49 protein-coding genes, 4 tRNA genes, 4 pseudogenes and 1 riboswitch (2 of these 58 cut by a window edge) are annotated in these 56,402 nt (G+C 66.2%); of the genes and pseudogenes, 13 read left to right on the forward strand and 44 right to left on the reverse strand.

Features of this window, described 5'->3' with window-relative positions:
- The 3 genes in view from ABFP37_RS05535 to ABFP37_RS05545 are tightly spaced (each overlapping or abutting the next) and all read right to left on the reverse strand, a layout consistent with a single transcriptional unit that may run on beyond the window.
- Nucleotides 1-1,066, reverse strand: the 5' portion of a protein-coding gene (locus ABFP37_RS05535) for a cyclopropane-fatty-acyl-phospholipid synthase family protein (RefSeq protein WP_078028837.1). 260 nt of this gene lie to the left of the window's left edge; only the first 1,066 of its 1,326 coding nucleotides appear in the window; the start codon lies at nt 1,064-1,066; the stop codon falls past the left edge of the window.
- Nucleotides 1,063-1,788: a DUF1365 domain-containing protein gene (locus ABFP37_RS05540; protein WP_078028836.1), complete on the reverse strand. Its 726-nt coding sequence runs from the start codon at nt 1,786-1,788 to the stop codon at nt 1,063-1,065. Before ABFP37_RS05540 ends, ABFP37_RS05535 begins: the two co-directional genes overlap by 4 nt.
- Nucleotides 1,785-3,197 carry an FAD-dependent oxidoreductase gene (locus ABFP37_RS05545; RefSeq protein ID WP_347032971.1) on the reverse strand — a complete coding sequence of 471 codons (1,413 nt, stop codon included), beginning with the start codon at nt 3,195-3,197 and terminating at the stop codon, nt 1,785-1,787. The genes ABFP37_RS05540 and ABFP37_RS05545 overlap by 4 nt, the downstream gene beginning before the upstream one ends.
- 122 nt (nt 3,198-3,319) lie before the next feature.
- Here ABFP37_RS05545 and ABFP37_RS05550 point away from each other — a divergent pair, with 122 nt between their 5' ends.
- Complete coding sequence (locus tag ABFP37_RS05550; protein ID WP_078028835.1) at nt 3,320-4,237, forward strand: LysR family transcriptional regulator; 918 nt, start codon at nt 3,320-3,322, stop codon at nt 4,235-4,237.
- Nucleotides 4,238-4,282: 45 nt separating this feature from the next.
- Nucleotides 4,283-4,792 (forward strand): DUF2004 domain-containing protein, encoded by a 510-nt coding sequence (locus ABFP37_RS05555; RefSeq protein WP_078028834.1) that lies wholly within the window; start codon nt 4,283-4,285, stop codon nt 4,790-4,792.
- A 78-nt stretch (nt 4,793-4,870) separates the two neighbouring features.
- On the opposite strand, the gene metE is transcribed toward ABFP37_RS05555, so the two are convergent.
- Complete coding sequence (gene metE / locus ABFP37_RS05560) at nt 4,871-7,213, reverse strand: 5-methyltetrahydropteroyltriglutamate--homocysteine S-methyltransferase (protein WP_078028833.1); 2,343 nt, start codon at nt 7,211-7,213, stop codon at nt 4,871-4,873.
- Between the two features lie 61 nt (nt 7,214-7,274).
- The gene (locus ABFP37_RS05565; RefSeq protein WP_078028832.1) at nt 7,275-8,240 is read right to left on the reverse strand and encodes a methylenetetrahydrofolate reductase; all 966 of its coding nucleotides are present in this window, start codon (nt 8,238-8,240) and stop codon (nt 7,275-7,277) included.
- 651 nt (nt 8,241-8,891) lie between these two features.
- On the opposite strand from ABFP37_RS05565, the gene ABFP37_RS05570 reads away from it, so the two are divergent.
- A complete protein-coding gene (locus tag ABFP37_RS05570) occupies nt 8,892-9,914 on the forward strand; it encodes a hypothetical protein (RefSeq protein ID WP_347032972.1) in 1,023 nt (340 codons plus the stop codon).
- Between the two features lie 135 nt (nt 9,915-10,049).
- Nucleotides 10,050-10,247 carry a hypothetical protein gene (locus ABFP37_RS05575; RefSeq protein ID WP_078028831.1) on the forward strand — a complete coding sequence of 66 codons (198 nt, stop codon included), beginning with the start codon at nt 10,050-10,052 and terminating at the stop codon, nt 10,245-10,247.
- 5 nt (nt 10,248-10,252) lie between these two features.
- On the opposite strand, the gene ABFP37_RS05580 is transcribed toward ABFP37_RS05575, so the two are convergent.
- From ABFP37_RS05580 to ABFP37_RS05595, 4 genes are all read right to left on the reverse strand, one after another.
- Nucleotides 10,253-11,455: an ROK family protein gene (locus ABFP37_RS05580; RefSeq protein ID WP_347032973.1), complete on the reverse strand. Its 1,203-nt coding sequence runs from the start codon at nt 11,453-11,455 to the stop codon at nt 10,253-10,255.
- A gap of 176 nt (nt 11,456-11,631) precedes the next feature.
- Complete coding sequence (locus ABFP37_RS05585) at nt 11,632-12,777, reverse strand: methyltransferase (protein ID WP_347032974.1); 1,146 nt, start codon at nt 12,775-12,777, stop codon at nt 11,632-11,634.
- Between the two features lie 91 nt (nt 12,778-12,868).
- Complete coding sequence (locus ABFP37_RS05590; RefSeq protein WP_347032975.1) at nt 12,869-14,005, reverse strand: FAD-dependent oxidoreductase; 1,137 nt, start codon at nt 14,003-14,005, stop codon at nt 12,869-12,871.
- A gap of 21 nt (nt 14,006-14,026) precedes the next feature.
- On the reverse strand, nt 14,027-14,377 hold the full coding sequence (locus ABFP37_RS05595) for a zinc ribbon domain-containing protein YjdM (protein WP_078028828.1): 351 nt from the start codon (nt 14,375-14,377) through the stop codon (nt 14,027-14,029).
- A 209-nt stretch (nt 14,378-14,586) separates the two neighbouring features.
- Between ABFP37_RS05595 and ABFP37_RS05600 the strand changes: the two genes are divergently transcribed.
- The gene (locus ABFP37_RS05600) at nt 14,587-14,979 is read left to right on the forward strand and encodes an Hpt domain-containing protein (RefSeq protein WP_347032976.1); all 393 of its coding nucleotides are present in this window, start codon (nt 14,587-14,589) and stop codon (nt 14,977-14,979) included.
- A gap of 17 nt (nt 14,980-14,996) precedes the next feature.
- Here the strand turns inward: ABFP37_RS05600 and ABFP37_RS05605 are convergent, their stop codons facing one another.
- The 14 genes and pseudogenes from ABFP37_RS05605 to obgE all read right to left on the reverse strand — a co-directional run bounded on the left by ABFP37_RS05605 (nt 14,997) and on the right by obgE (nt 26,288).
- Nucleotides 14,997-15,449 carry an SRPBCC family protein gene (locus ABFP37_RS05605; RefSeq protein ID WP_260680694.1) on the reverse strand — a complete coding sequence of 151 codons (453 nt, stop codon included), beginning with the start codon at nt 15,447-15,449 and terminating at the stop codon, nt 14,997-14,999.
- 348 nt (nt 15,450-15,797) lie between these two features.
- A complete protein-coding gene (locus tag ABFP37_RS05610) occupies nt 15,798-16,286 on the reverse strand; it encodes a DUF805 domain-containing protein (protein ID WP_078028928.1) in 489 nt (162 codons plus the stop codon).
- Nucleotides 16,287-16,389: 103 nt separating this feature from the next.
- Complete coding sequence (locus tag ABFP37_RS05615; protein ID WP_078028826.1) at nt 16,390-16,791, reverse strand: hypothetical protein; 402 nt, start codon at nt 16,789-16,791, stop codon at nt 16,390-16,392.
- 470 nt (nt 16,792-17,261) lie between these two features.
- Nucleotides 17,262-17,876, reverse strand: a pseudogene (locus ABFP37_RS05620) (carbonic anhydrase).
- Between the two features lie 180 nt (nt 17,877-18,056).
- Nucleotides 18,057-18,132, reverse strand: a tRNA-Ala gene (locus ABFP37_RS05625).
- 642 nt (nt 18,133-18,774) lie between these two features.
- Nucleotides 18,775-19,101, reverse strand: coding sequence for a hypothetical protein (locus tag ABFP37_RS05630; RefSeq protein WP_078028825.1), 327 nt, complete (start codon nt 19,099-19,101; stop codon nt 18,775-18,777).
- Nucleotides 19,102-19,300: 199 nt separating this feature from the next.
- Nucleotides 19,301-19,373 (reverse strand) — tRNA-Ala (locus ABFP37_RS05635).
- 140 nt (nt 19,374-19,513) lie between these two features.
- Nucleotides 19,514-19,915 (reverse strand): ribosome silencing factor, encoded by a 402-nt coding sequence (gene rsfS / locus ABFP37_RS05640; RefSeq protein WP_078028824.1) that lies wholly within the window; start codon nt 19,913-19,915, stop codon nt 19,514-19,516.
- Nucleotides 19,916-19,962: 47 nt separating this feature from the next.
- A complete protein-coding gene (locus tag ABFP37_RS05645; protein WP_347032977.1) occupies nt 19,963-21,297 on the reverse strand; it encodes a hypothetical protein in 1,335 nt (444 codons plus the stop codon).
- A gap of 11 nt (nt 21,298-21,308) precedes the next feature.
- Nucleotides 21,309-21,965 (reverse strand): nicotinate-nucleotide adenylyltransferase, encoded by a 657-nt coding sequence (gene nadD, locus ABFP37_RS05650; protein WP_347032978.1) that lies wholly within the window; start codon nt 21,963-21,965, stop codon nt 21,309-21,311.
- Between the two features lie 13 nt (nt 21,966-21,978).
- Nucleotides 21,979-22,203: a hypothetical protein gene (locus tag ABFP37_RS05655; protein WP_078028822.1), complete on the reverse strand. Its 225-nt coding sequence runs from the start codon at nt 22,201-22,203 to the stop codon at nt 21,979-21,981.
- 77 nt (nt 22,204-22,280) lie between these two features.
- Nucleotides 22,281-23,630, reverse strand: a complete 1,350-nt coding sequence (locus ABFP37_RS05660) for a glutamate-5-semialdehyde dehydrogenase (RefSeq protein WP_078028821.1) — start codon at nt 23,628-23,630, stop codon at nt 22,281-22,283.
- A 26-nt stretch (nt 23,631-23,656) separates the two neighbouring features.
- Nucleotides 23,657-24,808: a glutamate 5-kinase gene (proB, locus tag ABFP37_RS05665; RefSeq protein ID WP_347032979.1), complete on the reverse strand. Its 1,152-nt coding sequence runs from the start codon at nt 24,806-24,808 to the stop codon at nt 23,657-23,659.
- Nucleotides 24,809-24,818: 10 nt separating this feature from the next.
- Nucleotides 24,819-26,288, reverse strand: coding sequence for a GTPase ObgE (obgE, locus tag ABFP37_RS05670; RefSeq protein ID WP_347033021.1), 1,470 nt, complete (start codon nt 26,286-26,288; stop codon nt 24,819-24,821).
- On the opposite strand from obgE, the gene ABFP37_RS05675 reads away from it, so the two are divergent.
- The gene (locus ABFP37_RS05675) at nt 26,287-26,898 is read left to right on the forward strand and encodes an acyl-homoserine-lactone synthase (protein ID WP_015877501.1); all 612 of its coding nucleotides are present in this window, start codon (nt 26,287-26,289) and stop codon (nt 26,896-26,898) included. The genes obgE and ABFP37_RS05675 overlap by 2 nt on opposite strands.
- A gap of 239 nt (nt 26,899-27,137) precedes the next feature.
- Here the strand turns inward: ABFP37_RS05675 and ABFP37_RS05680 are convergent.
- Nucleotides 27,138-27,293, reverse strand: a pseudogene (locus ABFP37_RS05680) (50S ribosomal protein L27); the annotation flags it as partial.
- On the opposite strand from ABFP37_RS05680, the gene lasR (ABFP37_RS05685) reads away from it, so the two are divergent.
- Nucleotides 27,292-28,011 (forward strand): transcriptional regulator LasR, encoded by a 720-nt coding sequence (lasR, locus tag ABFP37_RS05685; RefSeq protein WP_347032980.1) that lies wholly within the window; start codon nt 27,292-27,294, stop codon nt 28,009-28,011. The pseudogene ABFP37_RS05680 and the gene lasR (ABFP37_RS05685) overlap by 2 nt on opposite strands.
- Here lasR (ABFP37_RS05685) and ABFP37_RS05690 read toward each other — a convergent pair.
- Together ABFP37_RS05690 and rplU are read right to left on the reverse strand one after the other, a co-directional pair.
- A pseudogene (locus ABFP37_RS05690) lies at nt 28,005-28,121 on the reverse strand (50S ribosomal protein L27); the annotation flags it as partial. The gene lasR (ABFP37_RS05685) and the pseudogene ABFP37_RS05690 overlap by 7 nt on opposite strands.
- A 62-nt stretch (nt 28,122-28,183) precedes the next feature.
- Nucleotides 28,184-28,489 (reverse strand): 50S ribosomal protein L21, encoded by a 306-nt coding sequence (rplU, locus tag ABFP37_RS05695; protein ID WP_347033022.1) that lies wholly within the window; start codon nt 28,487-28,489, stop codon nt 28,184-28,186.
- 154 nt (nt 28,490-28,643) lie between these two features.
- Here rplU and ABFP37_RS05700 point away from each other — a divergent pair, with 154 nt between their 5' ends.
- Nucleotides 28,644-29,255: an acyl-homoserine-lactone synthase gene (locus ABFP37_RS05700; protein WP_015877501.1), complete on the forward strand. Its 612-nt coding sequence runs from the start codon at nt 28,644-28,646 to the stop codon at nt 29,253-29,255.
- Nucleotides 29,256-29,435: 180 nt separating this feature from the next.
- On the opposite strand, the gene ABFP37_RS05705 is transcribed toward ABFP37_RS05700, so the two are convergent.
- Nucleotides 29,436-29,741 carry a hypothetical protein gene (locus ABFP37_RS05705; RefSeq protein WP_347032981.1) on the reverse strand — a complete coding sequence of 102 codons (306 nt, stop codon included), beginning with the start codon at nt 29,739-29,741 and terminating at the stop codon, nt 29,436-29,438.
- A gap of 15 nt (nt 29,742-29,756) precedes the next feature.
- Here ABFP37_RS05705 and lasR (ABFP37_RS05710) point away from each other — a divergent pair, with 15 nt between their 5' ends.
- Nucleotides 29,757-30,476: a transcriptional regulator LasR gene (gene lasR, locus ABFP37_RS05710; protein ID WP_347032980.1), complete on the forward strand. Its 720-nt coding sequence runs from the start codon at nt 29,757-29,759 to the stop codon at nt 30,474-30,476.
- Nucleotides 30,477-30,530: 54 nt separating this feature from the next.
- On the opposite strand, the pseudogene ABFP37_RS05715 reads toward lasR (ABFP37_RS05710), so the two are convergent.
- A pseudogene (locus tag ABFP37_RS05715) lies at nt 30,531-31,676 on the reverse strand (bifunctional hydroxymethylpyrimidine kinase/phosphomethylpyrimidine kinase); the annotation flags it as partial.
- A gap of 81 nt (nt 31,677-31,757) precedes the next feature.
- A riboswitch (TPP riboswitch) is annotated at nt 31,758-31,855 on the reverse strand.
- Nucleotides 31,856-31,974: 119 nt separating this feature from the next.
- Entirely contained in the window at nt 31,975-35,274 is a 3,300-nt protein-coding gene (locus ABFP37_RS05720) for an Rne/Rng family ribonuclease (RefSeq protein ID WP_347032982.1), read from the reverse strand.
- 459 nt (nt 35,275-35,733) lie between these two features.
- Here ABFP37_RS05720 and ABFP37_RS05725 point away from each other — a divergent pair, with 459 nt between their 5' ends.
- Nucleotides 35,734-36,417, forward strand: coding sequence for a vitamin K epoxide reductase family protein (locus ABFP37_RS05725; RefSeq protein ID WP_347032983.1), 684 nt, complete (start codon nt 35,734-35,736; stop codon nt 36,415-36,417).
- 92 nt (nt 36,418-36,509) lie between these two features.
- Here ABFP37_RS05725 and ndk read toward each other — a convergent pair whose 3' ends face one another.
- From ndk to ileS, 4 genes are read right to left on the reverse strand one after another with little or no spacing between them, the layout of a single operon-like run.
- Nucleotides 36,510-36,923 (reverse strand): nucleoside-diphosphate kinase, encoded by a 414-nt coding sequence (gene ndk / locus ABFP37_RS05730; protein WP_078028815.1) that lies wholly within the window; start codon nt 36,921-36,923, stop codon nt 36,510-36,512.
- Between the two features lie 40 nt (nt 36,924-36,963).
- Nucleotides 36,964-37,428: a DUF4233 domain-containing protein gene (locus ABFP37_RS05735; RefSeq protein WP_078028814.1), complete on the reverse strand. Its 465-nt coding sequence runs from the start codon at nt 37,426-37,428 to the stop codon at nt 36,964-36,966.
- Nucleotides 37,428-38,789: a folylpolyglutamate synthase/dihydrofolate synthase family protein gene (locus tag ABFP37_RS05740; RefSeq protein ID WP_347032984.1), complete on the reverse strand. Its 1,362-nt coding sequence runs from the start codon at nt 38,787-38,789 to the stop codon at nt 37,428-37,430. Before ABFP37_RS05740 ends, ABFP37_RS05735 begins: the two co-directional genes overlap by 1 nt.
- 5 nt (nt 38,790-38,794) lie before the next feature.
- Nucleotides 38,795-42,115, reverse strand: a complete 3,321-nt coding sequence (gene ileS, locus ABFP37_RS05745; RefSeq protein WP_347032985.1) for an isoleucine--tRNA ligase — start codon at nt 42,113-42,115, stop codon at nt 38,795-38,797.
- A 363-nt stretch (nt 42,116-42,478) separates the two neighbouring features.
- On the opposite strand from ileS, the gene ABFP37_RS05750 reads away from it, so the two are divergent.
- Complete coding sequence (locus ABFP37_RS05750; RefSeq protein WP_347032986.1) at nt 42,479-43,582, forward strand: endonuclease/exonuclease/phosphatase family protein; 1,104 nt, start codon at nt 42,479-42,481, stop codon at nt 43,580-43,582.
- A gap of 88 nt (nt 43,583-43,670) precedes the next feature.
- Here ABFP37_RS05750 and ABFP37_RS05755 read toward each other — a convergent pair whose 3' ends face one another.
- The 3 genes from ABFP37_RS05755 to ABFP37_RS05765 all read right to left on the reverse strand — a co-directional run bounded on the left by ABFP37_RS05755 (nt 43,671) and on the right by ABFP37_RS05765 (nt 45,386).
- A complete protein-coding gene (locus tag ABFP37_RS05755) occupies nt 43,671-44,090 on the reverse strand; it encodes a glycerophosphodiester phosphodiesterase family protein (protein ID WP_347032987.1) in 420 nt (139 codons plus the stop codon).
- 117 nt (nt 44,091-44,207) lie between these two features.
- A complete protein-coding gene (locus tag ABFP37_RS05760; protein ID WP_347032988.1) occupies nt 44,208-44,969 on the reverse strand; it encodes an SDR family oxidoreductase in 762 nt (253 codons plus the stop codon).
- 48 nt (nt 44,970-45,017) lie between these two features.
- Nucleotides 45,018-45,386, reverse strand: a complete 369-nt coding sequence (locus tag ABFP37_RS05765) for a DUF488 family protein (RefSeq protein WP_347032989.1) — start codon at nt 45,384-45,386, stop codon at nt 45,018-45,020.
- A gap of 75 nt (nt 45,387-45,461) precedes the next feature.
- Between ABFP37_RS05765 and valS the strand changes: the two genes are divergently transcribed.
- Nucleotides 45,462-48,083 (forward strand): valine--tRNA ligase, encoded by a 2,622-nt coding sequence (gene valS / locus ABFP37_RS05770; protein WP_347032990.1) that lies wholly within the window; start codon nt 45,462-45,464, stop codon nt 48,081-48,083.
- 79 nt (nt 48,084-48,162) lie between these two features.
- Here the strand turns inward: valS and ABFP37_RS05775 are convergent, their stop codons facing one another.
- From ABFP37_RS05775 to ABFP37_RS05805, 7 genes are all read right to left on the reverse strand, one after another.
- Nucleotides 48,163-50,040: a glycoside hydrolase family 15 protein gene (locus ABFP37_RS05775; protein WP_347032991.1), complete on the reverse strand. Its 1,878-nt coding sequence runs from the start codon at nt 50,038-50,040 to the stop codon at nt 48,163-48,165.
- A 393-nt stretch (nt 50,041-50,433) separates the two neighbouring features.
- A complete protein-coding gene (locus tag ABFP37_RS05780; RefSeq protein ID WP_347032992.1) occupies nt 50,434-51,048 on the reverse strand; it encodes a DsbA family protein in 615 nt (204 codons plus the stop codon).
- A gap of 153 nt (nt 51,049-51,201) precedes the next feature.
- A complete protein-coding gene (gene clpX / locus ABFP37_RS05785; protein ID WP_078028806.1) occupies nt 51,202-52,491 on the reverse strand; it encodes an ATP-dependent Clp protease ATP-binding subunit ClpX in 1,290 nt (429 codons plus the stop codon).
- A 185-nt stretch (nt 52,492-52,676) separates the two neighbouring features.
- Nucleotides 52,677-53,336 carry an ATP-dependent Clp protease proteolytic subunit gene (locus ABFP37_RS05790; protein WP_078028926.1) on the reverse strand — a complete coding sequence of 220 codons (660 nt, stop codon included), beginning with the start codon at nt 53,334-53,336 and terminating at the stop codon, nt 52,677-52,679.
- A 38-nt stretch (nt 53,337-53,374) separates the two neighbouring features.
- Entirely contained in the window at nt 53,375-54,016 is a 642-nt protein-coding gene (locus ABFP37_RS05795; protein WP_347032993.1) for an ATP-dependent Clp protease proteolytic subunit, read from the reverse strand.
- Nucleotides 54,017-54,272: 256 nt separating this feature from the next.
- On the reverse strand, nt 54,273-55,655 hold the full coding sequence (gene tig, locus ABFP37_RS05800; RefSeq protein ID WP_078028804.1) for a trigger factor: 1,383 nt from the start codon (nt 55,653-55,655) through the stop codon (nt 54,273-54,275).
- 81 nt (nt 55,656-55,736) lie between these two features.
- Nucleotides 55,737-55,811, reverse strand: a tRNA-Pro gene (locus tag ABFP37_RS05805).
- 141 nt (nt 55,812-55,952) lie between these two features.
- Here ABFP37_RS05805 and ABFP37_RS05810 point away from each other — a divergent pair.
- Nucleotides 55,953-56,026, forward strand: a tRNA-Gly gene (locus ABFP37_RS05810).
- A gap of 60 nt (nt 56,027-56,086) precedes the next feature.
- On the opposite strand, the gene ABFP37_RS05815 is transcribed toward ABFP37_RS05810, so the two are convergent.
- A protein-coding gene (locus ABFP37_RS05815) for an Fpg/Nei family DNA glycosylase (RefSeq protein ID WP_078028803.1) crosses the window boundary here: on the reverse strand, nt 56,087-56,402 show its final stretch. Its footprint extends 632 nt past the window's final position; only the last 316 of its 948 coding nucleotides appear in the window; its start codon lies beyond the right edge, outside the window — the gene reads right to left on this strand; its stop codon occupies nt 56,087-56,089.

The following is a 56,402-nucleotide window of genomic DNA, read 5'->3' on the forward strand; positions in this document are numbered from 1 at the left end:
GCACGGAGGGAAGGAACCCGCCGGGGAAGATGTATTTGTGCACCCACGTGTAGGCGTTCCGCGTGGCAAGCATGCGGCCGTGCGGCATGGTGATGGCCTGGATGGCCACCTTTCCGCCCGGAGCCAGCACCCTGTCGATGGTCTGGAAATAGACCGGCCAGTACTCATAGCCCACCGCTTCGATCATCTCGACGGAGACCACGGCGTCGTATTCGCCCTCCACCGCGCGGTAATCCTGCAGTGCCACGGTGACCTGGCCCGAGTAGCCGGCCTTCTCAATGCGCTGCTGCGCCAGCGCCTGCTGCTCGCTGGACAGCGTGACCGAATACACGGTGGCGCCGCGGGCGGCCGCGCGCAGGGCCAGCTCGCCCCAGCCCGTCCCGATCTCCAGCAGCCGGGTCCCCTCGCCCACTCCGGCTTTGTCCAGCAGCCTGTCGATCTTGGCCTGCTGGGCGGATGCCAGCGCGTCCCAGCCGACTTCCGGCAAGCGGCCGGCCCCGTCGGTGAAAAGCGCCGACGAGTAGCTCATGGTGGTGTCAAGGAAGTTGGAGAACAGCTCGTTGGAGAGGTCGTAATGGCGCGAGATGTTGCCCCGGGTGTTCTGCTCCGTGTTCCGTTCCTGGCGGGGCGCCCGCGGCAAGTACAGGCTCCGCAGCTTCTGCAGCGGCACGGGGATGAGCGTGTCCACCGAGGAGGCGAACACCTCCAGGACGGCGGCGAGATCCGACGCTTCCCAGTCCCCCGCCATGAAGGACTCCCCCAGTCCGATCAGGCCGTTGTCGCCGATGCGGGTGTCGAAGTCCGCCGGCCTGACCATGGTCATCACCGGCGAGCCGGCGTCGCCCGTTCCCAGCACGGACCCGTCCGGGTACTCGACCCGCAGCGGCAGCCGCCGGGCGGCACTCCGGAACAAGGCGCCCGCGGCTTTTCCGGCCAGGGCCGCCCTGGCTCCGGCAGGAGGACGGGCGACGCCGGGCCACACCTCGGCGTCGATGACTGCGGGAGCCGGCGGGACCCGGAGCGGACCGGACGCGCTGCCCTGGTAGGTGGGGTCTGTAAGAGTCATGAGACGGCCTCCTGTGACGGGTGGTGGGGGCGGTTGATGATGGGCAGGCCGCGGGCCCAGAGCTTGATTCCCTGCCAGTGGATCTGCAGGACCAGGCGCAGCGGCGCCAACGGAACGGCGAGCGCCGCGGCGAGGATGCTGCGCGGAGTGGCGGCCTGGCGGACGCCGGTCATGGTGGCGGTGAAGGGCTTCCGCCCGGGGCGTTCGAGCACCACCGCGACGGCCAGCTGGCCGTCAGGCTCAGGCAGGGTCATCCGGTAGCTGCCGTCCACCTCGTTGAACGGGGAGACGTAGAACTCCTTGTCGGCGCGGGCACGCCCCGAGTCGTCGGTGTGCAGCAGGTAGCAGTGCCGCTCGCCGTAGGTGTTGTGGACCTCGGCAATAACCGCTCGCAGGGCGCCGTCGGCGCCGTGGCACCAGAACAGGCTGATGGGGTTGAAGACCTGCCCCAGCACCCTGGCGTTGGCCAGCATGGTGACCTTCCCGCCGTCGGGCTCTTCTCCGTTGGCTGCAAGGAAGCAATCCACATTTTCACGGATGCTCGCCTCAGGATCGCCCAGGTGGTCCTCGGCGTGGAAGCCGGCCAGCGGGCGCATCCACCGCGGCAGCACGGGCAGACCGTCCAGGTCCACGAACCAGCTGTAGCTGCGGTAGGTGAAGGCGTTCTCCAGCGGATCCCGCCGAACGTGGCGGATGCTGGTGCGGTAGATGGCCGCGGTCATGGCACGAGCTCCGCCGGCTGGTTGACGTCCAGCACCCCTGGCCTGCCTGCGGGCTCTTCCCAGTCCCGGCCCAGCTGTGCGGCCGCCTGCACTCCGGATGCTGCCCCGTCCTCGTGGAACCCCCAGCCGTGATAGGCGCCCGCGAAGGCGAGCCGGCAGTCCCCGAGTCCTCCGAGGCGGCCCTGGGCGGCCACGGAATCCGGCGTGTACTGCGGGTGCTCGTAAACGAGATCCTGCAGGACGGACGCCGGCTCGATGAGTTCGGACTCGCCCAGGCTCACTATGTAGCTTCCGCCGTCATCCGGGTTCAGCCGCTGGAGGCGGGTGAGGTCGTAGCTCACCAGCACGTGGTCCGGGCGGGCCGCACACGACGGAAGCCGGTAGTTCCAGGACGCGCGGGCGGCCTCGCTGCGCGGCAGCACGGCGGGGTCGCGGTGGAACTTGATCCGGTTGACGGAGTACGGCATGTCGCCCAGGATGCGGGCTTCGTCCGCCGTCGGCTCGGCGAGCATGGCGAGGGCTTCCCGCGGATGGGCGGCGATGACCGCAGCGTCGAAACTTTCGGTGCCGGCCGCCGTCGTGATGTCCACGCCGGAACCGGTGCGCCGCACGGCCAGGACAGTGCTGGACAGGCGGACATCGGGCAGGCCGGCGACCACGCGGTCAACGTAGCTGCGCGAACCGCCCGTCACGGTCTTCCACTGCGGCGAGCCTTTGATGCCGAGCATGCCGTGGTGGTCGAGGAAGGTGAAGAGATACCGTGCCGGATAAGCGAGCGCGGTGGTGGGATCGCAGGACCAGACGGCGCTGACCACCGGGGCCATGAAGTGCGAGGTGAAGTAGTCGCTGAAGCGTTCCCGGTCCAGGAATTGGCCGAGCGTCTCCTCGCCTGCGGCGGTCCCTCCCGGGTTGGCCGCCAGCAGTGCGCGGGCCTTCCGCCAAAAACGCAGGACCTCGGCCAGCATCCGCAGATACTGCGGCCGCACAAGGTTCGAGGGCCGGGCGAAGACGCCCGCCGCCCCCTTCGCCCCTGCGTACTCCAGCCCGCAGCCGTCGCAGCGGATGCTCATGGTCATGTCCGAATCCTGGGTTTCCACCCCGAGTTCGGCAAAGAGCCGGATGAGGTTGGGGTACGTGCGGTTGTTGTGCACGATGAAGCCCGTGTCCACGGCCAGTGTTCCCGAAGCCTGCGGCAGGTCGTGGGTGTGGGCGTGGCCGCCGGGCCGGGCGTCGGCTTCGAACAGGGTCACGTGATCGCGCCGGCTGAGTATGTGGGCTGCGATGAGGCCTGCGACCCCGCTGCCGACGACGGCGATGCGCCGGCTTCCGGCCGCTGCCTCCGTTCCGCCGCTGGGTCCACCGTACGGAACGCCTCCGGCGTCCCCACTCCATGCTGGGTTCGGTGACAATCTTTTGCTCCTCTGCTGAACAGATGCCGCTAATGAATACTCATGGGCTATTCGCAACCGTCAGGGACACGGATGGGTGGGAATCTTTTCCTGTACGTGAACAGCCGGAGTAAGGTGGGCTGGTGGTCAACCCCGTGCACTTGAGGACTCTGCTTGAGGTCACGCGGCTGGGGTCCTTCGCGGCCGCGGCCAGCCGGCTCGGCTACACTGCCTCCGCCGTGTCCCAGCAGATGTCGGCCCTTGAGCGGGACACCGGCGTGCACCTGTTCCAGCGGTCCGCCAGGAGCGTGGTCCCCACCGAGGCCGCCACGGTGATGGCGCGGCACGCCGCCAAGGTCCTCACCGACATCGAAGCCCTGATGGCCGCCGCGTCCAAGACCCACGACACCACGAGCCAGGAACTCCGGCTTGGCATCTTCCCCAGCCTCGCAACCTACGTCCTGCCGCGGATCCTGAAGAACCCGCAGTGGAAGGGACTCGGCATCGACCTCCGGGTCTCCGTCGCCGAGCCGGCCCAGACCATCCAGGGGCTGCGTACCGGCGGCGACCTTGACGTCGCGCTCGTCTATCAGGTGGGCCAATCCGGACTGGCGTGGCCGCACACCATCAACCGGCAGTGGATCGGCGATGACAACTTCCGGGTGGTCCTGCCCTCCGGCTGGGGGTTCCGAACGGACGCCAAGGTGGCGGCCGACCACCTCTCGGACATGCCGTGGATCATGCACCACCCGGGCACGAGCGACGCCACGGTGATCGAGCGGCTCTTTGCCAGCTGCAACCTGCACCCACGCGTCGTGGCCTACAGCGACGACTTCCACGCCAGCCTCGAAATGGCGGCCGCCGGGCTGGGCGCTGCGCTCGTTCCAGAGCTTGCGCTGCGCCACCGGCCGGCAGGCGTGGTGGTGCTGGACGTTCCCGAGATCAGGCTGGCGCGCAACGTGTTCGCGCTGTTGATCAACGACAAGAAGACCGCCCGGGTGCAGCTCTTCGTTGACCTGCTGGCTGACACGCTGGGCAGCCTGGGGTCCTCAGATAAATAAGCCCCGATGCTGGAATGCACCGCTTTTCGGGTCTATGTTGAAGATATGACCACCAAGGTAGCGAGCCAGCACTTCGGAGAAATCGAACTCAACCACGGCAGGGACCACAACGTCGCCGCGGAGCATGAGCTGGCTGGCCAACGCCTTGAGCTTGACCTGAACATCAACGCGCATGACCACTTCGATGAGGCGGCCATGCACAAGGTGGACTACCGGTTGCGCTACCTCCCCGAGCTCGTGGACGAGGTCCGCGAGATGATCGCCGAGGAACTCGAGCAGGAGGGCACCAGCGCGCAGGAGTACCTTCGCTTCCACTGCAACGCCATCAAGGACGAGCAGCTGCAGAAGGTCTTCGGGGTCACGGACAAGAGCCAGCTCACCAACGCCGTGTTCCTCAAGGCGCTCAAGCTCGGCCACGTGGGCATCTACCCCGGCCAGCCCGAGCGCTACTTCGTCCTCGATTTCACGCTCGGCTCCCACTTCACCGACGAGGTCCTGGTCGCGTCCGCGGACGAGGACGGCGTGGTCGACGACGAGATCGTCTGGGAGCCCTGATCTCCCCAAGCAGTTAAACGCCGACGGCGGGCGGTCACCCAAAGGTGGCCGCCCGCCGTCGTGCGTGGTTGCTGGTTCCTACTTTGCTGCTTCCAGCAGTTCCGCGCGGACCGTCTTGGTGGCTGCGACGAGGTTGCGCAGGGACTCTTCGGTCTCGGCGTAGCCGCGGGTCTTCAGGCCGCAGTCCGGGTTGACCCAGAGCTGGCGGGACGGAACGTGCTTCACAGCGGTGCTGAGCAGCTCGGTGACTTCCTGCTCACCCGGAACGCGCGGCGAGTGGATGTCGTAGACGCCCGGGCCGACACCGCGGCCGAAGCCGTGGGACTCGAGGTCGTGGACAACCTCCATGCGGGAACGTGCGGCCTCGATCGAGGTGACGTCCGCGTCCAGTCCGTCGATGGCGTCGATGATGGCGCCGAACTCCGAGTAGCACAGGTGGGTGTGGATCTGGGTGGCGTCGGCAGCGCCGGCGGTGGCCAGGCGGAACGAGTTCACGGACCAGTCCAGGTAGGCTGCCTGGTCGGCCTTGCGCAGGGGAAGGAGTTCGCGCAGGGCGGGCTCGTCCACCTGGATGACCTTGATGCCGGCAGCTTCGAGGTCGGCGATTTCGTCGCGCAGCGCCAGGCCCACCTGGTTGGCGGTCTCGCCCAGCGGCTGGTCGTCGCGGACGAAGGACCAGGCCAGGATGGTGACCGGACCGGTGAGCATGCCCTTCATCGGCTTGCTGGTCAGCGACTGGGCGTACTCTGCCCACTTCACGGTGATGGGGGCGCTGCGGGTGACGTCGCCCCAGAGGATGGACGGACGGGTGCAGCGTGAGCCGTAGGACTGGACCCAGCCATGGACCGTGACGTCGAAGCCTTCGAGGTTCTCGGCGAAGTACTGGACCATGTCGTTACGCTCGGGCTCGCCGTGCACCAGGACGTCGTAGCCGAGCTCTTCCTGCAGGTCGACGACGCGCTTGATCTCGTCCTTCATGAGCTGCTCGTACTGCTCGTTGGTGAGGTCACCCTTGTTGTTGCGGGCACGGGCCGAACGGATTTCCGACGTCTGCGGGAAGGAGCCGATGGTGGTGGTGGGCAGCGGCGGCAGGTGCAGGGCGTGTTCCTGGGCGGCTTCGCGGACCGAGTACTCGGAGCGGTTGAAGTCGGCCGGGGTCAGGGCGGCGGTGCGGGCCCGGACGTCGGCGCGCTGGACGCCTTCGGCTGCGGCGCGGGAGGCGATGATGCGGGTGGCTTCATCGATGGCCGGCTGCACGGCGGCGGCGTCGGTCAGCAGGCCGGCAAGGGTCACAACCTCAACGGCCTTTTGGTCGGCGAATGCCAGCCAGCTGCGGAGCTGCTCGGACAGCTGCGCCTCTTCCTCGACGTCGTGCGGGACGTGCTGGGTGGAGGTGGAGGTGCTGATGGCCAGCTTGGCCACCGACTTCTTCAGTTCGGCGATCTTCTCCGCGGAGGCGGCAAGATCGTTGCGCCAGATGTTGTGGCCGTCCACGACACCGGCAACCAGGGTCTTGCTGCCCAGGGCGGCGAGCGCTGCCGCGGAGGGGACGGCGCCCTTGAAGACGTCGATGTGCAGGGCGTCGATGTTGGTAGCAGCGAGGGTGCCGAGCTGGCCATTCAGTGCGCCGTACGGGGTGGAGACGAACAGCTGCGGGCGCTGTGCGGCGGCGGAGAGGACCTCGTAGGAGCGGGCAACCGCGGCCTGGATCTCCTCGGCGGAGGTGTCCTGGTCCACCACGAGGGCAGGCTCGTCCAGCTGGACCCAGCTGGCGCCGGCGGCGGCCAGCTTCTCCAACAGCGCGGCGTAGACCGGCAGGACGTCCTCGAGGCGGGACAGCGGGCTGAAGCCGGCCGGGGCGTCGTCGGAAGCCTTGCTCAGGAGCAGGAAGGTGACCGGGCCCACGATGTACGGCCGGGTTTCCACGCCGTTGGCCAGCGCGTATTCGAACTCTTCAACGATGCGGCTGGAGGTCAGCGCGAAATTGGTCTCCGGGCCGATTTCCGGCACGAGGTAGTGGTAGTTGGTGTCGAACCACTTGGTCATTTCCAGCGGCTGCTGTTCCTTGTTGCCGCGGGCAAGAGTGAAGTAGCCGTCGATGTCCAGCTGGCCCTCGGCGTTCAGGAGGTTGCCGAAACGGGCCGGCACGGCGCCGAGGTGGGCAGCGGCGTCGAGCACCTGGTCGTAGAAGGAGAACGTGCCCGGAACCGCTGCGGCTTCGGTCAGGCCCAGGCCCTGGAGGCGCTTGGCGGTGCCCAGCTGGATTTCCTTGGCGGCGGCGTCAAGGGCTGCGGCGTCGATCTTGCCGGCCCAGTAGGCTTCGACGGCCTTCTTCAGTTCGCGGCGGCGGCCGATGCGGGGGTAGCCCAGGATCGAGGCGGACGGGAACGGAGTGGGCACGGCGGTGTTCTGCTCAGTCATGTGAATTCCTTGAATGGTTGGGAAGTTGTGAGTGTCTTGGGGCGGTCAGCTGGCGGTGGTGTCAGCTCGCGAGCTGGCGGCGGGCGATCGCGTTCAGGCGGCTGGCGGAACGTGCCGGCCGGACAAGCGACAGCTTGTCCAGGACCTCCAGCGCGCTCTGGTGTTCGTTGAACGTGTACAGGTGGAGGCCGGGCGCTCCGGCGTCCAGGGCCGCGTTGGCCAGGTCCACCGTGGCGCTGACGCCGATGCGGAGCCGATCGGCGTCGGAGTCTGCCGCGGCAAGCCGCTCGATGAGCTCCGGTGCCGGTTCGACGCCGGTCAGCTCGCCGAGGCGCTTGAGCCTGCGGAGGCTGGTGAGCGGCATGACGCCGGGGATGATCGGAATGGTGACGCCGGCCCGGCGTGCCCGGGTGATCAGGTCCGCGTATTGCTCGGTCCGGAAGAACACCTGGGTGATGGCGAAGTCAGCGCCGGAGCGCTGCTTGGCCAGCAGGACCTCGACGTCGTGGGCTTCACTCGGCGACTCCGGATGCCGGGTGGGGTAGGCTGCCACGCCTACGGCGACCTTGCCGGCGCAGAGCAGCGCCGAACGCCGCTGCTCCACCCGCCGGATGAGTTCGATCAGGTCCTGGGCGTAGCGCAGCGAACCGCTGACGGGCTCTCCGCTGTCCTTGGGCTGGTCGCCGCGCAGGGCCAGGATGCCCCGCACCCCGGCGTCCAGGAGCTCGCCGATGATTTCGGCCAGCTCCGACGGGGTGTTGCCCACGCAGGTCAGGTGTGCCAGCGGACGGAGCGTCGTCTCGAGCACCAGGCGGTTGATGAGTTCGACGGCGGTGTCGCGGTTGGAGCCGCTGGCACCGTAGGTGACGGACACGTAGTCGGGGTCAGTCGTCTCCAGCTCGCGGATCGTGGTCCAGAGCGTCTCTGCAGCCGCAGGCGACCGCGGCGGGAACAGCTCATAGGACAGCGCCACGGGTGCCGTCTCGGAAAGATTTGGATGTGTGTCAATAAGGCTGGGTGGTGACATTTGCGTCCTTGGCTATGGGCCATTGAAGGCTTCCTGCAGTGGCGGAGCCGTGCAGTGTGCGGTCAATGAATTGAGTTTGGGGAACACGGAACGAACTTCGGCAGGGCGCAGCCGCGACTGTTACGCCTGAATAGAAGTTGTCCGTGAGCAAATGTCAGGCCCACATGGGGGCACCCACACCCTCCTGGGCTGCCGGCAGGCGGCATATCCACAGCGGAGGATCGCTGACACGTTACCTCGGTAACTTGTATAGAACTCTAGAAGCCGCGCAGGGGTGGGTTCAAGTCGGCCATCGAATTAAGACGCATTCTTACGCTAGGGCCGTTCCGGTTTCAGAATAATATTCGTCTGGACGCCCCGTACGGCTACCCTTCAGCGGCCCAACCCCTTTTCAAACGGATAAATCTAGTCCATTATTTGTGCACGTCGTATCCGGATTTGGCAACGGTCTCAGGTTAAGGAGGCCTTCTGGACGTTCCTCGGTGAAGTGCCCCGAGAGACCCTATCCCGCGCCCTTCAAAGGGCGGCGTCGCAACGTCCCCTTTGCCAAGGCGCGGTATCACCAGCGCCGCACCGCGGCCGCCCTCTGCACCGAGGGCGGCGCCGCGCCGTTGCTGGAAGCCATTAATCCCAACGGCGAAAGGCCACGAGATGTTCAAGCCTCACAATCGACCAACGGTGATCGGTTCCGCTTTTGTGCTCTTGCTGGCGTTGACGACAGTGACGTCGTGCGCAACGCAGCAAGGCACCACCCCGCCGGCCACGTCCACCGGAACATCCGGCTCAGCATCACCCACGGCATCGGCATCATCCACGGGGACGACGTCAGACTCGGCATCGCCGGCAGCCTCCGGGACGGCGAATGCCGCGGAACTCTGCGGACCAGGGTCCGCGATAAATTACGATCCCGCCCACTTCCAGCAGTCCCCAAGGCTGGACAACAAGTGGTTTCCGCTGAAGCCCGGGTCGCAGTACACAACAACAGGCGACGTCAAGAGCGCCGAGGGGACGACCAAGCGGACTGTTGTCCACACGGTCACCGGCCTCACCAAGGTGATTGACGGCGTGAAGACCCTGGTCATGTGGGACCGTGACTACTCAGACGGCGTGATCGTGGAATCGGAGCTGGCCTTCTTTGCCCAGACCGAGAGCGGAACAGTCTGGCTCTTCGGTGAGTATCCGGAAGAGTACGAGAACGGCAAGTTCACGGGCGCCCCGAGCACGTTCATCCACTCACTCGACCTGGCCCAGGCGGGCATCGCCATGCAGGCTGAGCCGAAGATCGGATCCCCAAGCTACGTTCAGGCACACGCACCCAAGGTGAACTTCCTGGACTGCGGACAGGTCTTCCAGGAGCAGCAGCGGGTCTGCGTTCCCACGGGATGCTACGACGATGTTCTGGTGATTGATGAACGCAACCCCCTGGAACCCGCCGTTGGCCACCAGCGTAAGTTCTATTCAGCCGGCACGGGCCTGATCAAGGTGACGGCCGTGGGTGGCGCGGACCAGGAGACCCTCGACCTTGTCAAGGTGGAGCAGCTCACGGACGCCAAGCTGGCCGAAGTCAACCAGGAGGCCATGAAGATCGACCAGCACGCGTACACGGTCAGCAAGAACGTCTACGCAAAGACGGCCAAGGCCGAAGTGACAACTGAGACAACCAGCGGTTACTAAGGGAGCAGGTTTCAGTCCGGCCAGTGCGGACTGAAGGCCAAGCGCGCGCTCCCTGTATCGGCGCGGTTACCCCGGCGATTCCGGCCGCCGGGGTACACCCTCCCCCTGTCGAACGAACGGGACTATCCTGATGCCATGACGCAGCTACCAGCCAGTTACGAGGAATACCTTGTCGGCAAGGACCCCCGCTTTGTTGACATGGTCCGCCCGATCCTGCTCCAGTCGGCCGCGGACCAACTGCACGGCGTCAGGGTGCTGTTCATACCCAAGGGTCACCAGGCGCATCTCGACGACACGATTCCGTACGGGACCATCGTCGAAGACATCGACTAGCGGCCTTAGCCCTCCAGTAGGAGCCGCTGGGCCCGCGGCGCGAGCGTGTGCTCCAGGACAAGGCAGGCGGCGCCGATGGCGCCCACGTCCTCCCCCACTCCTGTGCCCACCACTTCGATCGCGTGGATGTTGCCCGCATCGCTGTTCTGCTGGATCAGGTCCGGGACCAACTCCAGGTAACGCCGTGACAGGTAGCCCCAGAACGGGCCGCCGAAGACGACGCGTTCCACGTCGAGGGTATTGGCCACCACCGACGCCGCCCGGGCCACCAGCACCGCCGACTTGTCAATGATGGCCGCCGCGGCGCTGTTGCCGGCCTCCGCGGCCTCGCAGAGCTGGGCGAACCGTTCCTGCACCACGGAACCGCCGGTCAGCGGGCCTTCGTCCGACAGGATTCCTGCCGCTTGGGCCTTGGCCACCAGGACCTGCGGTATACACGAGGACTTCACGCAGCCGCGCAGGCCACAGTCACAGGGCGGGCCGTCCGGGTCCACGATGATGTGGCCGATTTCGCCGGCATTACCTGATGTTCCGCGGACCACCTCGTCGTTGAGGACAACGCCGCAGCCGATGCCGGTCCCCATGTACATGAAGACGAAGCTGCCGGCGCCGCTGGGGCCGCCCGCCCAGGTTTCCGCTACGGCCGCACTGGTCACGTCCTTGTCCATGAGGACGGAAAGGCCGGTGGCGTCGGCCAACGCATCACGCAGCAGCACCCGGTCCCAGCCGTCAAGTAGCGGCGGTTCCACGACGGCCCCGTTGTCGTGGTCGATCGGACCGGGGGCTGCGATGCCCAGGCCTGCGATTTTCTCCCGGTCCACACCCGATGCTTCGACCAGCTTGTCGATCTCGGTGGCTATGGCGGCGATGACCGCCTCAGGGTTGCCGTTGTCCGGGATCTTGACCATCGAATGCTGCACCACGGCGCCCACCAGATCCAGGACGACAAAGGTCGCCACAGCGGGATCCAGATGCACGCCCACGGCATACATCCCCGCAGGATTCAGCCGGAGGATGGTCCTCGGTTTTCCTGGCCCGCTCCCTTCCTTGCCGGCTTCCACAATGAGGCTCTGGTCCAGGAGCCGGCGGGAGATGTTCGAGATGGTCTGCGGGGACAGCCCGACGATCTGGGCCAGTTCGACACGGCTTAAGCCGCCGGACGAACGCCGAACGGCGTCCAGAATGACGGTCAGGTTGAAGTCACCCATTCGGGGCAGGTTAGTTCCGCGCCGCGGTGCGGGCTGGCGGATCTCAGTCAAGGATTCCCCTAAGCATCTTCGGTTGGCCAGTATCGATGTCTGAATCGTACGTTACGTCCCGGTATAGGGGTACGCCCCACGCGCTGGCGGAATTGCAGACCATCCGGCGCCTCCGTTGCCCCTCGTCATGCGTTCCGTTTGACGCTGACCGAGACGGTGAACTTGGGGTTCCTGCCTTGTACGGAGGTGGGCCCGACCAGCCTCTCAAGGGCCGGCAGGTAGTGAAGATGGCTGTTGAACACGGTCCAGAGCTGACCGCCGGGGGCAAGGACGCGGGCCGCTGCCTCGAACATCTTGATCCCGGCCCCGGCATGGACGCTGGCTCCCAGGTGAAACGGCGGATTCAGCAGGATGAGCCCGGCACTGCCGTCAGGAACGGAGCTCATGGCATCGTCCTGGAGCACCGTGATCTGCCGGTCCAGGCCATTTGCCGCCGCCGTGGCCCGCGCTGAAGCGACGGCGGCCGCCGACTGGTCCGTTGCGATCACCGCCGCATCGGGATGGCGGCGAGCGTACATGGAAGCCAGGATCCCGGTTCCGCAGCCGAGGTCCACCGCTGTAGCCGCTGCGGGGATCCCGGGGAGGAACTCCAGCAGGAAACGCGTGCCGATGTCGAGTTTGGTGCCCGCAAAAACGGCGCCATGCGCGCACACCTGCAGATCCAGCTCGGCGTTGCGCTCGGTCACCGGATACGGCGGGGCGGGTTCGACGGGTTTTGGCTCCGAGGCGATGAGAACCCGCGATTTCTGCCGGGCCAGCTGGGGCTGGACCGTTTCGAAGAATCGCCCGAGCACCGCATTCATGCCCAGGGACATGTGCTTGACGCGCCCGCCGGCGAGCAACACAGCGCCGTTCGGGGCGTAGCGCGCGACGGCGTCGGAAATCTCCTCGAGTTCAGCGAGCGTCTTGGGCAGCTGCAGCAGAACGACGTCGGCGCCCGCCAGCAGTTCCGCGCCCAGCGGCAGCTGCTCAAAGCCCCCGTCGATGCCGAGTGAAGCTGCATTGTGCCGGAGGGCCCGCTCGCCGGTGACGAGGTCCTGGTACACGCGGACCTGCGGCGCCGGAGGCGTACCGGGCCCGCCCAGCAGTCCCAGCGTCAGTGCGCCGTAGCGGTCGCCGATCACGGCAACCGTGCTCGCAGGTGTCAGGAGTTCCGCCGCGGTGTCCAGCAGAAGCGTGTCGGTGGCGTCCCACGCCTGCAGGTTGGCGGCCTCGACGTCCGGGTACCTCCGCAGCCTGCCCAGAAGGTGCCCAAGACTGTTCTCTGCCACGTGTTGCCGCCGCCTCTTCCCTGCTGATTGGTTATGCGTCTGCCTGTCGCCGGCCGGCCAGGCTCCTGTGCAAACTTACCGTGGATCCTGCTCAGGCGGGCTCCGAAGCCAGGAGCTTCAGCAGTTCAGCGACGGCGGCCCGTCCGGCGCGGTTGGCGCCGATGGTCGACGACGACGGCCCGTAGCCCACGAGGTGCACGCGCGGCTCCGCCGCGACCCGGGTGCCCTCCATGGCGATGCCGCCGCCCGGCCCTCGCAGGTGCAGCGGCGCCAGGTGTTCCAGCTCGGCGCGGAAGCCCGTGGCCCAGAGAATCACGTCCGCGGCGAGCAGGTTTCCGTCCGTCAGCCGCACGCCGTCGGGCTCTATGCCGGTGAACATGGGGCGACGTTCGAGCACCCCCCGCGCGGCTGCGGCCCGGAGCGCCGGGGTCCAGCTGAGCCCGGTGACGGCGACGACGCTTTGCGGCGGCAGCCCCCGCCGCACGCGGTCCTCCACCAGGGCGACGGCGTCATGGCCGGCCTGCCGGTCAAACGCCGCCTCCCGCCAGACGGGCTCGCGGCGTGTGAACCAACTGGTTGAGGTCACCTTTGAGATCTCGTCGAGCAGCCCGACGGCGGAAATGCCGCCGCCCACGACGACGACGTGCAGCCCGCGGAACTCCTCGGCGGAGACGTAGTCCGCGACGTGGAGCTGGCGCCCCTTGAACGTGAACTGTCCGGGATAGATCGGCCAGAACGGCCTGGTCCAGGTTCCCGTGGCGTTGATGACAGCCCGCGCCGACCACCCGCCGTCGGACGTGGTGATCCTCAGCCGGCCGGCGGGATCGGCGTCCTCGCGCTCGACCGCGAGCGCCTTGACCGGCCGTTCGACGGCGATGCCGAGTTCCCGCTCATAGCCGGCAAAGTACCGGGTCAGGAACGCCGAGCTGGGTTCGGCCGGATCAACGTCCGGCTGCGGAATGCCGGGGAGATCGCTGATTCCGTTGACCGTGGCCATCCGCAGGCTTTTCCAGCGGTGCCGCCAGGCGCCGCCCGGGCCGTCCTCGGCGTCCAGCACCGCGTAGGTTCGCGCGGACTGGCCGTCCGGGTGGGCGCCGGCGGGCACTCGTGGCGCGGGCATCCGGTGCGCGGGCATGAAGCCGCGGCGGGCGAGGTGGTAGGCGGCGGACAGCCCAGCCTGGCCCGCGCCGATGACCACGACGTCGGCAGCCCTCACGGAAGTTTCCACTCCGGTTTCCGCAACCTGTCCCTAGACCTTCTTGACCACGCTGGATTTGAGCTGCATGGGGCCCACGCCGTCCACCTTGCAGTCGATGTCGTGGTCCCCCACGCCGTCCAGGAGGCGGATGCCGCGCACTTTGGTGCCCACTTTGATGACGCTGGAGCTTCCCTTGATCTTGAGGTCCTTGACCACGGTGACGGTATCGCCGTCGGCCAGGACGTTGCCCACCGCGTCCTTGATGACCCGTTCCGCCGGCTGGTCCGCTTCAACCGGCGCTGGTGACCATTCGTGGCCGCATTCCGGGCAGACCAGGAGGGCGCCCATCTCGTACGTGTGCTCGCTGGAACATTTGGGGCAAGGGGGAAGAATCTCGTTCACGTCCCTATGTTAGTCGGGGCATTCCGGCGGCACCCCCGGGCCTCCGCCGGCCCCCGGACAGTCACAGGCGATCTTGATCCGAACATCGGGGAAAGCTTCCTCGGTCTTGAGGTCCCCGCGGGAAGGTGTGTCATGGAGCCGCGCAGCAAGGGTGCGGCAGGCTGATGGATGGGCGCGAAGATGCAGCTGGTAGCGGTAGGCGGTGTGGCGTGACGGGCGGGGACGAGGTTCCGGTGCTGGATAGCGGTCCGCTGCAGACGCTCGCGGAAGAGGTCGGGCCCGCGTTCGCGCAGGCCTTCATCGACGATTTCCTACAGATGTTGCCCGGCAGGGCGGCGAAAATACTCCATGGCCTGGCCGGCGGAGATCTGCCGGCGGCCCGTGATGCAGTGGTGAGCCTGAAGGCCACCTCAGCGATGGCCGGCGCCCTGCGGCTGGAAAGGTGCTGCCAGGAACTTGAGTTCCGGATCCGGCGGGGGCAGCGGCTGGACCCGCTGACGGTCAGGGCGGTGCTGTTCGCGAACATTCGGCTCCTGGTTCGTGAGGCCGCGCGCCAGGGACACATCCCGCCCTCACGGCCGAAGGGGCACTCCCCGGAGTGACGTGCGGGTGCGCTGGGTCACCGTGATCGCGAGCCGGCAGTCAGGTGCTGATTGCGCTGCTCGATGAGGCTGCGAAGGTAGCGGGCCAGGACGAGCTTCTCCGCCAGGCGCCCGATCGGGCCGAAAGGCGCTTTGAAGTCGATCCGGTCAACCATCACGGTTCCATTCGCGTCCTCACTGAATTCGTGGACGTGCCGGAAGCTGCGGAATGGGCCGTTGACCTGCTCATCGACAAAGTAAAGGGGCGTTTCCATTTCGGTGATCCGGCTGGTCATTCGAATTGGCACACCGAAGTGCCACGCCCGCCAGGTGACTTCCTGCCCTAGGGAAATGAGGCCTGACATGACCCCGGCCACGGCTTCCTCCCGGGACTGCGCCATGGAGTCTTTGTGGGCATCGATGCTGCGAGAAAGGTCAAACAGCTCTTCCCTGGGCATCCTTGCCCAGGTTGTGCATTCGAAGGAGGCCATGCTCAGAGTATGTCAGCTGTGCGGCCCGAGTTGATGGTGCCGAGCCTTCAACCATGGGACCGCGGCAGGTGTTGCCGGGTCCGGTGCTTCTAGGGGGAGTGCGCCGGACCCCGGCCATCCCGAGCTTCGGATTCGCGGCTTCAGCTCCAGGACACGATCACTCTTGTCCCTGCCCAACCCGATTCTTCACGGACAGCGTTGAAGCCATGCGCTGGCTGACCGGCTTCCGCAACGGATGACGTTAAGGGCGAAGCCTCCGGGCCCGAACGTCCAGAAGGGGCGGCACAACGTGTGCCGCCCCTTCTTTAACGCTGACTTACTGCTCGACCGGTTTGTGGTCCGGCTGGCCTAGATGCCGCCAGGCTGGTCGAACCGCTGCCCTGCCGGATTGGACGGAAGAATCGTCATCACTAGAAGCGCGAGGCCACCGAGGAACGGCACCAGCGCCACGAGCATCAGCCAGGCGCTGAGGTTGACGTCGTGGAGCCGCCGCGCCCCCAGCGCCAGGGACGGGATGATGGTTGCCAGGCCGAACACGACGGCGAGGGCGCCGCCGATAAACAGGCCGGGTCCGGGAGCGGAGGTGACAGCCCCGGACGCGGACGTCGTAGCCCCTGCAGTTCCGGTGCTGATCAGGATCTGCAGGACGATCGACACCGCAAATGAGACGAGTGCCCACCACCAGTACTCGCTGCGGCTGGCCCGCCCGTGGAAGACGGTGTACTTCTTGAAGAAACGTCGAACGGCCTGCTGGAAGGTTGCGCCGTAGAGGGGCGCCCAGAGTGGCGGTTCGGACCCTTGGACGTTTTGTGCCGGATATGGCTGCTGGTAAGTCATATATTCCCCCATGCGTAGTTGTGATGACGAGGTTCATCCTAGGCCCCGTAACGGCCGCGCCGGCCGAATCACAGGTGAATTTTTCCTCACGGATCCACGAAGGTCAGGAGTAAGTCAGGCTTATCATCAGCGCCTTGAGCTGGGCGTACTGTTCCGTGGCCATCCAGGCTTTGGCTGCATCGCGGCTCGGGAAGGCCGGCCGCGGCGGCTGGTTGAAGACGACCCCGGTTTGAGCGCCCCCGTTTCCCATGGCGAGCAACGCACAGCCCGACGAGGTGGCGCCCTCCTCCAGGTTTCTGGGATGGCCGACCATCACGGTGTACCAGTCTTCACTGCCGGCATTTTCCACTGCGAACTCGAACATCGGCATGGTGCCATCGGTTTCACGCATTCCCGGGACAGCTGCCTTGTCCAGCACGGTGCGGTTAACGGGGCCCGCTGTGCAGCCGATGCCGTCGGCGCCGCTCGAGACGCGGAAGAGGTCATCGCCGGTACCGTCAGACACGACCGCTTCAAGGGGCTGCCAGGGAGGACCCTCCCGGCCCGGGTGGCTGCCGTCGCAGTGGATGTCACGCTGGCGGCTACGCTTTCGGCTGCCTGGAAGCGCTTTGTTAGCGGGTGGATTGCCCGCTCAAGCACTTAGTTTCCGGGTTGGGGCAAGTCGTTACACATCTGGCGAGAAATGCCGCGCGGTCCGGCGCCGGCGCCAACGGGAGTACGCAAACTGCCCAGGCTGGCGCGTCAGCCCGGCGCCCGATATGGCAAGATTAGGTGCCGGCGACGACACGTTGCCATGCTGCCGCCAGCGGCGTTCGAGGCCTCCCCCAATTGGGCTGCCCCCCGGAGCCCAAAGGCTCCGTCACGCTCCCTAAGCCTAAGACTGCTTGCCGCTCCCGTCCATAGTCTCGGACCTTGCCTGCCCCTTCAGCTGCGGATTACGCTCCGTCCTCAGTTTGGCGCAGGGTTTCGCCAGCTTCAGAGGACGCCAGATACGGAGACGAGCTGCGCCCTGCCCTCTTCGAGCCGGCACGCGACGGCGATCACCGCGGCGGAGTAATTGTCCACGGCGTCGAAAATCACCCGTGAGCCGTCCAGCAGACGGCCCACCGTCTGCTTGGCGTGTTCGACGACCATGTCGTTGACGTTCGTCTTGTTCTCGCGCAGCGAGCTCAGCACCGACGGGGTGATCCGATCAACCAGGTCGCGGATGTGGCCCAGCGGCACCTCCCCCGTTTCCACGGCGTCTTTCGCAGCGGTGACGGCACCGCAGTTGTCATGTCCGAGGACGACGATCAGAGGGACTTTGAGCACCGAGACGCCGTACTCGAGCTAACCCAGAACGGCGTCGTCGATCACATGACCGGCCGTGCGCACCACGAAGACGTCACCGAGGCCGACGTCGAAGATGATCTCCGCGGCCAGACGTGAGTCCGCACAGCCAAAGATGACGGCGAACGGGCTTTGGGTGTTCACCAGAGCGCTGCGCCGGGAGGCGTTCTGGTTCGGGTGCAGCGAATCTCCCGTGACGAAACGCGCGTTGCCTTCAAGGAGGCGCTGCCACGCATCGTACGGGCTGATTCTGGTGCTCACCCTACTTACTTTACGAGAGCGTCCGGCAGGCCCAAGCGGGGAGGCCTCGCTTCCGAGGCCGGGTCAGGCGCAGTGGCCTCAGCACCCAAAGGCGGCCGATAAGACTGCCGAGTCGCGTTGGATTTCGGTAAAGAAAAAAACCGCCGGAACAGGGCTTAGCCCTTGTTCCAGCGGTTTCTTTGGTGGAGCTGAGGGGACTCGAACCCCTGACCCCCTGCATGCCATGCAGGTGCGCTACCAGCTGCGCCACAGCCCCAAACCGTTTCTCCGGGAGTGTTTTGCGTTTCCCGGAAGCAACCTGACTAGCGTAATCCAGAATCGGGCCGTAAGCCAATCGGCAGATTGTGATGTACGCCACGGGCAGAATGGCCGCAGTCCCGGACCGAAAAGCGTGGCCGCTGAGTGAACGCGAAGCCTGTTTCGGAGACCGCCCCTACCCGGCTCTCGGCGCGCTTGCGCCGCTGTTGTCGCTCGCAAGTTAGGACCATAATTGGAAGTAATCACCGGGGCTGGGCCGGCGGCGGTGCCGCCTGTCTGAGACCCGGGTGGCTCCCCCAGCCGCCGCCGTCCCTTATCAACGGACGGCCTCAAGGCACTATGCACGGGCCGCGTGTGGCGCATTGCCAGACTGTCCTTGCGGTGATAAAACGTCCTTATGGGCAGGCTGCACCACCAGTAGCCGGCCCCGCAGGATAAACAGGAGATCACGTAAGTCGGCACAGATCCCCTCATAGACCGGAAGGGATGCCGGGACACGCTAAGGCTGCCTATTGGGCGGTGGGCTTGTACAGAACGCCAAGGCGCATTGTCGCGCAACTGCAGCAGACAGCGCACGGACTGTCCCTCCCGCAAAGGTCCCCGGTCGCAGATGCGGCCGGGGACCACCCACGCCAGGGTCTCAGAGGCCGACGGAGCTGCGGTTGATGTTGATGACACGGATGACGACTGCGGCGAGGACCAGGACGACACCAAGGGCGATGAGGCCCCACGTCGGAACCGACGCGGAATCGATATTCCGGTAACACTCCGCGGCGGCCTTGGAGCCGCGCCGGAGCGAGTCGAAGATCTCAGCGGAGCGGCTTTCCGGCAGCAGCGGGCTGCCGCAAAGTGGTCCGGTTTTCTGCAAACCGACGATGATCCCCGCGACCAACACGGAAAATCCCGCGACAATCAACCAGATCCAGCCGCGGCGCGTCCTGAGGTCCAGCTGTCCGGCCCCGTCCATGTCTCCCCCTTTGAAAACGCACCTGATGCAGGGAATCATATCGGTCCCGGGACGCTGCGCTAACCGGTGGGGTCCAGGCGTGCACGTTGCGGTAGTTTCCGGACGCCGTCGGCTGCCGTACCCGTCGACGCTGCGTCAAGACGAGAGAAAAGAAAAACCGCCGGAACAGACCTAAGTCGTGTTCCGGCGGTTTCCTGGGTGGAGCTGAGGGGACTCGAACCCCTGACCCCCTGCATGCCATGCAGGTGCGCTACCAGCTGCGCCACAGCCCCTTATTTTCGCCGCTTCGACGCCATCAGCTCTCGCCTCAGGCCTGTCCTTTGTCCGGATCCCTCCGAAGCAACTCAAATATCTTAGAACAGCGATTCCGAAAATTCCAAATCGGGCATATTCGGTGCCGTTCGCTGCTGGCCTACTCCTGCTCGGAGGCAGCAGTAGCCTTTGCCGAGGTGTCGTCGCCCAGCTGCAGGTCCACTACGGGGCAGTCCTTCCAGAGCCGCTCAAGCGCATAGAAGACGCGGTCTTCCTCATGCTGGACGTGGATCACGACGTCGGAGTAGTCAAGCAGGACCCAGCGGCCGGCGGAACGGCCTTCACGGCGGACCGGGCGGAGGTCCTTCTTGATGAGCTCCTCTTCGATGCCGTCGACGATCGCGTTGACCTGGCGCTCGCTCGGTGCGGAGGCAATCAAGAAAACGTCTGCCAGGGCGAGGCGTTCGCTAACATCGAGGGCGACGATGTCCTGGGCGATCTTGTCGGCCGCCGCCCTTGCTGCGTGTCGGGCGGTGGCGATGGATGAATCAGATGCAGTCACGGGACTCCTTGTAGTGGTGTAAAACGTGTGGTGGAACGTTGCTGAAGTCAGCGCGAGAGACCGCTGATGATCATGATGACGCCGGCGATGAGGGCGATGGCCCCCAGGGCCAGCACCCCGACCTGGAGAAGCCTGAGCCGGTGTGCACGGCCGAGGCCGGCCGTGGCAGCATCCAGGGGGTCAAGACCGTACGCGGACTTCGCGGCCACAGGAGGGAGCGCGGTGAAATCCTCGCCCGCCTCCGCGTCCCAGGCTGCATTCTGCGGCGCTGCCGCGGATCCCGCGGCCGCACGTGCGGCGGCCTCGGCGCGGGCAATGACCCGTGACCTGCCCGTTGACGGTGTGCTTCCGGCGGAACGGGCAGATTTGGATGGCCGTTTTCCCCGTGCCGGCACGCGGGGCCCGGGGCTGGTCACCACGGGAACGTACGAGGTGGCCGGACGCTTCATCACCGGACGGTCGACGCCCGGCACCTGGACAAACTCCAGGGGCGTGACCATGGCGAGGTTGCTGGCGGTGGACGGGCCGTTGTGCGGCTGCGCCGGCGTGTTCTGTTCAGCCAGTTTCTGTTTGGCCATGGCCCGCTTGTTGAGCACGGCCGCCCGTTCCGCGAGGGCAATCTGTTCGGCCAGGATCTCCGGGTCCACGGCTTCGGGGTCCGTGGCCGCGATGTGTTCCATCTTGGCGATCTGGTTCTCGGCCTGCGCGGCGATGAGTGAGCGTGCTTCAAGGGCCTGCTCGACTGTCATGCCGTCGGGCAGTTCACCGCCCATCGGCCCCGCCGGCTCGGCGGCCGGCGCGCGTCCGCCGCCGGCCCCGTCCTCGGCGCTGGGGTTACGCTTCTGCACAGCATCGTCAACGGGCGCCGGGGCAGCCTTGGGGGCCACACCAGGTTGAGCAGGCGCCACATCGGGACCGGCTGCCGCAGGCGGGACCACGGCGATGGCCGAGGTGACAGCCTGTTCCTTAAGCTGCATCAGCCTGAGCTGGCGGCGCGTGGGCGGCCCGCCTCCGGACAGCTGCTCTTCCTTTTCCGCCAGTTCCTTGATGGTTCGCAGGGCCGCACGGTCCCTGGCCCGGATCTGGGACGAACGCTCAGCAGCGGAGCCGGCCGGCACGGAATCCACGGGACCGGGGGCTACCCGGCGGACGCGCCCGGTGGCTTTGCCAGAGGTGGCCATGCCGGGGTGGGACGTGCTGTCCGGGCCTAAGGCCTCGCCGTTGCGTGGAGCATCATTCTTGCCGGTGTTAGCCGGCTGTTTCGAGGCAGGAGCTACCCCGCCGGCACCCGTGGTGCCGGCGTCCTGGTTCTTACCCAGGGCTTCATCTCTGGCCTTCCGTAGTTCACGGCGGCTGCGGACGGGTGGCTGTTCCTGACTCATCTAAAACTCATTCAGTGCTGGCTGGTTCGTCTGTCTCGGGTAAGCGCGGAGCTGCTGTTCTGGGCCGGCGAAGCGGCGTAGAGGCCGTATTTTGCGATGTACTGGACAACCCCGTCCGGCACGAGGTACCAGACCGGATTGTTGGCGGCCACGCGGGCGCGGCAGTCCGTCGATGAGATCGCCATGGCCGGTACCTCAAGGAGGCTGACGTCCTTCCGGCCCATGCCGTCCAGTTCGTGACCCGGCCGGGTGACTCCAACGAAGTGGGCCAGGGACCAGAGCTCGTCAATGTCTTTCCACGACAGGATCTGAGCCAGGGCGTCCGCTCCGGTGATAAAGAACAGATCGGCATCGGGCCGTTGGGTGCGCAGGTCACGAAGCGTGTCTATCGTGTACGTGGGACCCGGGCGGTCGACGTCGACCCTGCTGACGGTAAACCGCGGGTTCGACGCCGTGGCAATCACCGTCATGAGATAGCGGTGCTCCGGTTCGCTGACCTTCTTGCTGGACTTCTGCCACGGCTGGCCTGTGGGTACGAAGACCACTTCGTCCAGTCCGAATTTCGCGGCCACCTCGCTGGCGGCAACGAGGTGACCGTGGTGGATGGGATCGAAGGTTCCACCCATCACGCCCAGCCGCAGCCGGCGTTCCGAACCGTGGTGGCGCAATGCGGCAGGAATGTTAGTGACCCTGGCCGTGATCGTGCTTGTTGGGATGCTGGCGGTGCGGGTCTGCATGCTCGTCAACCGCCGTGTGGCGGTTCCCCAGGTTGGTGTAGGAGAGGGTGATGAACATGAGGATCAGCAGGATGGAAAAGATCGACACGCCAAAGACCCATGGCTCGGCCAACATCGGCGCCCTTTCTTCATGTTCGGCAACGGACGCAGCGATCTGCTGGAGCAGCATGTTCTCCCCTAGGATAAAAGGATGACGACGGCGGACATTCCCGCCGTTCAGGACTTCTGTTCTATGTTACCGCGTTGCTAGACGCGGACCTGGCCCTCGCCCTGCACGATCCACTTGGTGGTGGTCAGTTCGGTGAGGCCCATCGGTCCGCGGGCATGCAGCTTTTGCGTGGAGATGCCGACTTCGGCGCCCAGGCCCAATTCGCCGCCGTCGGTGAACCGCGTGGACGCGTTCACGATGACCGCCGCGGAGTCGATTTCCGCAATGAAGCGCTCGGCGTTCCCGAGGTCGTTGGTCAGGATCGCCTCCGTGTGGCCGGAGGACCAGGTGCGGATGTGCTTCACGGCCTCATCCAGGCTGTCCACCATGGCGACGGCAAGGTCCAGATCCATGTACTCCGTGGCCCAGTCCTCGTCCGTGGCGGGCACGGACTCCACCGACGCGGGAAGCGCCGCCCGGATCCGGTCATCGGCGTGCAGCCGGACACCGGCCTTGCTGAGGGCGGCAGCCACGGCCGGAAGAACGGTTGAGCCGGAGTGGACCAGCAGCGTCTCCACTGTGTTGCAGACGCTGGGCCGCTGCGTCTTGGCGTTGAGGAGGATCTCCACGGCCATGTCTTCGCTGGCGGATTCGTCGATAAAGATGTGGACGTTGCCCTCACCCGTTTCGATAACCGGCACCGATGAGTTGTTCACGACCGTCTGGATCAGCTCCCGGCCGCCGCGGGGGATCAGCACATCCACGCGCCCGCGGGCGCGCATCAGGACGTTGGCCCCTTCGCGGCCGTACTGGTCCACCGTCTGCACGGCATCGGCCGGCAGGCCCACGGACTCGAGGGCCTCGCGAAGCACCAGGATCAGCGCTTCGTTGGTGGCGGCTGCGGCGGTGCCGCCGCGAAGGATCACCGCGTTGCCGCTCTTCAGCGCCAGACCGGCGATGTCCACGGTCACGTTGGGGCGTGCTTCATAAATGGCCGCCACGACGCCCATGGGAACGTTGATCTGCCGAAGCCGCAGGCCGTTGGGCAGGGTCTGCCCGCGGACCACATTGCCGACGGGATCCGGCAGTCCAGCGAGGTTGTCGAGTGCTGCGGCGAGGGCCTCGATCCGGGCCTCAGTCAGGGTCAGGCGGTCCAGAAGGGCCGCCGAGGTGCCATTCGCGCGGCCGGCCTCAACGTCTTTGGCGTTGGCAGCAAGGACCTGGGCCTTGCGTTCCAGCAGGGCCGCCCCGATGGCGCGGAGCCCCTGATCCTTCAGAGCCCGGTTTGCGCGGCCCATGCTGCGGGCAGCCAGGCGGGACCGGTCAGCGATCGCATACACCGCCGCCTCGACCTCAGCGGGTGAGGGCTGGCTGTTTTCGGGCATGGAGGGGACCTGCGTAGCGTCGTTGGATGTCTCTGCTGCTTGGTTCATCAGTGCCTCAGTCATCATTCAAGTCTAGGCGAGCCGGCCCGTTAGACCAGAACCAGGTCATCAACGTGAACAACTTCACGGTCGAAGCCCCGCCCCAGGGACTCCCCCAGCTCCACGGTGGAACGGCCCAGCATCTGCGGCAGTTCAGCCGACGAATAGTTCACCAGGCCGCGGGCGATAACGGTACCCGCGGCGGAAACCATTTCGACGGCGTCGCCGGCTTCAAAGGTGCCCTCAACGGCCGAAATCCCCGCCGGGAGCAGCGAGGTGCGGTTGTCCCGCACGGCCCGCACAGCGCCGTCGTCAAGAATCAGCCGGCCCTCCACGTGCGCGAGGTGGGCGAGCCACATCATGCGCACGGACTTGCGCCCGCCGTTCACGGTGAACCAGGTGCCAACATCCTCCCCGGCGAGGGCAGCGGCTGCGTTCGCCGTGGACGTGACCAGTGCGGGTATGCCGGAATCGGCAGCCATAGTGGCGGCCTCGACCTTTGTCTGCATGCCGCCGGTGCCCACTCCGGCCTTGCCGGGGCTGCCGATGGACACACCTTCAAGGTCCTGCGGGCCGTCGACCTGCGGGATGCGCTTGGCGCCCTTGGAGGGCGGTCCGTCATAAAGGGAGTCGACGTCGGAGAGCAGCACCAGCGCGTCAGCCCGGACCAGGTGTGCCACGAGGGCAGAGAGCCGGTCGTTGTCGCCGAAGCGGATCTTGTGGGTCGCGACGGTGTCGTTCTCATTGACCACGGGCACGACGCCGAGGTTCAGCAGTCGGTTCAGTGCCCGGAACGCGTTCTGGTGGTGGCTGCGCCGCATCAGGTCATCCGCGGTCAACAGCACCTGGCTCACGGTCACGCCGTGGGCGCCGAAGGCTTGGGTGTAGCGGGCCATGAGCAGGCCCTGGCCCACACTGGCAGCGGCCTGCTGGGTGGCAAGGTCGCGCGGGCGCTTTGCCAGGCCCAGGGGTGCCAGTCCTGCCGAGATGGCACCGGAAGAAACCAGGATGATTTCAGTTCCGTCATTGCACTTGGCGGCCAGCGCATCCGAGAGTTCGGTCAGCGCTTCCTCTGAGATTCCGCCCTTAATGCTCGTAAGAGACGACGATCCTACCTTGACGACGATGCGGCGCGCTCTGGCGAGCATGCTGCGGTCTTCAGTTTTGGGTTCCTCGATGACAATTGCGGAATTATCGGTCACGTGTGCGGGTTCACTCCTCATTTTCGGTGTTCAGTCCACTCTCCTTGAGCGGCCGTGCAGCGCGGCGGCCGCTGACTGACTCAGTCCAGATGCCGGCCTTGCGCTCGGCCTCCAGCTCGGCGCGTGCCGCAGCCTTGGCGTCGCGGCGCTCCTGCTGTTCGTCGCGCTTCTGCCCGCGGGTGGGGCGGTCGCCGATGTCGGCAAAGCGGACGTCGGTGCCACGCGGAGAGGCGAGCAGCTCGGCACCGGCCATCATGGTGGGCTCCCAGTCGAATACCACGCCGTCGTCTTCACCGATCACCACGGTGTCGCCGGGCTTGGCGCCCTGCTTGAACAGCTCGTTTTCCACGCCTAGCTTGGCGAGGCGGTCGGCGAGGTAGCCGATGGCTTCCTCGTTGGTGAAATCGGTCTGCTTGACCCAGCGCACAGGCTTCTCGCCCAGGACGCGGAACAGCGGCTCCAGGTTCTTTTCCTCGCGGCGGATCCTGAATCCGGCTACGTTGACTGCACGCGGACGCAGCACCGGAGCATGCACCTTGGGGGGCGTGGCGGCCACGGTGTCGCGGGCGGCCTTGACGATCTCGGCCATGGCGAAGCCAAGCTGGCGCAGGCCCTCATGGCTTGTGGCTGAGACTTCGAAAACACGGTATCCCCGGGATTCCAGCTCAGGCCGGACAAATTCAGCCATGTCCTTGCCGTCCGGCAGATCGACCTTGTTCAGGGCGACCAGCCGTGGCCGGTGGTTGAGGGGGACAACTTCGCCGTCAGTGCCGGCGTAGCTCATGTCAACGGCGTATTTTTCGAGCTCAGCTTCAATAATTGCGAGGTCGGCGAGCGGGTCACGGTCAGATTCGAGCGTACCGCAGTCCAAAACGTGCACCAAAGCCGCGCAACGCTCCACGTGGCGGAGGAAGTTGTGGCCAAGGCCCTTGCCTTCGCTGGCTCCCTCGATGAGTCCGGGGACGTCGGCGATGGTGAAACGGACCTCGCCAGCCTGGACCACGCCGAGGTTGGGGATGAGCGTGGTGAAGGGGTAGTCCGCAATCTTGGGACGGGCGGCGGACATTGCCGCGATGAGGCTCGACTTGCCGGCGGAAGGGAATCCGACCAGTGCGATGTCGGCTATGGATTTGAGTTCCAGCACGATGTCGCTGGAGTCGCCTTCGATGCCGAGCAGGGCGAACCCGGGCGCACGGCGCTTCTGGGAGGACAGCGAGGCGTTGCCCAGCCCGCCCTGGCCGCCGGCCGCCGCAATGAATTCGGTACCTTCGCCCACCAGGTCGGCAAGGACCTGGCCGTCCTTGGTCTTCACGACGGTGCCGTCGGGTACGGGAAGGATCAGGGTTTCACCGTTCTTGCCGCCTCGCCAGTCACCCATGCCGGGGCCGCCGTTGGTGGCATGCCGGTGGGGGGCGTGGTGGTAGTCCAGCAGCGTGGTGGTCTGCGAGTCAACCCGCAGGATGACGTCGCCGCCGTCGATGCAAACTTTCGTTCACGAGGCAGGCCGCCTTCCCGCCCATATCGCCGCCGAGCTGGGTTCGTACCGTTATCGCGTGTTCGTCGAGCAGCTCGGCTGGCAGCTGCCGTCCGAAGACGAAAAATTCGAGCGCGATCAGTACGATCGCGACGATACCGTCTACGTATTGGGACGCGATGCGAATGGGGAGATATGCGGTTGCGCGCGGCTGCTGCCGACCACCCGCCCCTACCTGTTGCAGGAAGTGTTCCCGCACCTGCTGGCCGACGAGCATCCGGCGCCGCGCTCCGCCCACGTCTGGGAGCTGTCGCGCTTCGCGGCGACCCCCGAGGAAGGGGCCGATGCCGGCAGCCTGGCCTGGTCGGTGCGGCCGATGCTCGCCGCCGCCGTGGAGTGCGCGGCACGGCGCGGCGCGCGCCAGTTGATCGGGGTCACGTTCTGCAGCATCGAGCGGCTGTTCCGCCGGATCGGCGTGCATGCCCACCGGGCCGGCGCACCGGTGTCGATCGACGGGCGCATGGTGGTGGCATGCTGGATCGACATCGACGCGCAGACGCTGGCCGCGCTCGACCTCGACCCGGCGCTTTGCGCGTCGCAACCCGAAGCGGCCTGACCGCCGTTGCCGCCGTCGGGGCCGCCCAGCGGCTTGAACTTCTCACGGTGGACGGAGACACAGCCGTGGCCGCCGGTACCGCCGGATACGTGCAGTACTACCCGGTCTACAAAGCTCGCCACGGTGAATCTCCTCTGTGCTTAACCTGGCTGTCTTGGACACCCAAATTGATTGTAATGCGGTTAAAAGAACAGTGGAGCGGGCCATCATGGCCCGCTCCACCGGTTCAGATCTTGTTGTTACTCTGCAGCTGCAGCAGCAACGATGTTCACGACTCGACGGCCGCGGCGGGTGCCGAATTCGACAGCGCCGGCCTGCAGTGCGAACAGGGTGTCGTCTCCGCCACGGCCAACGCCTGCACCGGGGTGGAAGTGGGTGCCTCGCTGGCGGACGATGGCCTTGGTTGACGGTTTTCTTGAGCTGGAACGCTCAAGTGGAAAATTGGAGTGGAGCGCCATCCTGCAGAAGATGGCGAGCGACCTTGGATTCTCGAAGATCCTGTTCGGCCTGTTGCCTAAGGACAGCCAGGACTACGAGAACGCCTTCATCGTCGGCAACTACCCGGCCGCCTGGCGCGAGCATTACGACCGGGCTGGCTACGCGCGGGTCGACCCGACGGTCAGTCACTGTACCCAGAGCGTACTGCCGATTTTCTGGGAACCGTCCATCTACCAGACGCGAAAGCAGCACGAGTTCTTCGAGGAAGCCTCGGCCGCCGGCCTGGTGTATGGGCTGACCATGCCGCTGCATGGTGCTCGCGGCGAACTCGGCGCGCTGAGCCTCAGCGTGGAAGCGGAAAACCGGGCCGAGGCCAACCGTTTCATAGAGTCGGTCCTGCCGACCCTGTGGATGCTCAAGGACTACGCACTGCAGAGCGGTGCCGGACTGGCCTTCGAACATCCGGTCAGCAAACCGGTGGTTCTGACCAGCCGGGAGAAGGAAGTGTTGCAGTGGTGCGCCATCGGCAAGACCAGTTGGGAGATATCGGTTATCTGCAACTGCTCGGAAGCCAATGTGAACTTCCATATGGGAAATATTCGGCGGAAGTTCGGTGTGACCTCCCGCCGCGTAGCGGCCATTATGGCCGTTAATTTGGGTCTTATTACTCTCTGAATGATCTCGCCTGCGGAAACTACCTGGCCGCCGAAGCGCTTGACGCCGAGGTACTGGGCGTTGGAGTCACGACCGTTGCGAGTGGAGCTCGCGCCTTTTTTATGTGCCATTTGGAATGCCTGCCTTTAAATTCTGGGGAATCTGCTGAAAACCTGAACCGTAACCGGTGGGGTTACTTGATTCCGGTGATCTTGACCTTGGTCAGTTCCTGACGGTGACCCTGGCGCTTCTTGTAACCGGTCTTGTTCTTGAACTTCTGGATGACGATCTTCGGACCACGAAGGTCCTGAAGGATCTCAGCCGTAACAGTTACCTTGGCCAGGTCCGCAGCTGCGGAGGTGACCTTCTCACCGTCCACCAGGAGCAGTGCGGGCAGCTCAATGGTGCTGCCAGCTCCACCGGCGACGCGGTTCAGGGTAACGAAGTCTCCAACGGAAACCTTCTCTTGGCGGCCGCCTGCGCGGACAATCGCGTACACCACTTGGGAACTCACTTCTCTCGACGTTTATTACTAAATTTGCGTGCGGAATCCGGGTCCAATTGTTTGGCCTGGCTCTCGCTGTGCCTCAACGCCGTGGGTTCCCCGGGGGAACCCGTGAGCTAACCCAAGAACTATTCCGATTGGATGGTTCATGCAAACTTTCGTTCACGAGGCAGGCCGCCTTCCCGCCCATATCGCCGCCGAGCTGGGTTCGTACCGTTATCGCGTGTTCGTCGAGCAGCTCGGCTGGCAGCTGCCGTCCGAAGACGAAAAATTCGAGCGCGATCAGTACGATCGCGACGATACCGTCTACGTATTGGGACGCGATGCGAATGGGGAGATATGCGGTTGCGCGCGGCTGCTGCCGACCACCCGCCCCTACCTGTTGCAGGAAGTGTTCCCGCACCTGCTGGCCGACGAGCATCCGGCGCCGCGCTCCGCCCACGTCTGGGAGCTGTCGCGCTTCGCGGCGACCCCCGAGGAAGGGGCCGATGCCGGCAGCCTGGCCTGGTCGGTGCGGCCGATGCTCGCCGCCGCCGTGGAGTGCGCGGCACGGCGCGGCGCGCGCCAGTTGATCGGGGTCACGTTCTGCAGCATCGAGCGGCTGTTCCGCCGGATCGGCGTGCATGCCCACCGGGCCGGCGCACCGGTGTCGATCGACGGGCGCATGGTGGTGGCATGCTGGATCGACATCGACGCGCAGACGCTGGCCGCGCTCGACCTCGACCCGGCGCTTTGCGCGTCGCAACCCGAAGCGGCCTGACCGGGGTCATAACCCAAGTGTTGGCGTAAGCACCGAAGATCTAGAATACGCTAATTTTGCCTTCGGCCGCAAATGAGGCTGGTTTCGGCGGGTTGTCCGTGATAGGCGCCACAAGGGCTTCCGCACCGACTTGCCGTTACCGTGCGCGACTATCTTACCGGGTCTGGCCCCCGATTCCGGTCAGCTGTGGTGGCGCGGCGCGTCGAAGAATTCCACCTCGTAGCGGCAGGACTGCCGGAAGGCGGTCACCATGGCCTCCCGCTCGGCCGGCGACGCGGCGAGTCCCGCCGCGTCAGTGATGCCGATGGCCTTCCTCGTGGCGGCGGCGAAGTCCTCGTCGGCGTAAGTCCGCAGCCAATCGGCGTACGGGTGGGCCGCAGGCGCCCCGGCCGCAACGAATTGCGCGTGCAGGGCCTCCCCGGCGTCGGCGTACAGCCAGAAGCACGGCAGGACCGCGGCCACCAGGACTGAATAGCTGCCGGACACCGACGCGGCCAGCAGATGGCCTTGGTTGACGGTTTTCTTGAGCTGGAACGCTCAAGTGGAAAATTGGAGTGGAGCGCCATCCTGCAGAAGATGGCGAGCGACCTTGGATTCTCGAAGATCCTGTTCGGCCTGTTGCCTAAGGACAGCCAGGACTACGAGAACGCCTTCATCGTCGGCAACTACCCGGCCGCCTGGCGCGAGCATTACGACCGGGCTGGCTACGCGCGGGTCGACCCGACGGTCAGTCACTGTACCCAGAGCGTACTGCCGATTTTCTGGGAACCGTCCATCTACCAGACGCGAAAGCAGCACGAGTTCTTCGAGGAAGCCTCGGCCGCCGGCCTGGTGTATGGGCTGACCATGCCGCTGCATGGTGCTCGCGGCGAACTCGGCGCGCTGAGCCTCAGCGTGGAAGCGGAAAACCGGGCCGAGGCCAACCGTTTCATAGAGTCGGTCCTGCCGACCCTGTGGATGCTCAAGGACTACGCACTGCAGAGCGGTGCCGGACTGGCCTTCGAACATCCGGTCAGCAAACCGGTGGTTCTGACCAGCCGGGAGAAGGAAGTGTTGCAGTGGTGCGCCATCGGCAAGACCAGTTGGGAGATATCGGTTATCTGCAACTGCTCGGAAGCCAATGTGAACTTCCATATGGGAAATATTCGGCGGAAGTTCGGTGTGACCTCCCGCCGCGTAGCGGCCATTATGGCCGTTAATTTGGGTCTTATTACTCTCTGAATGGTCCACGTAGGCCTTGGTGACGGGCCCCAGTTCCGCCTGCATCGTCCTGGTGCTCAGCCAGCTGCGGTGCAGCTCCGATTCGACTTCGAGGCACTGCTGCGCCGACCGGGCCCAGAACAGTTGTTCGGATTCGGTGGGGGCAAGGGCACTGGCCCGTGCCAGGACGCGCGAGTACCCGTTGAGGTAGATGGCGTCCTGGGCAAGGTAATAGGCGAATTGCTTCTCCGGAAGCGTGCCGTCCGTCAGCGCTTTGATGAATCCCAGGCCAAAGATCGCTTCGAGATCGGCAGCGGCTTCTGCGCGCAGTAGCTCGGCGAAGTCGCCTTCCCGCCGCGGCGGTCCGGCCGGCGCCGGGGCGCCAGGCGTCAAGTCACCGGAGGGCAGGTTCGCGGACGGCAGGTGGTGGAAGTGGTTCACCGGTCCGTTGCCGCTGCCCACCTCCAGCTGGTCGGAGGTGCGGAGCGCCTCGGCAAGCCACGGTTTGACGGCGCGCAGGGATGCTTCCCAGTCCCCCAGCCTCGCCTGGACCGTTGCCATGGCGGACGACAGCGAACATCCGGTGCCGTGGCTGTTGCGCGTTTGGATCCGCTGGCCGTCCACCACCACGACGTCGGCGGACAGCAGGCCCCGGGTGTTGATCAGGGCATCCGGGCAGTCATCGCCGTCGAGGTGGCCGCCTTTGACCAGCACGGTGGCCCCGGTTCCGGCTGCAAGCCGCCTGCCCTGCTCCAGCGCCTCGGACCAGCTCGCAGCCTCGGGCTCGCCGAGCAGCATGCCCAGCTCCACGAGATTGGGGGTGATGAGGTCAGCCAGCGGGAGGAGCGCGCGGAGGGCCGCCTCGGCGGACGCCTGAAGCAGCCGGTCGCCGCTCGTCGCCACCATGACGGGATCAAGAACAACGACGCCGGGACGGACCTTCTCCAGCCAGCTGCGGACCGCGGTGATCACCTGCTCGTCACCGAGCATTCCGATTTTCACGGCGTCAACACTGATGTCGTCGCTGACGGCGTTCAGCTGCGCGGTGAGGAACGGCGCGGGCGGAACGTGCACGCCGCTCACCCCCCTGGTGTTCTGGGCGGTCAGCGCCGTGATGGCGGCCATTCCGTAGCCGCCGCTGGCTGCGATGCTTTTCAGGTCCGCCTGGATACCGGCGCCGCCCGACGGATCCGAGCCGGCGATGGCAAGGACACGCGGAATGGTCCGGGACGTAGCGACGGTCGTGTCGACGTCGCTGACGGCGGAACCGGGAGCGGCCGCAGGCGCGGGCAGGACAGATGCTGTAGACAAACGAGACATCCCTTCGCCGGTGCTAACCGGACAGGTTCAACGGGTTTGGATCTCAGCCGGCACCTCGCGCGGCACCCCGTGTCAGTCCCCCAGCCTAGCGGCTAACTCCGCCGCCGGCACTGCGTTGCGGATTACGACCAACGGCGTTAACCAGCGGAAGCCGGTGCTGCAACTGCAGCACCGGCCTCCGTCATGACGGGGGGTCAGCTCAGAGTTCTGAGGCGGGTACGCCTACTCCGAGAATGATCGGTTCGTTCGCCGGCCTGGCGGCCGCCGCTGATTCCGCTTCAGGAGCCTTGGCCTCGTGTGAGTGCCCGGTGGCTGCTGCCGGAGCCGTCTCGTGGTGCTCCACCGACGTCTCGTTCGCTGCGCCCTGGGCACGGCTGGCGCTGCGGTTGCGGCGCGGGCGGCGGGCCCGGGGCTGCAGGGCGGAGTGGTCCTCATAGCGGTCACCGTCAGAACCCGGGGCTCCCGTGGCGGGACGTGCCGTTGCCGCAGCAGGGGCAGCAGCTGCGCGTTCAGCAGCTGCCGGTGCTGCGGCGGCCGGGGCGTTTCCCCCAGCGGAGGGCGCCGGCTCGCCGAGGTGGGCGAAGGCCTTCTCCAGCCGGTCCAGGGTCAGTGCCGGGGATTCCTTGGCGTGTTCGTCAGCGTGCTCAACAAACGGCAGCACCACTTTCTCGCCGCCAAAGGTCAGCACGGCACCCGGGCGGCCCGAAACGCTTTCCGTCTCGGGGGCGCGGTGCACGACCGGGCTTTCCGGGGCGGCCGCGGCGGGCACGTCCGGACGGGCGGCGTCGCCGGTGGCGCTGTGGGCGGCATCCTCATGCAGGTGCGCGGCGTGGGCTGCGGCTGCAATGTTGGCCAGTGCTGCCCGGGTGGCTTCGGCCTTGGCGTGGCGCTCCGCGTCGGTGGGCTCCGGGTGGGCAGCGGCCGAAGCCGCCGGGGCGCCGTCAGTCGCAACCTGCCCGCCCTTGCCGCGGCGGCGGCTCTTGCGCTCGGTGCGGGCGACGGGCTGGCTCTCGGTCCGCGGGACATGGTGCTCAGCGGCCACGACGTTGGCACGGCGGTGCTCGACGGGCTCGTCGTGGGTGACGATGCCGCGGCCGGCGCACGTCTCGCACTGCTCGCCGAAGACTTCCAGCAGACCGGTGCCCATGCGCTTGCGGGTCATCTGTACCAGTCCCAGGGAGGTCACTTCGGCCACCTGGTGCTTGGTGCGGTCACGGCCCAAGCATTCCACCATGCGGCGCAGGACCAGATCGCGGTTGGATTCGAGCACCATGTCGATGAAGTCGATGACGATGATGCCGCCGATGTCGCGCAGGCGCAGCTGGCGAACCACTTCCTCGGCGGCTTCCAGGTTGTTCTTGGTGACGGTCTCCTCGAGGTTGCCGCCGCTGCCGGTGAACTTGCCGGTGTTAACGTCCACCACGGTCATGGCCTCGGTGCGGTCAATCACCAGCGAGCCGCCGGAGGGCAGGAACACCTTGCGGTCCAGGGCCTTGTGGATCTGCTCGTCGATCCGCCAGGCCGCGAAGATATCGGTGTCCTTGGTCCACTTCTCCAGGCGGCCCACCAGGTCGGGTGCCACGTAGGTCACGTAGGCCTCGATGGTGTCCCACGCCTCCTCGCCGGAAACGATCAGCTTCGAGAAGTCCTCGTTGAAGACGTCGCGGACCACCTTGATGGTCAGGTCCGGTTCTCCGTAGAGCAGTTCCGGGGCGAGGACCTTCGTGGAGCTCGACTGACCCTCGATGCCTTCCCACTGCGCGCGCAGCCGGTTGATATCGTGCGTCAGCTCCTCCTCCGAGGCGCCTTCCGCCGCGGTGCGGACGATCACGCCGGCATTCTCCGGCAGGCGGTCCTTGAGGATCCGCTTCAGGCGGTTGCGTTCGACGTCTGGGAGCTTGCGGGAGATGCCAGTCATGGAACCGCCGGGAACGTACACGAGGTACCGGCCGGGCAGCGAAATCTGGCTGGTGAGGCGGGCGCCCTTGTGGCCGACCGGGTCCTTGGTGACCTGGACCAGGACGGAGTCGCCGGACTTCAGCGCGTTCTCGATCCGCCGCTGCTTGCCCTCGAGGTTGACCGCTTCCCAGTTCACTTCACCGGCGTAGAGCACGGCGTTGCGGCCGCGGCCGATGTCAACGAAGGCGGCTTCCATCGACGGCAGCACGTTCTGGACCTTGCCCAGGTAGACGTTGCCGATCAGGGAGTCCTGCTGCGTCTTGGACACGAAGTGCTCGGCCAGCACACCGTCTTCGAGGACACCGATCTGGATTCTGTCGTCGCGCTGGCGGACGATCATCTGGCGGTCCACGGATTCGCGGCGGGCCAGGAACTCGGCCTCGGTGATGACGGTGCGGCGGCGGCCGGTGTCGCGGGATTCGCGGCGGCGCTGCTTCTTGGCCTCCAGCCGGGTGGAGCCCTTGACGGACGTGACGCGGTTGTTGACCGGCGCCTCGCTGATGGCGCGCGGCGCACGGACGCGGGTCACGGTGTTGGGGGGATCGTCGCCCTCCCCGCCGGTGAGCTCAAGATCCTGGTCGCCACGGCGGCGGCGGCGGCGGCGGCGGGACGTCACGCCGTCGTCGGCCTGGCCGGTGATCTCTTCATCGGCGTCGTCGGCCGCATCGCTGCCGTCCGCATCGACGTCGGAGTCGTCGGTGTCCGTGATGTCGCGGTCAGTGCGGCTCCGGCCCCGGCGCCCGCGGCTACGGCGGCGGCGGCGTCCGCCGTCGTCGTCCTGCTCGTCCTCGACGCCTTCGACGTCGCTGTCCTCGGCGGCGGCCGGCGCGGCAGCCGGGCGGATCACTTTGTTCAGGTCTGGAGCCTGGAAGATGATCGACGTGACTGACGCCGGCTCCAGGAAGAGCGATCCCACCGGGGCCTGTTCTTCAGGCTCCTCTTCGGCGGCCGCCTCCTGCGTGCCGGCGGCCGCGGTTGCCTCGGCCTGGATCTCCGGAACAGTGGTCTCTTCAACCCGTGTCTCTGCTGCCGGGGTTTCGACTCCTGCGGCCGGGGCTTCCTCCGGGGCGGCCGTTTCTGCGGCAGCGGCTTCGGCTGTTTCCACGGTCTTGGGCTTGGCCACGCGCCGGCGGCGCACAGGCTTCGCTTCGGGCTCGGGCTCTGCAGCGGCCTCGACGACGGCGGGCTCGGCCGGGGCGGCAACGGCACCTGCCGTGGCAGCGGCATCAGCAACGGGGGCGTCGGCGAAAGCGGGCAACGGCTCCTCGGCTACTTTCTTCCGGGACCGGGTTCGGCGTACGGGAGCCTTGGCCTCGGCAGCCGGAGCGCCGGGCTCGCCCTGCGCCTGCTCGCCCGGTGCGGGCTCGGCGACGGCGGGCTGCTGGAGTTCCGGGGTTGTTGCCGCGGCGTCAGTGTCCGCCGTGGCCTTGGGCGCTGCCTTGCGCCGTGTCCTGGTGGCCCTCTTGGGAGCCTCGGCTGCTCCCGATTCCTCGTTGGCAGCCTGTTCTTCGTTAACGGCTATTACCTGGTCATTATCCATATGTGGCGACACTCCTGCCCCTGACATGCCGCCACATCCGGCACCCATTGGGGCACATATTGTCAAAACCCTCAGGCGTTGACAGAAGTCAATTGGATACCCTCAGGTTCGCACCGGCAGTGGGGTGCGGCAGCCCTGAAAGGCCGGCGGGGATGTCACTGGAACCCGTTGTTTCTGCAATCCACAACCAGGTGCCGTCCAATGGAATGCGGGAGGCCGGATCTAGGTATCCGGAGCCTTCACTGCTCCTCATTGGCGGTCTTGGGAACAAGCCACCGGACCGGAGTTCGAATGTGGTTCGAGCTCCAGCCACGTTCATTCTCTCACACCGCACTTCAAAATTGCTGTAATTGCGTGACAAAGGCGGTCAATGCCGCCTGCGGCGGCGGCGGCAAGTTTGCTCCCAGTTGGCGGCGATACAATCTCGGCAGGAGCACCCCAGACAAAGGACGCCATCCCATGCCCAGCACCTCGCCTTCCGCCGGCACGGATTCCGGTACCGCATACGCCGACGAATCCGAGCGCACCCGCGCCACCGCCGGCGCCGTCTTACCTGCAACCACCCGCGACCGCCCCTTCGGCTGGCTGCTGGTCATCACCGGGGTGGTGGGGTGGCTTGCCTCGGGCATCCTGGTGCTCGAAAAGCTGGAGGTACTCAAAGATCCCAACCACACCACTGTCTGCGACGTGAATCCGTGGATCTCGTGCGGGCAAGTCATGCAGACACCGCAGAGCTCCGCGTTCGGGTTCCCCAACATGTTCATCGGCATCGTCGCCTTCGCCGTCATCATCACCACCGGAATGGCGCTGCTGTCCGGGGCAAAGTTCGCCCGCTGGTACTGGATCGGGCTGCAGACGGGCGTGACGCTCGGCTTCGCCTTCGTGGTGTGGCTGTGGTTCCAGGCACTCTACGAGATCCGCATCCTGTGCCCGTTCTGCATGGTGGTGTGGGCCGTCATGATTCCGCTGTTCGTCTGGGTGACCGTGCGCAACACCGTCCACGGCGTCATCCCTGCACCGGCCCGGGTGGCGCGCCTCGCAGGAGACTCCGGCTGGATCATCACGGCGCTCCTCTACGTCGCCGTGATCGCCACCATCTTCTTCGCCTTCATCCAGGTGTTCGTCGGCACGTCCGGGTTCTAAGCCAAAGAAAAAAGCGCGAACTGGCAATTAATGCCCTCAAAATCACCTTTTGAGGGCATTTGCTGCCAGTTCGCGCTGGTCGCTCTTAGGTCCTAGAACCAGATCTTGATTTCGCGCTCGGCCGAGTCCACGGAGTCCGAGCCGTGCACGAGGTTCTGCTGGACCTTCAGGCCCCAGTCGCGGCCGAAGTCGCCGCGGATGGTTCCCGGCGCAGCGGTCGTGGGGTCGGTGGTGCCGGCCAGCACACGGAAGCCTTCGATGACGCGGTGGCCCTCGAAGATGGCGGCGACAACGGGGCCGCTGAGCATGAACTCGACCAGCGGCTCGTAGAACGGCTTGCCCACGTGCTCTTCATAGTGCTGCTCCAGCAGCTCACGGCTGGCGTCGACCTTCTTGAGTTCGGCGAGGGTGTAGCCCTTGGCTTCGATCCTGCTGAGGATCTCGCCGGTCAGGTTGCGGGTGACGCCGTCGGGCTTGATCAGGACGAGGGTGCGCTCAATGCTCACAGCTGCTCCAATGTGGTTGGTTGTGGGTTTCCGGGTAAGTCTACGGGTTCTGGCCGGCGCCTTCATTGCCGGCGCCGGCCGGATGCGCGGCGTCCCATTCGGCCTGTTCACGCGCCCGCTGGGCGGCTTCCGCGTCGATCCTGATGCCGGTCCTGATGCCGTACCACCAGGAAAGGGCGAACAGCGCACCCACCAGGAACATCGTGGGCTCCACGAAGCCGAGGAGGATGAGCACCAGCTGGAGGATCCAGCCCAATGCAACGCCCCACGGCTTCGACAGGACGGCGCACGCCAGGATGAGGACCAGGCTGAGTCCGATGCCAACCGAAAGAATCAGTACCGGGGAGATCTCGCTGCGGCGGAGCCCGAACACCGCCAGGGTGGCGAAGAACGCCACGAACGCCTCCAGCAGCAGCACGGTGGACGCGAACATGATCTTGGTGGAACGCCGCTTCTTGGGCATGCCAGGCCGCCATTCGCGCTGGGCCTTGGTCAGCCGGGCCATCAGGCGTCCGCCTTTCCGAACAGGATTCGCGCATCCGCGACGAGGGTGATCGAACCCGTGACCAGCACTCCGCCGGCAAGGTCGTCGTTGGCTTCGGCGCGCTCCACGGCCCACTCGAGGGCGTCGTCGAGCTTCTCGGTGATGTGGATGTTTTCCTCGCCAAACCCAAGCTCGACGGCGATCTCCGCAAGTTCCGCGGCGGGAACCGCCCGCGGCGAATTCGACTGGGTGAAGCAGTATTCCTCGGCAAGGTCGCCCAGGGACTCCTTGAGCTGGCGCAGGATCTCCTCGGCGTCCTTTTCCTTGAGGATTCCCACCACCACCACGAGTTTGCTGAAGCTGAAGGCTTCATGAATGGCCTCGGCCGAAACGCGGATGCCGTCCGGGTTGTGGGCGGCGTCCACGATGATGGTGGGGGCGGTGCGCACCACCTCAAGCCGCCCGGGCGAGGTGACGGTGGCGAAGGCCTCCTGGAGCACCTCGGCGTCGAGCTCTTTGTCGCCGCCGCCCAGGAAGGCCTCGAGCGCGGCGATGGCCACGGCCGCGTTCTCCGCCTGGTGGGCGCCGTGCAGCGGAACCATCAGCTCCGGATAGCGCCCGGCGATGCCCTGGATGGTCACCACCTGCCCGCCGACGGCGACCTGCCGTGATTCAACGCCGAACTCCACGCCTTCGAAGCGGAACGGCGCCTGGACTTCCTTTGCCTTCTCCAGCAGCACCTGGGCGGCGTCCACGGGCTGGGCGGCGCTGATGAGGAAGCCGCCGGGCTTGATGATGCCGGCCTTTTCGTAGGCGATGTCCTCGGTGGTGTCGCCAAGGAGGTCGGTGTGGTCCAGCGAGATGGGGGTCACCACGGCCACCTGGCCGTCACCCACGTTGGTGGCGTCGGTGATGCCGCCCAGGCCCACCTCCATGACCGCCACGTTGACCGGCTGGTCGGCGAAGACGGCGAACGCGAGGATGGTCAGGCACTCAAAGTACGTCAGCTTTGGCTGTGCCTCGGCGAGGAGCTCGTTGTCCACAATTTCGAGGTACGGCCGGATTTCGTCCCAGATCCGGACGAACGTCTCATCCGAGACCGGCGCGCCGTCGATGCTGATCCGCTCCGTGACTTTGGACAGGTGCGGGCTCGTGTAGCGGCCGGTGCTGAGGCCGTGGGCCCGGAGGCCGGCCTCGATCATGCGTGCCGTGGATGTCTTGCCGTTGGTGCCGGTCACGTGGATGATCGGAAACGCCTTGTTGGGCTCCCCCAGCACATCCATGGCGCGGAACAGCGGCGCGAGCCGCGGCTCCATCTTGTTTTCCGGCGCGCGGCCCAGCAGCTCGGCGTAGACGCTCTCCACGGAGAATTCGTCGGTCATAAGTTTCAGGCCTCTGCTTTTTCGACGGTGATGCGGGGTTCCCCGGAGTCGGCCGGAACGGTGTCCAGTTCCAGCGTCAGGGTTTCGGTCTTGACTAGTTCAGCGTTCGCCAGCAGGGCGTCCAGCACGTTCTGCGCGGCCGTGACGGTGGTCCGGATCCGGTCGCTGACGTTCAGCCCGGCGTCCTTGCGGGCCTGCTGGATGGCGCGGACGGTGTCACGGGCCAGCCCTTCGGCTTCAAGCTCCGGGGTCACCTCGGTGTTCAGGACCACGAAGCCGCCGCCGGGCAGCACCGCGACGGACGCCGAACCGCCCTCGGACTCGGCCACCACGGTCTCCAGCGTGTACTCCTGCGGCTCCAGTTCGAGCCCGCCCGCGGTCACCACGCCGGCCTCGGAGACGGACCAGTCACCGGACTTGGAGCCCTTGATGGCGAGCTGGACGTTCTTGCCGAGGCGCGGGCCCGCGGCCCGGGCATTGACCACCAGCTTCTGTTCGATGCCGAATTCCTCCGGGGAGGCGCTGGCGGCGTCGAGCATGCGCACCCGCCGCAGGTTCAGTTCATCGGCGACGACGGCGGCGAACCCTTCCAGCGCATCCGCACCGGGTGCCACCACAGTGAGTTCCTGCAGCGGCAGGCGGACGCGGAGGTTCGCGGCCTTGCGCAGCGAGGAACCGGTGGAGCAGATCTGCTGGACCCGGTCCATCGCCTCCACGAGGGCGGGGTTCGCCGGGAACAGCCCGGCGTCCGGCCAGTCGGCCAGGTGCACGGAGCGGCCGCCGGTGAGTCCGCGCCAGATTTCCTCCGAAATGAGCGGCAGCAAGGAGGCGGACACACGGCTGACGGTTTCCAGCGCCGTGTACAGCGCATCGAAGGCGTCAACGTCCTCGTCGAAGAAGCGCTGGCGGCTGCGGCGGACGTACCAGTTGGTGAGCATGTCCAGGTAGCTGCGGAGTTCGTCGCAGGCCCCGGAGATGTCGTAGCTGTCCAGCTGCGCGGTCATGTTTCGGACCAGGTCCCCGGTGTTGGCCAGCAGGTACTGGTCCAGGGTGTCGGAGTAGCCGTCGTAGCGCAGCTGCGCGTCGTAGCCGTCGCCGCCCTTGGCCGCGTTCGTGTACAGCGTGAAGAAGCTGTAGACGTTCCAGAGCGGCAGGATGACCTGGCGGACGCCGTCGCGGATTCCCTGTTCGGTGACCACCAGGTTGCCGCCGCGCAGGATGGGGCTGGACATCAGGAACCAGCGCATGGCGTCGGATCCGTCGCGGTCCAGGACCTCGGAGACGTCCGGGTAGTTGCGCAGGCTCTTGGACATCTTCTGCCCGTCGGAGCCCAGCACGATGCCGTGGCTGATCACGTTGCGGAACGCCGGCCGGTCGAACAGCGCGGTGGACAGGATGTGCAGCATGTAGAACCAGCCGCGGGTCTGCCCGATGTATTCCACGATGAAGTCCGCGGGGTTGTGGGTGTCGAACCACGCCTCGTTCTGGAACGGGTAGTGGACCTGGCCGTAGGGCATGGAGCCGGAGTCGAACCAGACGTCCAGGACGTCCTCGACGCGGCGCATGACGGACTGGCCCTCTTCGGGGGTGCGGGGGTCGTCCGGGTTGGGACGGGTCAGTTCGTCAATGAACGGGCGGTGCAGGTCAACCTGGCCGTCGTTGTTCAGCGGCAGGCGCCCGAAGTCGGCTTCGATCTCGGCCAGGGAACCGTAGACGTCGGTCCGCGGGTATTCGGGGTCGGTGGACTGCCAGACGGGGATGGGGCTGCCCCAGTAGCGGTTGCGGCTGATGGACCAGTCGCGGGCGTTGGCGAGCCACTTGCCGAACTGGCCGTCCTTGACGTTACCCGGGATCCAGTTGATCTCCTGGTTCAGCTCGGACATGCGGTCCCGGAACTTGGTGACTTCCACGTACCAGGAGGACACGGCGCGGTAGATCAGCGGGTTGCGGCAGCGCCAGCAGTGCGGGTAGCTGTGCTCGTAGCTGGCCTGGCGGACCAGGCGGCCCTGGGCGCGGAGCACCTGGGTGATGGGCTTGTTGGCGTCGAAGACGTGCAGGCCGGCGATGTCGTGCAGGTCGCCGTGCTTGAACAGCGGCAGGAACTTGGCGCCCTCGTCGACGGACAGGATCACCGGGATGCCGACTTCCTCGCAGACCTTCTGGTCGTCCTCGCCGTAGGCGGGCGCCTGGTGGACAATGCCGGTGCCGTCCGTGGTGGTGACGTAGTCAGCCACGAGGATGCGCCAGGCGTTCTCCGTGCCGAACTTTTCGGTGTCGCTGAAGTCGTGCCAGAGCGGCTCGTACCGGAGCCCTGCGAGCTCGGCGCCCGTGCGGGTGGACGTGACGGCGGCGGCCGCGGCGGCGCCGTCGTCGTACCCCAGATCCTTGGCGTAGGTGCCCAGCAGCTCGGCCGCGAGCAGGAAGCTGCCGGTCACGGGCGCTTCCGGCGACGCGGCCTTGATGCCGTTGGGTCCGGCGGGCAGCACGGCGTAGCTGATGTCAGGCCCGACGGCGAGCGCCAGGTTGGTGGGCAGCGTCCACGGCGTCGTGGTCCAGGCGAGCGCCTGGACCCCTGCCAGCTGCCGGGAGAGCCCTGACTCCCCTGCCGTGATGGGGAACGTCACCGTGACGGTCTGGTCCTGGCGGTTCTTGTAGACGTCGTCATCCATGCGCAGCTCGTGGTTGGACAGCGGCGTCTCGTCCTTCCAGCAGTACGGTAGGACGCGGTAGCCGTTGTAGGTCAGGCCCTTCTCGTGGAGCTGTTTGAAGGCCCAGAGCACCGACTCCATGTACTCGACGTTGAGGGTCTTGTAGTCGTTCTCGAAGTCCACCCAGCGCGCCTGGCGGGCGACGTAGCTCTTCCACTCGTCGGCGTACTTCATGACGGAGGCGCGGCAGGCGTCGTTGAACTTGTCGATGCCCATGGCTTCGATCTGGGTCTTGTCCGTCATGCCCAGCTGCTTCATGGCTTCCAGCTCGGCGGGCAGGCCGTGGGTGTCCCAGCCGAAGCGGCGCTCCACGCGCTTGCCGCGCTGGGTCTGGTAGCGGCCCACCAGGTCCTTGGCGTAGCCGGTCAGCAGGTGCCCGTAGTGCGGCAGGCCGTTGGCGAAGGGAGGGCCGTCGTAGAAGACGAATTCGTTGCTGCCAGGGGCGCCGCCGGGAAGGTCGGCGGGGCGCTGGTCGATGCTTGCCTGGAAGGTGCCGTCCTGGTCCCAGTATTTGAGGATGCGTTCTTCAACCTCCGGGAACTTCACGGAGGCGGACACGCCGGAGGTTTTGGCGCCTGCACCTGACGGTGCGGCTGAGGCCTTGGGGTAATAGGTCATCTCGACATCCTGGGTTGAGCTGTGAACAAGTGGATCATTCAGGATGCGAGGACGGCCCGTGCGCTGTTGTCCAACAGCGTTGGACAATGCAACCCGGCACCGCGGTACCACCTCACTTACCGGCACCGGTCCCCCAACTGGAGTACCGGCGTCGGCCGCTCATTGCTGCTGTGACGGGCTTACCCGTCCGGTTCTAATGGCCTGGTGCGCCGTGCGGCACGCCGGACGTTCTTCCGGAAGCTCACCGGTGATGGCCGGGTCAAAGCTGGTTCCTCCAGTCTAACGGCTGTGCTGACGGACTCCATAACCAGTGGGCCGTAGTAATTCACCCGCGGCGAACTGTCCGTGCCTAGACTCGATCCCATGACCGACGCCGACAGGAACCCTTCCGAACGCCCTCCGGCGCCCCCGGGACGCGGCGCCGGCGCTTCGAAGCACGGACGGCCCTTCGTCTGGCAGCTGCTGGCGTTCGCCGTGCTCCTGCCCTTGGCGTCGCTGTCGATCTTCCGGGCCGTCCCCGCGGAATGGCCGACGCCCGTGGTCCAGCTCCTGTCCTTCACGCCCTGGATGGTGATTCCGGCCATCGCGGCCATGGCGCTTGCCCTGCTGAGCCGCCGCGTGCTGGCCATGGCTGCTGCCGCCGTCCTGCTGGCGGCGCAACTGTTCTGGCTCTGGCCGCCCGACGCCGGCCGTGCGGACGCCGGGGGCTCTTCCGCTGACACGGCCGGCTCGTCGGTCCCGCTGACAGCCATGAACATCAATTCCCGGTTCGGCCAGGCCGATGCGGCCGAAATCGTCCGGCTGGTCCGGGAGAACGGCGTGGGCCTGCTGACGGTCCAGGAGCATACCCAGGCACTTGAAGACCGGCTGGAGGCCGAGGGGCTGGGAAGGCTCCTGCCGCACAGGATCAGCAGTCCCACGGATGACGGCGCCGGCAGCGCGACCTATTCCAAGTACGAGATGCAGGCTGTCGGCCTGGTGCCGGACACTCCCTTCCAGATCCGCACGGTGCGGCTGCAGCTGCAGGACGCCGGGCACGGGGCCACGCTCGAAGTGACAAACGTTCATGCGCTGCCGCCGGTGGACGTCCGGGTCGGCCAGTGGCGGAGCGACCTCGCGGCGCTGGGCAGGCTCCTTGGCCGCGCCGGACCCAGCGGGCCCGGCAACCGGCTGCTGATCGGAGATTTCAACGCCACCTACGATCACGCCGAGTTCCGGAGCGTTCTCGACGGCGGTCCGGGCGGACGAAAAATGGTGGACGTGGGGACGGCGTCCGGCGGCCGGCTCATGCCCACATGGCCCATGGAACCCACCTGGCCCATGGAGGGCATCCCGCTGCCCGGCATCGTCATCGATCACCTGGTGACGACGCCGCACATCAGGAACTCCGGCTACGCAGTGCACCGTATTCCCGGAACCGACCATGCCGCTGTGATGGCCACGTTGAGCGTTCCGGCGGCCGGCTAGTTCCATACGCTGCCGCCCGGACGCGTCGCCCGGACGGTCAAAGGGCGGGGCGCCCTCGCTCAGGCCGAGGCGCCCCGGGAACAGGCTGCTAGCCCTGCGGGAGCTTCATGCCGAACTCGGCCATGACATCGCGGAGGCGGTCCGGGTAGGCGAAGGTGAGGTCCTTGATGTACTTGCCGACGTACGGGAACATCGGGTCCCCCGGCGTGACCGGGCCAGTGTCGGCGCACTTCTTGTCGCTGATCCTGCGATCGTGCGTGATGACCTCGCGCCCGTCCTTGGTGATCTGGAGGTCAAGCTCAAGCGTGGTGACGCCGGTTTCCAGGGCCTTGGCGAAGGCCGGAAGGGTGGACTCGACCGTGAGTCCGATCCCGCCTCGATGGGCCTGGAGGTCGAAGTGGTTGTCTCCGCCCTGGGCGTTGGTGTCCGCAGCCATTGCGTGGGACGGGATGACGAGGAGCAGGGCTGCGCTGAGCACGGCAGCGCCAAGCGTCGTCGGGGTGTGCATGTGGTGTTCTCCACTCTGGTGGTGTGCAGGTGCACATGCCACCGTGGCGGCCGGCTGCCAACGGCCGGCCACCACTGCCCGACATCCGGGCCAATCCGGGGTGAACGTCCGGTGCCGTTACGCCTGTTTGCGGATCAGCTTGTGAGTCGCCGCCTGCGCCACCGGCCGGATCACGATCTGGTCCAGGTTGACGTGGTGCGGCGCGCACACCGCGTACCGCACCACATCCGCCACGTCCTCCGCCGTGAGGGGCTTTTCCACGCCCTGGTAAACCTTGCTGGCGGCGGCGGGGTCGCCCAGCCTGTTGAGGGCGAACTCTTCGGTCTGGACCAGGCCGGGGAGGACCTCGATCACGCGGATGTTGTGTTCGGCCTCCTCCAGCCGGAGTGCTCCTGTCAGGGCATGCTGGGCGAACTTGGCGGCGTTGTAGCCGGCACCGCCCTCATAGGCGGTGAGCCCGGCCGTGGACGTCAGGTTCAGGACCGTGCCTTCGCCGCCCTCCCGCAGCATGGGCAGGAACGCGCGCGTGAGCTTCAAGGTGCCGAGGACATTGACCCGGTACATCCAATCCCAGTCGTCCGTCTTGGCCTGCCCCACGGGATCGGCCCCGCGGGCGCCGCCTGCGACGTTGATCAGGGTGTCGATCCCGCCGGCCGCCGTCACGTCGGCCAGGAGCCTGGCGACATCCGCGTCCTCGGTGATATCGGCCGGAATGGCGACGGCGCCGGTCTCGGCCTCCAGCGCGGCCAGCCGTTCCTGGCGCCGGGCCACCGCATAGACCGTCCACCCTTCGGCCCTCAATGACCGGACGGTCGCTTCCCCGATGCCGGTGCTCGCGCCGGTAACTACAGCTGCTTTTGTGTTCGAAACCTCAGTCATGGCACCACCCTAGCGCCATTCGGCAGCAGCGCTCAGCGCCGTCCGCCCCTAGGAACTCCTGGCTTCGAGGAACTCCAGCAGAACCCGGGCATGGTTCACTTCCGGGTCCCTGGCCCCGTACAGCAGCGTCACCCTCTGGTGCCGTGACGCCAGGTCCAGCAGCTGTTGCACCGCGGGGTTGTCCTCCAGTTCGTCCTCATACTGGGCCCGGAAATCGGCGAACCGCTCCTGCATGTGGGCGAATTCCTGCCGCAGCGGCGGCGACGGCGCGATTTCCTTGAGCCAGAGCTCAAGGCGGGCCCTTTCCTTGCTGACGCCGCGCGGCCAGAGCCTGTCCACCAGAACCCGGCAACCGTCGTCGTCCGCGGGATCGTCATAGATGCGCTTAATCCGGAAAGAACCGCCTGCATGCTCCATACGCGGCATGCTACTGCAGGCCGGCCGGGAGGCGCCGCTGCAGGCTACATCTGCGGGGCATGAAACAATTGGCCCATGGCTGAATCAACGCAGGGTACAGACACGCCCGCCACCGCCCCCATCAACGTTCCCGACAAGCCGGCCCTTGAAGGCCTCGAGGCTGCCCTGACGCAGCGCTGGCTGGACGAAGGAACCTACAAGTTCAACCCGGACACCACCCGGGAGCAGGTCTATTCGATCGACACTCCCCCGCCGACGGCGTCAGGCTCCCTCCACGTGGGCCACATGTTCTCGTTCACGCACACTGACGTCCAGGCCCGCTACATGCGCATGACCGGCAAGAACGTGTTTTACCCGATGGGCTGGGACGACAACGGCCTGCCCACCGAGCGCCGCGTGCAGAACTACTACGGCGTCCGGTGCGATCCGGCCATCCCCTACGACGCCGGGTACCGGCCGCCGGCACAGCCTGCGAAGAACCAGCGCGACTTCGACGTCGTCTCCCGGCAGAACTTCATCGATCTCTGCGAGGAACTCGCCGTCGAGGACGAGAAGGTGTTCGAGAACCTGTTCCAGACCCTGGGCCTGTCGGTCGACTGGAACCTGACCTACCGCACGATTGATGACACCTCCCGCGCCGTCTCCCAGCGCGCCTTCCTCGCGAACCTGTCGGCCGGCGACGCCTACATGGCCGAAGCCCCCACCCTGTGGGACGTGACGTTCCGCACCGCGGTGGCCCAGGCCGAGCTCGAGGACCGCGAAGTGCCGGGCGCGTACTACCGCTACCCGTTCTTCACCGCCGACGGCGAGAAGATCTACATCGAGACCACGCGTCCCGAACTGCTGGCGGCCTGCGCCGCGCTGGTGGCAAACCCCGACGACGAGCGCTACCAGCCGCTGTTCGGTAAGACCGTAAAGTCCCCGCTGTTCGACGTCGAACTGGAGGTCAAGGCGCACCCGCTGGCCAAGGCGGACAAGGGCTCCGGCATTGCCATGGTCTGCACCTTCGGCGACCTGACGGACGTCACCTGGTGGCGTGAACTGCAGCTTCCCACGCGTGCGATTGTGGGCCGCGACGGCCGCATCCTGGCCGACACCCCGGAGTGGATCACCACCGACGCCGGCCGTGAAGCGTACGCGGCCATCGCCGGCAAGACCGTTTTCTCGGCCAAGGAAGCCGTGGTAGAGCTCCTCACCGAGGCCGGCCTGCTGGACGGCGAACCCAAGAAGATCACCCACCCGGTGAACTTCTTCGAGAAGGGCGACAAGCCGCTCGAGGTTGTCACCTCCCGCCAGTGGTACATCCGCAACGGCGGCCGTGACGCGGACCGCCGCGAACGCCTGATCAGCCGCGGCCAGGAAATCAACTTCCACCCGTCCTTCATGCGCTCGCGCTACGAGAACTGGATTGCCGGCCTGAACGGCGACTGGCTGGTCTCCCGCCAGCGGTTCTTCGGCGTGCCGATCCCGGTCTGGTACCCGCTGGATGCCCAGGGCAACCCGGACTACGACCACCCGGTCCTGCCGTCCGATGAGTCCCTGCCGGTCGATCCGGCCGCGGACGCCGCGCCCGGCTTCGAGGAGTCCCAGCGCGACCAGCCCAACGGCTTCACGGGCGACGCCGACGTGCTGGACACCTGGGCCACGTCCTCGCTGACCCCGCAGATCGTCGGCGGCTGGAGCCGGGACGAGGACCTCTTCGCCAAGGTCTACCCGTTCGACCTCCGCCCGCAGGGCCACGACATCATCCGCACATGGCTGTTCTCCTCGGCCGTGCGCGCCGACGCCCTGCAGGACAGCGCACCCTGGAAGCACGCGGCCATCTCCGGCTGGATCCTGGACCCGGACCGCAAGAAAATGTCCAAGTCCAAGGGCAACGTGGTGGTGCCGACGGACGTCCTGAACGAGTTCGGCTCCGACGCCGTCCGCTACTGGGCCGCCTCCGCCAAGCTCGGCGCCGACACCGCGTACGAGATCGCGCAGATGAAGATCGGCCGCCGGCTGGCCATCAAGCTCCTCAACGCCTCCAAGTTCGTGCTGAACCTGGGAGCGACGGAGAACTCGGTGGTCTCCACGGACCTGTCCGTGCTGACCAACCCGCTGGACCGCGCACTGCTGGCCCAGCTCTCCGACGTGATTGCCCAGGCCACCAAGGCGTTCGACAACTACGACTACGCCAGGGCCCTGCAGATCACCGAATCGTTCTTCTGGCAGTTCACCGACGATTACGTCGAGCTGATCAAGGACCGCGCCTACGGTGCTGCCGGCGAGACCGAGCAGGCCTCCGTGCTGGCCGCCCTGGCCACCACGCTGGACTCGCTGCTGCGGCTCTTCGCCCCGTTCCTGCCCTTCGCCACGGAAGAGGTCTGGAGCTGGTGGCGGACAGGCTCGGTGCACCGCGCCGAGTGGCCGGCCGCGCTGGAGATCACCGCCGGGGACACCACCATGCTGGGCACTGTGGGCGTTGCCCTCAGCGGTATCCGGAAGGCCAAGTCCGAGGCCAAGGTCAAGCAGCGCACCGGGGTGCTCGCAGCGACCATTACGGCCAATGCCTCGCTCGTGGCCCAGCTCGAGGCCGGGCTCGGCGACCTCAAGGCCGCGGCGAATGCCCAGGAGATCACGTTGGCGACCGGCGACGGCGAACTGACCGTGAGCGGCGTGGAGCTGGCTCCGGCAGAGGAGCCCGCCCAGGCCTGACGCCGGTCCGGAGTCATTCCGCTGACATCAGGAAACTGACGAGGGCGCCGTGCCAGGAAAACCTGGCCGGCGCCCTCGCTCATTCTCCGTGTCTGTGGCCCGCCGCCCGGGCCTCTGCTTCGCTGATCGCCCAGGCTGCGTTGACGAGGCCGATGTGGCTGAACGCCTGCGGGAAGTTGCCCAGCAGCTCGCCGCTGTCCGGCGCGACCTCTTCGGCCATCAGGCCCAGGTCCGTCGCGAACGCGGCTGCCCGCTCGAAGACGGCCCGGGCGCGCTGGGTGAGTCCGGCGAGGGCGAGTGCGTGCGCCAGCCAGAACGTGCACAGCAGGAACGTGCCTTCCTCCCCTGCCATGCCGTCGTCGGCCAGGTAACGGTACACGAGGCCGCGGGCGTCCGTGAGCCGCCCCTCGATCGCCTCAATCGTGGCGGTCATGCCCGGATCATCTGCCGGCAGGAAGCCCACGACGGAGAGCAGCAGGGCCGAGGCGTCGAGCTCGTCTGAGCCGTACGCCTGGGTGTAGGCGTTCGCCGCCACGCTCCATCCCTCGGTGCGGATGGACTCCGCAATCGCGTCCCTCGCCTCCGTCCAGCGCGGGACCCTTTCGTTTGCGTGCAGGATTCCGGCGAGGGAGATGGCGCGGTCCACAGCGACCCAGCACATGAGCTTGGAGTGCAGGTAGTGCCGCGGCTCCCCGCGGACTTCCCAGATGCCGTGATCGGCGGACTCCCAGCGCGCGGCGGCCGTGTCCGCGGCGTCGGCGAGGAACGTCCGTGTTTCCGGGGCCAGTTCCGCGAGGTACTGCGGCAGGGTGGCGGCAGCGTCCAAGAGCTCGCCGTAGACATCGAGCTGGCGCTGGTTCCAGGCGCCGTTGCCCACCCGTACCGGAGCGCTGCCGCGCCAGCCCGGCAGGTGCGCGAGTTCGCGTTCGGGCAGCTCCCGTTCCCCCCCGATGCCGAACATGATCTGCAGTTCCTCGCCGCCGGCTAGCTGGCGGGCGGCCGCGGTGGCCAGGAACTGGAAGAACGTCCCGGCCTCGTCCGGGCAGGCCGCCACCCACAGGGCCTGCAGCGTCATGCTGGCGTCCCGGATCCAGGTGTAGCGGTAATCCCAGTTGCGCGCACCGCCGGCCACCTCCGGCAGCGACGTGGTCGGAGCAGCCACGATGGCCCCGGTGGGGTAGTAGCTGAGCGCCTGCAGAATCCGTCCGCTGCCGGCCACGAGCTCCTGCCACGGGCCGCGGTAGTTCTGGTGCATCGCGGACCAGCTGGTCCAGCCCTGGACGGTATCCCCGAGCCTGCGTCCGATCTCATCCTGGCTCCAGAACACCGTGACCGCGCCCCCGAGCTCACCTGAACCGGGGGCTCCCTTTGAGGAGTGCGGAGAGTGGAGGGCAAAGCCGACCACGTCCCCGGCGGAGAGGGTGAAGCGCACCTGCGCCGTACCGGCGTCGTCGTCGTTGTTGATCCGGAACGGCATCGGCGTCGAGAACGTCAGGACCGTGTCTCCCGCGCGGACCAGGACACCGCCGTCGGCTGCGCTGAGCAGCGGCCGTGCGAGGCCATAACCGGGCCGGGCGCAGAGGACGATGTCGACGTCGACCGAGCCCTGCGTGCAGGACACCTGCCGCAGCAAACTGCCCGGCGAGTCCGCACCGAGCTCGTGGCCCCGCCGGCCGTCACCGAGGGCGAGGGCATCCGTGACGGTCACGCACCCGTCCGCGGTGGTGTGGGTGGTTTCCAGGACCAATGTGGGGCCGAGGTAGCGGCGGGTCGAGGAGTAGGCCCCGGCGGGCCGGACCGACCAGTATCCCGCCTCGGGGCCGAGGATCCGGCCGAACACCGAGGGGCTGTCGAAGCGGGGGAAGCAGAGCCAGTCCACGGAGCCTGCTGCGCTCACCAGCGCGCCCGAGCAGCAGTCGGACAGGAGGGCGTAGTCCGCGATCGGTTCACTGCTCATGGACACACCTGACCGGGCTGTTCGGGCAAGTTTCGGGAGGCAAGCTTCTTGGGGGCCACGCATTCAGGGCAAAGGGGAAGCCCCATCAGCGTTTTGCCGTTGGTGGGGCTTCGACTTTTCGGTTATCTCGTGACGTCTGCGATAACCTGGCGAGATCCTCGGATTTTCAGGTCTTCCTACCTCGTCACTGGTAGCCATCATCTGCCTTTGCCGAAGGCTGCGACAGATGAGTGTCACTGAATCTTTGGTTCTCGTGTCCCTCTTCTTTCGAAGTGGGTAAGAACCATTGTTGTCCGCCGGATTTGGATGCGCAATAGCCCCGGCAGAACTACTCTGATGTAGTTCTGCCGGGGCTACCGGTGCCTCAAACTGGCGTGAACGGCCGCTTGCTGCCTAGTCGAAGGCGGGGCTCTCGGTCCGGCTGCGCTTGATCTCGAAGAAGTGCGGGTATGAGGCCAGAGTGACCGTCGCGTCCCACAGCCGGCCGGCTTCCTCGCCGCGGGGAATGCGGGTCAGCACGGGGCCGAAGAAGGCTGTGCCGTTGAACGCCACCACGGGTGTCCCGACATCCTGGCCGACCAGGGAGATGCCCTGCTCGTGGCTGGCGCGGAGCTGGACGTCGAACGCGTCGGACTCGGCGGCCGCGGCCAGTTCCGCCGGCAGGCCGCAATCGGCCAGGGCCTTGCTGATGACGATCGAGAAGTCCTTCTGGCCGCCGTTGTGGATCTGCGATCCCATGGCGTCATAGAGCGGCTTGACCACGTGGTCGCCGTGCTGTTCCTGGGCGGCGATGATGACGCGGACCGGGCCCCATGCCTTGTCCATGGCTTCGCGGTACTTGGGGTCCAGGTCCCGGCCCTCGTTGAGCACGGAGAGGCTCATGACGTGCCACTCGGTGCTGATGTCACGGACACCTTCGACCTCGCCGATCCAGCGGGACGTGATCCAGGCGAAGGGGCACAGGGGGTCGAACCAGAAGTCGGCCTTGTTGGAAATGGTTTCAGTCATGGATGAATCCTTCTCTCGTCGTGGTGAGCGGGCAGCGCCCGGCCATGGCCGGCGCGCAGTGACGGCGGCACGCCGCGATGGCGCGCGCGAATGCATCACGTGAGGTCAGCGGGAGTGGCATACGGCAGGCATGCCCTCATGCACAGCGACGAATTAGGCGGATTTATTCCGACGCTTGGCCACCACATCATGAGCGATCATGGTGGGCTGCGCCTTCTTGGCAACGACGTCGGCCGTGATCACCACACTGGCGATGTCATCCCTGCTGGGCAGATCGAACATCACCGGCAGGAGGACTTCCTCCATGATGGCGCGGAGACCGCGGGCGCCGGTTCCCCGCTCCAGGGCCTGGTCGGCGATGAGGTCCAGTGCGGCGTCGTCAAACACGAGTTCGACGCCGTCCAGCTGGAACATCTTCTGGTACTGCTTCACCAGGGCGTTCTTGGGAGTGGACAGAATCTGGATGAGCGCAGGGCGGTCCAGGTTCGACACAGTGGTGATGACCGGCAGCCGGCCGATGAACTCGGGAATGAGGCCGAACTTGAGGAGGTCCTCCGGCATCACTTCGCCATAGGAGTCGGTGGTGTTCTTGACCTCGTTGAGCGGGGCCCCGAAACCGATGCCCTTGCGCCCGGAGCGCGAACCGATGATGTCCTCTAGGCCGGCGAAAGCGCCGGCGACGATGAAGAGGACGTTGGTGGTGTCGATCTGGATGAATTCCTGGTGCGGGTGCTTGCGCCCGCCCTGCGGCGGAACCGACGCCACGGTGCCCTCGAGGATCTTCAGCAGGGCCTGCTGGACGCCCTCGCCGGAGACGTCGCGGGTGATCGAAGGGTTCTCGCTCTTCCGCGAGATCTTGTCGATCTCGTCGATGTAGATGATGCCCTGTTCGGCCTTCTTGACGTCGTAGTCCGCGGCCTGGATGAGCTTGAGCAGAATGTTTTCGACGTCTTCGCCAACGTAGCCGGCCTCGGTCAGGGCCGTGGCGTCGGCGACGGCGAACGGCACGTTCAGGCGTCGTGCCAGGGTCTGCGCCAGGTAGGTCTTGCCACAGCCGGTGGGGCCGATCAGGAGGATGTTGGACTTTGCGATTTCGACGTCGTCGTGATGGACGCCGTCCGCCAGGCTGCCGCTCTTGGGGGCGTGGCCGGCCTGGATCCTCTTGTAGTGGTTGTAGACGGCGACGGCGAGGGACCGCTTGGCGGGTTCCTGGCCGATGACGTATTCCTGCAGGAAGTCGAAGATTTCCCGGGGCTTGGGCAGTTCGAAACTGCCCAGATCGGCTACTTCCGCGAGTTCTTCTTCAATGATCTCGTTGCAGAGCTCAATGCACTCGTCGCAGATATAGACGCCGGGCCCGGCAATGAGCTTGCGCACCTGCTTCTGGCTCTTTCCGCAGAAAGAGCACTTGAGCAGATCCGTGCTCTCGCCAATCCGAGCCATATGTGAACCCCTTAGTATCTTGCTGCGAGTGCAGCTGTGCACCGGTTGCTTGAATCACGGTCATCCCCTGGCGGATCGGGCCGTGATTACATCCACTCTAGGTCACATTCGGCCTGAGGGGTGGAAACCGGACGCCGGTGCGGCCCAAAAAATCTGAACCTCACCGGCGCCGGGAAAACATCCTCTTACCTGACAATCGCCTGCGGCTTGATCTTGCGCGAATCCAGCACCTGGTCAATCAGGCCGTAGTTCATGGCCTCGGCGGCGGTAAGGATCTTGTCGCGCTCGATGTCGTTGTTGACCTGCTCCGAAGTCCGGCCCGAGTGCTTGGCCAGCGTGTCCTCGAGCCAGGACCGCATCCGCATGACTTCCGCGGCCTGGATCTCAAGGTCCGAGGCCTGGCCCCCCTGGCCGCCGGACAGGGCCGGCTGGTGGATCAGGACACGGGCGTTGGGCAGGGCAAGCCGCTTGCCGGGGGTACCCGCAGCAAGCAGGACTGCGGCCGCGCTGGCCGCCTGGCCCAGGCACACGGTCTGGATCTCCGGGCGGATGTACTGCATGGTGTCGTAGATCGCCGTCATGGCGGTGAAGGAACCACCGGGCGAGTTGATGTACAGCGTGATGTCCCGGTCGGGGTCCGTGGACTCCAGCACCAGCAGCTGCGCCATGACGTCGTCCGCGGAGGCATCGTCAACCTGGACACCCAGGAAGATGATGCGGTCCTCGAAGAGCTTGGTGTAGGGGTCCTGGCGCTTGAAGCCGTACGGCGTGCGCTCCTCGAACTGGGGCAGCACGTAGCGGCTGGTCGGCAGGTTGCCGGCAGACGATCCGAAATTGTAGTTCATGTTCATTGCTCCTGGATTCAGTTCTGTCTACGTGCCGGTCAGTTCTCGCCGTTGGAGGCGGCATTCTGGGTGCCTCCGCCGCCGGCAACGGAACCTGCGTGGGCGGCGATCTTGTCGAAGAAGCCGTAGTCGAGGGCGTCCTTGGCCGTGAACCACTTGTCGCGGTCGTTGTCCTTGAGGATGGTTTCGACTGTCTGTCCGGTCTGCTCGGCGGTCAGTTCCGCCATGACCTTCTTCATGTGAAGGATCAGCTCGGCCTGGATCTTGATGTCCGAGGCAGTACCGCCGATGCCGCCGGAGGGCTGGTGCATCAGGATGCGGGCGTTCGGGGTGGCGTAACGCTTGCCCTTGGTGCCGGACGACAGCAGGAACTGTCCCATGGAGGCGGCGAGGCCGGTGGCCACGGTAACGACATCGTTCGGGATGAACTGCATGGTGTCGTAGATGGCCATGCCGGCGGTCACGGAGCCGCCGGGTGAGTTGATGTAGAGGTAGATGTCCTTCTCGGGGTTCTCCGCGGAAAGGAGCAGCAGCTGCGAGCAGATCGCGTTGGCGTTCTCGTCGCGGACCTCGGACCCGAGCCAGATGATGCGCTCTTTCAGCAGGCGGTTGTAAATGTAGTTGTCCTGGGCTGCCGGATCGACGGTTGCCATGCGGGGCGCCCCTGCTTGCTGTGACATATGTACTTACCTCTCGCTGGTGACGGTGACATCACTGAACTTCACTACTTGGACACTAACCGCTTTCGCAGCGGTTTTGTTCTTCGGAATCGCGCTGTTCGCTGACGGCGCACGATCGCAGCCAGCCGCATCGTCCGCGTGAATTCCGGGTCCCCGGCAACCGGGGCTTAAACGGAGAAGCCCCCGGATCCAGGGATCGGGGGGCTTGTCCGCAGCTGCCAGCTACTGGAACTTCACGGCTGATATGTCTGAGCTATCAGAACTTCGCCGCAGCGGGATCGTCGCTCGGTACGGCCTCGACCGCAGCGTCTTCTGCTGCTTCGCCTTCGGCGGCAGGAGCCTCTTCGCCGCCGGGGCGGACGAAGTCGCTCAGGTCAACCTTGTTGCCCTCGGAGTCCGTGACCTCGGCCTGGCCGAGAACAACGGCCAGCGCCTTCCGGCGGCGGACCTCGGAGACCATCATGGGGACCTGGCCGCTCTGGTCAATGATCTGGGCGAACTGGTTCGGGTCCATGCCGTACTGGCTGGCGGTGGTGACGATGTAGTCGATCAGCTCGTTCTGGCTGACGTTGACTTCTTCCTTCTCGGCGATGGCGTCGAGGATGATTTCGTTCTGGAAGGCACGCTCGGTGTTGGCCTTGACCTCGGCGCGGTGCTCCTCGGTGTCGTGCTCGCCTTCACCGTGGGCGTTCTCGGCGTTGAAGTGCTGCTCGAGCTGCTCTTCGACAACCGAGTCCGGGACGGGAACTGCCACGAGCTCGACGAGCTTGTCCAGGACCTTGTCGCGGGCTTCGACGCCCTGCTCAACGACCTTGGAGTCGGCGGCCTGCTTGGCGAGGTCTTCGCGCAGTTCAGCCAGAGTGTCGAATTCCGAAGCCAGCTGGGCGAAGTCGTCGTCGGCCTCAGGCAGCTCGCGCTCCTTGACGGACTTGACGACGACCTTGACCTGCGCGGCTTCGCCGGCGTGGTCACCGCCCACAAGGGTGGTGTCGAAGATGGCGTCTTCATCGGCGCTCAGGCCGGTGACTGCCTCGTCCATGCCTTCGAGCATGGTGCCGGCGCCAACCTGGTAGGACAGGCCCGCGGCGGAGTCAACCTCGGCGCCGTCGATGCTTGCCGTGATGTCGATGGTGAGGAAGTCGCCGTCAGCGGCGGGGCGCTCCACAGACTTGAGCGTGCCGAAGCGGCCGCGCAGTTCATCCAAGGCCTTGTCGACGTCCGCTTCGGAAGACTCCGCAGCGGCAACCTCAACCTTGATGCCGGCGTAGTCCGGAAGCTCGATCTCCGGGCGGACGTCAACTTCGGCGTGGAACTTGAGCTCGCCATCGGTTGCGGACGGGTCCGGAACCTCAGTGATCTCAACCTCGGGACGGCTCAGGGGGCGGATGCCCGATTCCTGAACGGCAGCCTGGTACCAGCCGTTGAGGCCTTCGTTAATGGCGGTCTCCAGCACGTAGCCGCGGCCGACGCGCTGGTCGATCAGCTTGGAGGGGACCTTGCCCTTACGGAAGCCAGGGACCTGGATCTGGGAAGCAACAGTCTTGTATGCCTCTTCGATGCTGGGCTTCAATTCCTCAAAGGGGACCTCAACATTGAGCTTGACCCGCGTGGGGGTGAGGTTCTCGACAGCGCTCTTCACAGTCTAAGTACTCCTGGGTTTTGTTGGATGGGGTTCTGCAAACGCGTGATTCTGTCCGGGCCATCGGCCCGGGCCGCAGAGTCGGGGTGACAGGATTTGAACCTGCGACTTCCTGCTCCCAAAGCAGGCGCTCTAGCCAAGCTGAGCTACACCCCGTAATGCACAGGACAGTCTACGTTCATACCTGCCGGCTTTGCACATTTGACACGTGGGGCATGAATTAGGTTTAGTTATATCCGGCTTCAACAGCCAGACCGAAAGATTGAGTGAAGGCCGCAGGCCTGAACGCTTTCCTACGGGGACGTAGCTTAATGGTAAAGCCTCAGTCTTCCAAACTGATTACGCGGGTTCGATTCCCGTCGTCCCCTCCAGCACAAAGGGCCCCTCACCGAGGGGCCCTTTCTTGTGTCGCGGGGACCTTCTTCCGGAGATCAGCCGGCGCGCTGGCATGACGGGCACCAGTACAGTTTGCGCGCTGCATGCTCCGTCAGCGCCACTGGCGTGCCGCAGACGCGGCAGGGCTGGCCGTGGCGGCGGTACACGAAATGCGCGTCCTCGGCCGGCGGCAACGGAGCCGATCTGCTCCAGAAAGCCGCTGTCGTGGTGATGATCCTGCCGTCGCGGACGCCGTCGGCCATCACAGCGGCAGTGTCATCCCAGAGGAGGCCGGCCGCCTCCGCCGTCAGCGAGCTGCCGGGAAGCCAGGGGTCCATCCGCCGGCGGAACAGCACTTCGGCGCGGTACACG

Origin of the sequence: Burkholderia sp. RS01, from assembly GCF_039748055.1 — a bacterium.
Taxonomy (GTDB): domain Bacteria; phylum Actinomycetota; class Actinomycetes; order Actinomycetales; family Micrococcaceae; genus Arthrobacter.

Bases quoted from the DNA above. Each gene is read 5' to 3' on its own strand.
- ABFP37_RS05580 (WP_347032973.1), bottom strand. From the start codon at position 11,455: ATGGGTGACTTCAACCTGACCGTCATTCTGGACGCCGTTCGGCGTTCG.
- ABFP37_RS05570 (WP_347032972.1), top strand. From the start codon at position 8,892: ATGTTCAAGCCTCACAATCGACCAACGGTGATCGGTTCCGCTTTTGTG.
- ABFP37_RS05565 (WP_078028832.1), bottom strand. From the start codon at position 8,240: ATGTCACCACCCAGCCTTATTGACACACATCCAAATCTTTCCGAGACG.
- lasR (WP_347032980.1), top strand. From the start codon at position 27,292: ATGGCCTTGGTTGACGGTTTTCTTGAGCTGGAACGCTCAAGTGGAAAA.
- ABFP37_RS05720 (WP_347032982.1), bottom strand. From the start codon at position 35,274: ATGGATAATGACCAGGTAATAGCCGTTAACGAAGAACAGGCTGCCAAC.
- clpX (WP_078028806.1), bottom strand. From the start codon at position 52,491: ATGGCTCGGATTGGCGAGAGCACGGATCTGCTCAAGTGCTCTTTCTGC.
- ABFP37_RS05610 (WP_078028928.1), bottom strand. From the start codon at position 16,286: ATGACTTACCAGCAGCCATATCCGGCACAAAACGTCCAAGGGTCCGAA.
- ABFP37_RS05645 (WP_347032977.1), bottom strand. From the start codon at position 21,297: ATGAGTCAGGAACAGCCACCCGTCCGCAGCCGCCGTGAACTACGGAAG.
- ABFP37_RS05780 (WP_347032992.1), bottom strand. From the start codon at position 51,048: ATGACTGAAACCATTTCCAACAAGGCCGACTTCTGGTTCGACCCCCTG.
- ABFP37_RS05630 (WP_078028825.1), bottom strand. From the start codon at position 19,101: ATGGACGGGGCCGGACAGCTGGACCTCAGGACGCGCCGCGGCTGGATC.
- ABFP37_RS05735 (WP_078028814.1), bottom strand. From the start codon at position 37,428: ATGGCCCGGCTGACCAAGGCCCAGCGCGAATGGCGGCCTGGCATGCCC.
- ABFP37_RS05740 (WP_347032984.1), bottom strand. From the start codon at position 38,789: ATGACCGACGAATTCTCCGTGGAGAGCGTCTACGCCGAGCTGCTGGGC.
- ABFP37_RS05575 (WP_078028831.1), top strand. From the start codon at position 10,050: ATGACGCAGCTACCAGCCAGTTACGAGGAATACCTTGTCGGCAAGGAC.
- ABFP37_RS05540 (WP_078028836.1), bottom strand. From the start codon at position 1,788: ATGACCGCGGCCATCTACCGCACCAGCATCCGCCACGTTCGGCGGGAT.
- ABFP37_RS05790 (WP_078028926.1), bottom strand. From the start codon at position 53,336: ATGAACTACAATTTCGGATCGTCTGCCGGCAACCTGCCGACCAGCCGC.
- valS (WP_347032990.1), top strand. From the start codon at position 45,462: ATGGCTGAATCAACGCAGGGTACAGACACGCCCGCCACCGCCCCCATC.
- ABFP37_RS05655 (WP_078028822.1), bottom strand. From the start codon at position 22,203: ATGCTGCTCCAGCAGATCGCTGCGTCCGTTGCCGAACATGAAGAAAGG.
- ABFP37_RS05775 (WP_347032991.1), bottom strand. From the start codon at position 50,040: ATGAGCAGTGAACCGATCGCGGACTACGCCCTCCTGTCCGACTGCTGC.
- ABFP37_RS05760 (WP_347032988.1), bottom strand. From the start codon at position 44,969: ATGACTGAGGTTTCGAACACAAAAGCAGCTGTAGTTACCGGCGCGAGC.
- ABFP37_RS05765 (WP_347032989.1), bottom strand. From the start codon at position 45,386: ATGGAGCATGCAGGCGGTTCTTTCCGGATTAAGCGCATCTATGACGAT.
- metE (WP_078028833.1), bottom strand. From the start codon at position 7,213: ATGACTGAGCAGAACACCGCCGTGCCCACTCCGTTCCCGTCCGCCTCG.
- ABFP37_RS05675 (WP_015877501.1), top strand. From the start codon at position 26,287: ATGCAAACTTTCGTTCACGAGGCAGGCCGCCTTCCCGCCCATATCGCC.
- lasR (WP_347032980.1), top strand. From the start codon at position 29,757: ATGGCCTTGGTTGACGGTTTTCTTGAGCTGGAACGCTCAAGTGGAAAA.
- ABFP37_RS05660 (WP_078028821.1), bottom strand. From the start codon at position 23,630: ATGACTGAGGCACTGATGAACCAAGCAGCAGAGACATCCAACGACGCT.
- ABFP37_RS05750 (WP_347032986.1), top strand. From the start codon at position 42,479: ATGACCGACGCCGACAGGAACCCTTCCGAACGCCCTCCGGCGCCCCCG.
- ABFP37_RS05555 (WP_078028834.1), top strand. From the start codon at position 4,283: ATGACCACCAAGGTAGCGAGCCAGCACTTCGGAGAAATCGAACTCAAC.
- ABFP37_RS05755 (WP_347032987.1), bottom strand. From the start codon at position 44,090: ATGCACACCCCGACGACGCTTGGCGCTGCCGTGCTCAGCGCAGCCCTG.
- ABFP37_RS05725 (WP_347032983.1), top strand. From the start codon at position 35,734: ATGCCCAGCACCTCGCCTTCCGCCGGCACGGATTCCGGTACCGCATAC.
- ileS (WP_347032985.1), bottom strand. From the start codon at position 42,115: ATGACCTATTACCCCAAGGCCTCAGCCGCACCGTCAGGTGCAGGCGCC.
- ABFP37_RS05605 (WP_260680694.1), bottom strand. From the start codon at position 15,449: ATGGCCTCCTTCGAATGCACAACCTGGGCAAGGATGCCCAGGGAAGAG.
- ABFP37_RS05700 (WP_015877501.1), top strand. From the start codon at position 28,644: ATGCAAACTTTCGTTCACGAGGCAGGCCGCCTTCCCGCCCATATCGCC.
- ABFP37_RS05795 (WP_347032993.1), bottom strand. From the start codon at position 54,016: ATGTCACAGCAAGCAGGGGCGCCCCGCATGGCAACCGTCGATCCGGCA.